Source organism: Streptomyces sp. NPDC051987, from assembly GCF_040680735.1.
GTDB lineage: Bacteria > Actinomycetota > Actinomycetes > Streptomycetales > Streptomycetaceae > Streptomyces.
Window position 1 is genome coordinate 1 of record NZ_JBFAXI010000070.1, and the last position, 42,507, is coordinate 42,507.

Sequence of the window (42,507 nt, forward strand, 5' to 3'; positions counted from 1 at the left end):
GGTGAGTGGTTTTAAGACGTGTGCTCTAGCGATGTGCTACGACCGCGGTCGTAGTCCCGCCCTCCCCTCCCGGTCCCGCCGAGGGCTCAGCTCGCGGGGCTGACGAGGCCCGCGTCGTAGGCGAAGATGACGGCCTGCACGCGGTCGCGCAGGTCCAGCTTGGTGAGGATCTTTCCGAAGTGGGTCTTCACGGTCGCCTCGGCGATGAACAGGCGAGCGGCGATCTCACTGTTGGAGAGGCCCTCGGCTATCAGCCCGAGCACGTCCCGTTCGCGCGTGGTCAACAGGTCCAGCCGTGCGTCGTGGCGGGGCGAAGGGCCCAGCTTGCCCGCGAACCGGTCCAGGAGCTGGCGCGTGATGCGCGGGGCCACGACGGACTCACCGCCCGCCACGACACGGATCGCCGTCACGACTTCCTGCGGTGGGGTGTTCTTGAGCAGGAAGCCGCTCGCGCCGGCCTGTAGGGCGGCGAAGGCGTCCTCATCGGTGTCGAAGGTGGTGAGCACCAGCACCCGTGGGGCTTCGGTGAGTTCGGCCAAGCGGCGCGTCGCCTCGACCCCGTCCATGACGGGCATGCGGATGTCCATGATGACGACATCGGCCTTGGTGGTTGCCAGCAGCCTCAGGGCGTCCGCGCCGTTCTCCGCCTCGCCCACGACCTCGATGTCACTCTGCGCGGCCAGCACCATGGCGAACCCGGCCCGGATCAGCGGCTGGTCGTCCACCACGACGACTCGGATCGGCCCGCTCATCTCGTTCATCCCCTCGTCCTCACCGGCAGCTCCGCAGCGACCTGCCAACCCGTGCCCAGGCGCGGTCCGGCGGTGAAACTGCCGCCGGACACCTCCACGCGCTCGCGCATGCCTACGAGACCGTTCCCACCGCTGGACCTCTCCGACGCGGGCACGGAGCCGGCCAGCTTGCCGGCTCCGTCGTCGACCACGCCGATCTGCACCACGTCCTTGTCGAACCGCAGCGTGATCGCGACGTCCGCGCCCGGACCGGCATGCCGCAGCACGTTGGTCAGGCTCTCCTGGACGATCCGCAACACGGTCAGTTCGTCCGCCGTCGGCAGCCCGTCCTGTTCGCCCTCGACCGCCAACGTCACGTTCAGCCCGGCGGTACGGGCCCGCTCGACCACGGTCTCCAGATCGTCCAGCGAGACCCGGCGACGGTCGGCCCCCGCATCCGGGGCCTCGCCCTGACCTGAGGCGCGCCCGCCCCGCAGCACCCGCACGATCCGATGCATGTCCGCCAGCGCGTCACGTCCGGTGTCGCCGATCGCCTGCAACGCAGAACCGGCCTTGTCCGGATCCGTCTTGAGGACGTATCCGGCGCCGTCGGCCTGAAGAATCATCACCGCCAGACTGTGGGCGACCACATCGTGCAACTCCCGTGCGATCTCGGCGCGTTCCTCGGCGGCCGCGAGCTGCACCAAGTGCTCACGCTCCCGTTCGGCCGTGGCCGCCCGGTCCTCGAGAGTGGCCACGTACAGCCGGCGGGTCCGCAGCACCATGGCGGTCAGCCACACCGCCGCACAGACCCCACCGAAGGCCACGATGTCGGCGAAGGTCTCGGTCGTCGGCCCGCCGAAGGGGAGCAACCCGCCGTAAGTCACCACCACGCCCAGCAGTACGCCCGCGCCCACCATGTAGGCGTGCCACATCGTCCGGGTATGGGTGACCACCGAAACCATCGCGACGAGCACCGCTACCACGGCGTACGGGGTCGTGCCGGACATCAGCACGTACTGGACCAGCGCAAGCCCCGAGACCAGGCCCATCACGGTCAGCGGCCGCCGCCGACGGAACACGAGCGCCAGGGCCAGTGCCAGGCCGACGAACCGGTCGTATCCCTCGTCGTAGTCCGCGGCCATGTAGGCCACCAGCACCGCGATCGCGACGTCGTACGCCGTGTGTACCCACGGCAGAACCAGCAAGCGGCGCAACATGACGAGCAGGCTACGACACCGTTCTGCGAACTCGTCCCTCACGCCCGCTGCTTCGGCGACTCGAACCGCCCAGCACGCGGTGACACGACGTCGAGGTGCCCCCGGCGGCAAGCCGGGGGTACCTCGCATCAGCCCTTCACGCAGATGAACTGCTTCAGCTTCGCCACGACCTCGACGAGGTCCCGCTGCTGGTCGATGACCTGGTCGATCGACTTGTAGGCGCCGGGGATCTCGTCCACGACACCGGAGTCCTTTCGGCACTCCACGCCCCGCGTCTGGTCCTCCAGGTCCCTCGTCGAGAAGCGCCGCCTGGCGGCGTTCCGGCTCATGCGCCGGCCTGCGCCGTGGGACGCCGAGTTGAAGGACATCTCGTTGCCGAGACCCTTCACGATGTACGAACCGGTGCCCATGGAGCCCGGGATGATCCCGTAGTCCCCGGAGGCGGCCCGGATCGCGCCCTTGCGGGTCACGAGCAGGTCCATGCCCTCGTACCGCTCCTCCGCCACGTAGTTGTGGTGGCAGGAGATCTCCGGCTCGAAGACCGGCTTCGCCTTCTTGAACTCCTTGCGGATCACGTTCTTCAGAAGCGCCATCATCAGCGTGCGGTTGTACTTCGCGTACTCCTGCGCCCAGAACAGGTCGTTGCGGTACGCCGCCATCTGCGGGGTGTCCGCGACGAAGACGGCGAGGTCGCGGTCGACCAGGCCCTGGTTGTGCGGGAGCTTCTGGGCCACGCCGATGTGGTGTTCGGCGAGTTCCTTGCCGATGTTCCGGGAACCGGAGTGCAGCATCAGCCACACCGCACCGGTCGTGTCGGTGCACACCTCGACGAAGTGGTTGCCGCCTCCGAGCGTCCCCATCTGCTGATGCGCCCGCTCCCGACGGAACCTCACCGCGTCCGCCACCCCGTCGAACCGCCCCCAGAACTCTCCCCACCCGGCGGCAGCGAGCCCTGGGAAGTCCCCCGGCTCCACCGGATCCGCGTGCATCCCCCGCCCGACCGGGATCGCCTGCTCGATCTTCGAGCGCAGCCGCGACAGGTCCCCCGGCAGGTCGTTCGCCGTGAGGGACGTCTTCACCGCGGACATCCCGCACCCGATGTCGACCCCCACCGCCGCCGGGCACACCGCGCCCCGCATGGCGATGACCGACCCGACGGTCGCGCCCTTGCCGTAGTGGACGTCCGGCATGACCGCCAGGCCCTTGATCCACGGCAGGGTCGCCACGTTGCGCAGCTGCTGGAGCGCCCCGTCCTCGACGGTCGCGGGGTCGGTCCACATCCGGATCGGCACCTTCGCGCCCGGCATCTCCACGTACGGCATGTCTTCCTCATTCCCCCGCGAACAGCACAACAAAAAGGACAAAAATCTTTAAATTCAACAAAACGCAAATGAGGCGCCAGAGTCACAGGAACCAGACAGGGGACCGGCGTTCACAGCAGTGCGTGCGGTAGACATTGTCTCCAGCGGGCGCCCCACTGCGGCAAGCGATTAACCAGCGGGGACACTGGAGCAGGACCGAGCGGACCAGTGAACGGAAGGAGCCTGACCGTGCAGCGGAAGGCGTACGTAACCGGCATCGCCGCCCTTCTCGCGGCGCTGCTGGCCGGCTGCACGAGCGGTTCCACCGGTGGCGACGACATCAGCGACAAGAACGCGGACACCGGCACCTCCACCGTGGCCGCGCAGCCCGGCAAGTACCGCACCCTCCCGGAGGCCTGCGGCGCGGTCAGCCACGACACCCTCGACTCCCTGCTCCCCGGCATCGCCCAGATCAACGACGAGGAGCAGCGCGAGAAGGCGTACGCGGGCGAGGCCACGCTCACCTACGACACCGATCGCAAGGTCGGCTGCCACTGGAAGATCGCGTCGAACGACGCCACGGACCGGCTGTCCGTCGACTTCGAGCGCGTGGTGTCGTACGACAACGCGGTCAGCGACGACAACGAGGCGCAGACCATCTACACGCAGCGGGAGACCGCGGCCGACATCCCCGAGTCCGCGCCCCCGAGCCCCGCCGAGACGCAGTCCCCCTCGGAGTCGGCCGCCAACTCCCCGTCGCCGAACGCGTCGACGTCCGCGTCCGAGTCCGCCTCCTCCTCGGCTTCCTCCACCGCGTCCGCGTCCGCCTCCTCCACCGCCACACCGCCCGGTCTCCAGCCCCGCACCCTCTCCGATCTCGGCGACGAGGCGTATCTCGACGACCAGCTCAGCGGCTCGGGTTCGACGGCCGAGCAGCGGACGGTGACTGTGGTGTTCCGCACGTCCAACGTCGTCGTGACCATCGTGTACGAGGAGCAGCCGATGGCCACCGGGACGGTCCCGGACAGCAAGGAAATGCAGGACAGGGCGCAGAACCTGGCCGGGCAACTGGCCGAGGCGCTCAACGGCTGAGGCCCTCTGCACCCCTTTTGCACCCCGCCCGCAAAGCACGCGAACCGAAACCGCACAGCTTCCTCACCGCGTACCGTGGCCCCTCGGACCCGATCCGACCGCAGGAACCCCGAACGTATGAGTGAAGGAACCATGCAGCGAGTAGCAGTCCAGCGAGACGACCAGCGCGCCCGGAACGAGCGGAACGCACAGCGGCGGGCAGGGCGCCTGCGCCGCGGCCTCGTCTGCGCGGCCGCCGTCCCCGCCGTGGCGTTGTTCGCGACGGCCTGCTCCTCGGACTCGGACAGCGCCGCCCAGGGGACGGCCGGCGGCGGCTCGACCTCCGCCGCCGGGTCCACCGACACCGGCGTCTCCGCGGCCGCCTCGCCGACCGTCCAGGCGGCCAAGTACGCCAAGCTGCCCGAGCCGTGCGCGGTGCTGTCCAAGAAGACGCTCACCTCGCTCGTGCCGGAGGGCGTGAAGTCGGGCAAGGAGGGCGCGTCGAACGACGTGGCCACGCGGGGCAGCTGCTCCTGGAGCAGCCTGGACAACAACGGCGTGAAGGGGTCCCAGTTCCGCTGGCTGAACATCTCCTTCCTCCGCTTCGACTCGGACGCCGGCCGCGGCTCCGGTGATCAGCAGGCGCAGGCGTACTACACGAGCCAGGTGCGGGACGCCCAGTCCGTGGCCGGCGCGAAGAACACCAAGTCGGTGCCGGTCTCCGGGGCGGGCGACCAGGCGACGGCCGTGCGCTACGACCTGAAGAAGAAGGAGGGCGCCTTCAAGCAGCAGACGGTCGTGGCACGCGTCGCGAACGTCGTCGTCACCGTCGACTACAACGGCGCGGGTCTCGCGGGTGAGAAAAGTCCGGACGCGGACACGCTGACGAAGGCGGCGGAGCAGGCGGCCGTGGAGGCGGTGGCGTCGGTCTCGACGGCCAACGGCTCGGGCACGGCGCCGAGTTCACCTTCCGCGACCCCCTCGCAGTCGCCCTCCAAGTCCGCCTCTCCCAGTGCGTCGCCGTCCAAGTCGTCAGCCAAGAAGAGCTGACCGGCCATACGTGCGCCGCACTGATGTGCCACCCTGTTGCGCGCAACAACACGCAAGGGGAGGGGAGTACCGGTGGCCGCGCCAATGCAGCTGACCCGGATGCACCGCGTTCTCATCGGCGTGGTCGTGACCGGCGCGATGATCATCGCCGGTATCGGCTTCGCCGGCTCGTACGCCGCCGTCCGTGAGCTGGCCATCAAGAAGGGCTTCGGGAACTTCTCGTACGTGTTCCCGGTCGGCATCGACGCGGGCATCTGCGTCCTGCTCGCCCTGGACCTGCTGCTGACCTGGATCCGCATCCCCTTCCCGCTGCTGCGGCAGACGGCCTGGCTGCTGACCGCCGCGACGATCGCCTTCAACGGCGCGGCGGCCTGGCCGGACCCGCTGGGCGTGGGCATGCACGCGGTGATCCCAGTGCTGTTCGTGGTGGCGGTCGAGGCAGCCCGGCACGCGATCGGCCGGATCGCGGACATCACGGCGGACAAGCACATGGAGGGGGTCCGCCTCACCCGCTGGCTGCTCTCCCCGGTCCCGACGTTCCTGCTCTGGCGCCGGATGAAGCTGTGGGAGCTGCGCTCCTACGACCAGGTGATCAAGCTGGAGCAGGAACGTCTCGTCTACCAGGCGAGGCTCCGTTCCCGCTTCGGCCGCGCCTGGCGCCGCAAGGCCCCGGTGGAGTCCCTGATGCCCCTGCGCCTCGCCAAGTACGGCGTCCCCCTGGCCGACACGGCCCCGGAGGGCCTGGCGGCGGCGGGCATAGAGATCCCGGCGCTGCCGCCGGCCGCCGAGCAGACCGCGGCCGGCCGGGCCGCCGTGGCGGCACCCGCCGCCCAGCAGGCGGCGCCGCCGGCCGAGCAGCGCCCGGTGCTGGTCCCCGGCCCCCGTGCCGAGCAGCCCGGCTACCCCTCGGAGCCGGTACCGCCGCAGCCCGACCCGGAGATCAACCCCTGGCTGCACGCCAGGAACCCGCAGCAGATCGAGTACCACGGCGACTACGACCCGACGTACGAGCCCCCGTACACCGAGGAGCAGTACGCGGCCTGGCAGTACGAGCAGGAGCAGGAGCAGTACCAGCGCCAGCTGCGGGAGTACGAGCAGGCGCAGCTCCAGCAGCGGTTCCCGCCGGATCAGCCGCCCCAGGAGCAGCCGGTCCCGGAGGAGTCCCCGTCGGAGACGACGGGCAGCTTCCCCATCCCCTCCGGTCCGGGCCGCACCCGTGAACTCGGCGAGGGCGGTGGCCCCCCGGAGCCGACCGAGGAAGACTTCTACCTGGTCTTCAAGAAGTCGATCGACGGCGGCTACCCCAGTTCGAGCCAGTTCCGCGGTGACGTGGAGGCGACCTACGGCATGACGCTCGCACAACGCGACGCGGACCGCATGGTCAACCGCTTCACCAACCGCCACACGGCGGAACTCCAGGAAGACCACATCGCGTAGACCCGCACCACGGCATGAGGAAGGGGCCCTCCCGCTGGGGAGGGCCCCTAGCTCAATCCGGCGTCACGCCCCGAGCAGGGCCCGTACCCGCTCCTGCCCGACCGCGAGCAGCAGAGTGGGCAGCCGCGGCCCGGTGTCACGGCCCACCAGCAGGTGGTACAGCAGCGCGAAGAACGTCCGCTGGGCGGTCTTGATCTCCGGCGGCAGCTCCTTCGGCGTGGCGTCGGCGGAGAAACCGGCCTGGACCTTGGGCACGCCGTAGACGAGGTGGGTCAGCCCGTCCAGCGACCAGTGGTCGGCGAGCCCGTCGAGCAGCAGTCGTACGGACTGCTGGGACGCCTCGTCGAGGGACTTCAGCAGCTCGGCGTCCGGCTCCTCGCGGACGATGGTCCGCTGGTCGGCCGGCACCTGCGTGTTGATCCAGGCCTCGGCCTTGTCGAGCCGGGGCCGCACCTCCTCCAGCGAGCCCAGCGGCTGCTCCGGGTCCAGCTCGCTGAGGATGCGCAGCGCCTGGTCCTCGTGGCCGGCGGTGATGTCGGCGACGGAGGCCAGCGTCCGGTAGGGCAGCGGGCGCGCCGTGCGGGGCAGCTCGCCGCCCGCGGTACGGACGGCACGCGAGTGCGCGGCGATGTCGCCGGGCAGCGCGGATCCGTCGGCCACCTTGGCGTCCAGCTTGTCCCACTCGTCGTAGAGCCGCTGGATCTCCTGATCGAAGGCGATCTTGAAGGACTGGTTGGGCCGGCGCCTGGCGTACAGCCAGCGCAGGATCTGCGGCTCCATGATCTTCAGCGCGTCGGCCGGGGTGGGCACCCCGCCCCGGGACGAGGACATCTTGGCCATGCCGCTGATGCCCACGAACGCGTACATGGGCCCGATGGGCTGCTTGCCGCCGAAGATCCCGACGATCTGGCCGCCGACCTGGAAGCTGGACCCCGGGGAGGAGTGGTCGACCCCGCTGGGCTCGAAGACGACGCCCTCGTAGGCCCACCGCATCGGCCAGTCGACCTTCCAGACCAGCTTGCCGCGGTTGAACTCGCTGAGCCGGACGGTCTCGGCGAAGCCGCACTCGGTGCAGGTGTAGGTCAGCTCGGTGGTGTCGTCGTCGTACGCGGTGACGGTCGTCAGATCCTTCCCGCACCCGCCGCAGTACGGCTTGTACGGGAAGTAGCCGGCGGAGCCGGACGAGCCGTCGTCCTCGCTCGCCGCGCCCGAGCCCTCCTCGGCCTCCAGCTCGGCCTCGTCGACGGCCTTCTGCTGGGGCTTCTTGCCGGTCTTCGGCTTGGTCCGGTACTGGGCGAGGATCGCGTCGATGTCGCCGCGGTGCTTCATGGCGTGCAGGATCTGCTCGCGGTAGACACCCGAGGTGTACTGCGCCGTCTGGCTGATCCCGTCGAACTCCACGCCCAGCTCGGCCAGCGACTCGACCATCGCGGCCTTGAAGTGCTCGGCCCAGTTCGGGTACGGGGACCCCTCAGGGGCGGGCACGGAGGTGAGCGGCTTGCCGATGTGCTCGGCCCAGCTCTCGTCGACCCCGGCGATGCCCGCGGGCACCTTGCGGTAGCGGTCGTAGTCGTCCCAGGAGATCAGGTGCCGGACCTGGTACCCGCGCCGCCTGATCTCGTCGGCGACCAGGTGCGGGGTCATGACCTCGCGCAGGTTGCCGAGGTGGATGGGGCCCGACGGTGAGAGCCCGGACGCGACGACGACCGGTTTGCCCGGGGCCCGACGCTCCGACTCCTCGATGACCTCATCCGCGAAACGGGAGACCCAGTCGGTGGTCTCGGTGCTCTGAGCCACGTCGGCACGTCCTTCTTTCTGACACGGGGCAGCCGATACGGTCGCACGGCTGACGCCCCCATTCTCCCAGCCACCCCCCCTTCCACGAAAACGCGTTAACACAAGAACCCCGTAAGCCCCGCCCCAGGCGGCGCAGCCGCCGCTCAGGGGCGCGGGGAACTGCGCGACAAGCCGGCGGCGCAGCCGCCACCAAGGGGCGCGGGGAACTGCGCGAGCAACCACAACGCACCCGCACCCGGCCACGCACCGAACCCCCACCCCCGTAGCCGCAAAAACCCCTTTACCCCCCGTGAAATACTGGACCCGTCTACCAAGCCCCCCGAGGAGAACGGCTCCCACCCCATGGCCCCGGTCACCCCCCTCACCGCCTCCGTCAACCAGCAGCTCACCGACGCCCTCTCGGCAACCCTGCCGGCGGCCCCCGTCGACCCGCTGCTGCGACGCAGCGACCGGGCCGACTACCAGGCGAACGGCATCCTCGCCGCCGCCAAGAAGGCCAAGGCCAACCCCCGGGAGCTGGCGACGCAGGTCGTCTCCCGCATCACCACCGGCCCGGCCCTGATCCAGGACGTCGAGGTCTCCGGCCCCGGCTTCCTCAACATCACCCTCTCCGACCGGGCGATCACCGAGAACCTCGCCGCCCGGTACGCGGACGGCGCCCGGCTCGGCGTCCCCCTGAAGGCGGACCCCGGCATCACGGTCATCGACTACGCCCAGCCGAACGTCGCCAAGGAGATGCACGTCGGCCACCTGCGCTCCGCGGTGATCGGCGACGCCCTGCGCGGCATGCTCGACTTCACCGGCGAGCGGACGATCGGCCGGCACCACATCGGCGACTGGGGCACCCAGTTCGGCATGCTCATCCAGTACCTGATCGAGAACCCGGACCAGCTGTCCGCGGAGACCGACACGGACGGCGAGCAGGCCATGTCCAACCTGAACCGGGTCTACAAGGCCTCCCGGGCGGTCTTCGACGCGGACGAGGAGTTCAAGGAGCGGGCCCGCAAGCGGGTGGTCGCCCTGCAGTCCGGCGACAAGGAGACCCTCGACCTGTGGCAGCGGTTCGTGGACGAGTCGAAGGTCTACTTCTACTCGGTCTTCGAGAAGCTCGACATGGAGATCAGGGACGACGAGATCGTCGGCGAGTCGGCGTACAACGACGGCATGCCGGAGACCGCCCGCCTCCTGGAGGAGAGCGGTGTCGCGGTCCGTTCCGAGGGCGCGCTCGTCGTGTTCTTCGACGACATCCGGGGCAAGGACGACCAGCCGGTCCCGCTGATCGTGCAGAAGGCGGACGGCGGCTTCGGCTACGCGGCCTCCGACCTGACCGCGATCCGCAACCGGGTCCAGGACCTGCACGCCACGTCCCTGCTCTACGTCGTGGACGTCCGCCAGTCCCTGCACTTCAAGATGGTCTTCGAGGCCGCCCGCCGGGCCGGCTGGCTCACCGAGGACGTCACCGCGCACAACATGGGCTACGGCACGGTGCTGGGCGCGGACGGCAAGCCGTTCAAGACGCGTGCGGGTGAGACCGTGCGGCTGGAGGACCTGCTGGACGAGGCGGTGCAGCGGGCCGCCGAGGTCGTCCGGGAGAAGGCGCAGGACCTGACCGAGGACGAGATCCAGGAGCGGGCCCAGCAGGTCGGCATCGGCGCCGTGAAGTACGCGGACCTGTCGACGTCGCCCAACCGGGACTACAAGTTCGACCTGGACCAAATGGTCTCGCTGAACGGCGACACCTCGGTCTACCTCCAGTACGCGTACGCCCGTATCCAGTCGATCCTCCGCAAGGCGGGCGAGGTACGGCCCGCCGCGCATCCGGAGCTGGCCCTGCACGCGGCGGAGCGGGCGCTGGGCCTGCACCTGGACGCGTTCGGCGACACGGTCTTCGAGGCGGCCGCGGAGTACGCCCCGCACAAGCTGGCCGCGTACCTGTACCAGCTGGCGTCGCTCTACACGTCGTTCTACGACAAGTGCCCGGTCCTCAAGGCCGACACCCCCGCCCAGGTGGAGAACCGCCTCCTCCTGTGCGACATGACGGCCCGCACCCTCCACCAGGGCATGGCCCTGCTGGGCATCAGGACCCCCGAGCGGCTCTGACCGGTCTCAGTCGTCCACCGGGGTCTCCGGGCCCCGGTGGACGCTTCACGCGATGGACGAAGTCAGAGGCTGAGCACCGCCCGCAATGCGATGTCCACGCGTTCCATCTGCTCACCGGGAACGTCGCCGTGGTATTTCCCCTGTTCGAACCGGCCCAGCCGGAAGTTGTACAGGTCCGGGGCCAGGACCACTCCCCTGAGCGGAGTCGTCACCCGCACCGTGACCAGTGATTCCCGCCGCTCCCCGGACGTGTCGAGCAGCGCGCAGAGGACCGCGCCGGGGTGCAGCTCGGCCACGTGGTCGTTCTGGACGACGACCACCGTGCGGTCCCGGCCCACTGTGGGGACGGTCCACACCTGGCCACGCTTCAGCTGTCGCACAGGTCGTCCTCCGCCGCGCTGTACAGGTCGTCCAGGTCGTCTCCGATACGGGCGCTGTCCTCGGCGTACAGCGCCATCGCGTCCCGCAACAGCTGGTCTCTTATGGCTCTGGCGACGAAGGCCGACAGATTGCCGTCCGCCGCCTCGCGTGCGGCCTTGAGGAGTTCGTCCGGCACGGTCACCGTGAGCTTACTCGTCGACATACCATTGGTTATACCAGCTGTACGTCCGCCACGGCGGACGTCTCGAACTCGGCCCACACCACCTTGCCGAGCTCCCGCTCCACCACCCCCCACTTGTCGGCGAGCGCCGTGACCAGCACCAGCCCGCGGCCGCCCTCTCCGTACGTTTCTTCGGCGATCTTCGGTACGCCAGACCCGCTGTCGTGCACCTCGACGCGGACGACGTCACCGTCGTACCGCAGTCGCAGGAGGAAGCCGCGGCCGGGCGGCACCCCGTGCAGAAGGGCGTTCGTGGCCAACTCGCTCACGCACAGCGACATGTCGTCGGCGCGGGGCCAGTCCGCCAGGCCCCAGCACCTGAGCGACTGCGCGGCGAACCGCCTGGCCGCGGGTACGGACCGGCGCTCCCGGACGTAGAACTGTTCGCGGGGACAGAGGAGTTCGGTTACGTCGTTCACGGGACGAATGTCGCGCAGAGTCACCAACCTGGAGCAGGCAGTGAACCCGTACGAAATTTTTGTACGGGTTCCGACCCGGTGACGTACGCGTGCCCCAGGGGATTGAGACCGACATGAGCGCGAAGAAGCCGCCGCGGCCGAAGAACCAGACGTCGATGAAGATGCTCGGCAAGCAGCTCGGCGCGGCCCGCCGGGTCGCCGGTCTGACCCAGTCCGAGCTGGGCCTGCGGGTGGGGCTCGACGAGCAGACGGTCGCGTCGATCGAGCAGGGCAGGCGGGCGCTGAAGCCGGACGTGGCGGCGCGGATGGACGAAGTCCTGGACACGAAGGGGATGTTGGCGGCGGGGGTGGCGAACCTGCCGGATGTGGACCAGTTCCCGATGTGGGCGGAGGTCTACATGGAGCACGAGCGCGAGGCGATCGCCCTGTCCTGGTACGACAACGCGGTGCTCCCCGGTCTCCTGCAGACCGAGGCGTATGTGCGGGCCGTCCTGCGCAACCGTGTGCCTGCCTATGACGAGGACGAGGTCGAGACGCGGACGGCGGCCCGACTGGAGCGCCAGGAGATCCTGCACCGCAGAAACGCGCCGACGCTGAGCTTCGTCGTCTGGGAACCGGCGTTGCTCATGGCACTGGGTGGGCCGGAGGTGCGGAGGGGGCAGCTCCGGCACCTCCGCGAGATCGCCGAACTTCCCTGCGTGTCACTGCAGTTCCTGCTCCTCACCAGCCCCTGCCACGCAGGTGTCGACGGGCCCTTCATCCTCCTCGAAACCCCGGACCACCAGCACCTCGCGTACACCGAATCACAGCGCGGCAGCCAGTGGGTCTCCGACGCGGACGAGGTCTCCAGGCTGGCGCGCAAGTATGCGATGCTGCGGACACAGGCCCTGACCACTCAGGACTCGATGGACCTGCTTGACCGCTTGCTAGGAGAGCAATGAGCACCGAGGCACTTCAGTGGTTCAAGTCGACCTACAGCGGCAGCGAAGGCGGCGCGTGCCTCGAAGTCGCCGTCACCTGGCGGAAGTCGAGCTACAGCGGCGGCGAATGCGTCGAAGTAGCCGCCTGCCCCCACGCCGTCCACATCCGCGACTCCAAGAACCCGGCGGCGACCGGCCCCACTCTCACCGCCTCCCCCGCCGCCTGGGCCGCCTTCGCCGCCTCCCTCGGATAACCGCGTCCGGCGTTGTCAGTGGTGCCCCTTACAGTCACTGCCATGGCGACTCTTCCCAACCCGCTGCCCAAGCTGGCGACCGACCCGAGCGGTCGGTCCCTGGGGCTTCAACTCCCGCCCGGGACACTGCTCGGCGACACGCTCGACGGCCCGTGGCACGAGCCGTTGCTGTGGTATGCCGGGCAGCCCGCCGGGCCCGGGACCTGGAGCGCGCTGGGCGCGCCGGCCGCCCGTGCGGGGCTGCTGCCGGTGCTCATCGACGTCTCCGAGATCGACGACTGGGACTTCGCGCCCGGCGAGACCTCGTACCCGGGGGATCACGACGCCGACGAGGTGCTGGAGGACTTCTGGGAGGAAGGCCCGCCGGAGGGCGAGGAGTGGCCGGGACTCGCCGCCGCCCCGGCCCTGGTCGCGGATCCGGACGTGCGGGCGGCCGATGTCGCCGACGCGCTCTCGCAGGGCCGCCCGTGGCTGAAGGAGCCGCACCTGGCGCTGGTGTCGGCGCGGCGCAGCGCGGACATACCGGCGGCCATCGGCTGGAGCGGCCCGGTCAACTACGAGGAGGACGTGGCCCGGCTGTGCGCGGTGCTGCGCTCCTGGGAGGACCGGTTCGGCGTCCGGGTGGTGGCCCTGGGCTTCGACCACCTCGCGCTCTCCGTCGCCGCCCCGCCCGCCGACCTGGACGCGGCGGAGGCGGTCGCCGCCGAGCACTTCGGGTTCTGCCCCTACACCGTGCTGCCCGGCGCCGACGACACCCTCTCGTCGTACGCCGAGCGACTGGTCGGCGAGCGGCTGTGGCACTTCTGGTGGGACTAGCGCCGTAGCGCCCCGTAGGGGCGCTGGGGGTACCCCCGGCCGGAGGCTGGGGGAGGAACTGCGCGACCAGCCACGACGGCGCCGCAGCCGAGCGACGGCAGTCGCAGCACGTCCGGCGAAGGCGCCTAGCCGCCCAGCCCCTTCGCCAGCCTCCGCAGTCCCTCCCCGATCTCCTCCGGTGTCTGCGTCACGAAGCACAGCCGCAGCGTCGAGCGGTCGGGGTCGGCGGCGTAGAAGGGTTCGCCGGGGACGTAGGCGACGTCGTGGTCCACCACCCGGCGGAGCAGCGCGGTCGTGTCGTACGACGAGGGAAGCCTGGCCCAGAGGAACATGCCGCCCTCGGGCCGGTTCCAGGTGGAGCCGGCCGGGAGGGCGTCGGCCAGGCCGGCCAGCATGGCGTCGCGGCGGGCGCCGTACACCGCGCGCACTGTGGCGACATGGGCGTCCAGGACGTCCAGGTAGCGGGCGGCGGCGAGTTGGTTGAGGGTCGGGGTGTGCAGGTCGGCGGCCTGTTTGGCGACCGCGCAGGCGCGGCGCAGGGTGTCCGGCGCGCGGAGCCAGCCGAGGCGCAGGCCGGGGGCCATGACCTTGGAGAGGGAGCCGAGCAGGACCGTCCGGTCCTCGGCGCCGGGGAAGGACGCGATCCAGGGGACGTGGTCGCCGTCGTAGCGCAGCTCACCGTAGGGGTCGTCCTCGACGATCCACAGGCCGTGCCGGGCGGCGGTGGCGGCGAGGGCGGCGCGGCGGGCGGCGGGCATGGTGCGGCCGGTGGGGTTCTGGAAGGTCGGGACGAGGTAGAGGAGCTTGGGCCGCTCGGCGCGGATCAGTTCCGTCAGGGCGGCCGGGTCCACGCCGTCCGCGTCACCGGGCACGGCCAGCACGCGCGCTCCGGCCAGTCCGAACACCTGGAGTGCCGCCAGGTAGCAGGGGCTTTCGACCAGGACGGCGTCCCCGGGTTCGACGAGCGCGGTCGTCAGCAGGGAGAGGGCCTGCTGGGAGCCGGTGGTGATCAGCAGGTCGTCGGCGTCGGTGGGCAGGCCCCGGGTGCCGAGGCGGGCGGCCAGCCCGGCGCGCAGCGTGGGCTCGCCCTCCGTGGTGGAGTACTGCAACGCCCGCTCCGGGGTCTCCTCCAGGACCGCTCGGAAGACGGCCGCTATGCCCTCCCGGTCGAACAGTTCCGGTGCGGGCAGGCCGCCCGCGAAGTTGATGACCTCGGGGCGTGCGGTCACCGCCAGGATGTCCCGCACGGGGGAACCGCCGACGCTCCGGCTGCGGGCGGCGAGCGGGGGCAGCGCGGCGGGCGCGGGTGCGGGCGTGACGGTCATGGGCGGCTCCTTGGCTGGTCCTCGTCTTGGTCCTCGTCCTGGCGGGAGCGTAGAGAGGTAGGTGCCGTCTACACCGGTGATTCCGCGATGCGGACGGGCGGTGCCGGAACGTGGCAGGTCAGCGCGGTGGGCCGGGCACGTGCGTCCCGAATCGCCCGCGAAGTCGGTTGCTGCGGGCGGGCCGTGGCACAGGCCGAGGATGCTTCGGGACCGTCGACCGCACCCAGACCGTCAAAGGAGCCCTCGCATGGCCGCCAGGCACTCTGCCCCGACCCGCGGCCGCCGCCGTCTCCTCACGGCGGCCGCCCTAGCCCTGGTCGCCGCCACCACCCTCACCGGCTGCCGCGACGGCCAGGGTGTACGCGACGAAGGGCCGTCCTCCTCGGCCGCCCTCGTCCGGCCCGCCGCCGACCCGGCTCGGGCCTAGGGCCTCTCGTTCGGATCAGGCCGGGCTCGCGGAGAACCGCCGGGCTCAGCCCAGCATCCGGGCGGCCTCCACCGCCCAGTACGTGAGGATGTTCTGCGCGCCGGCCCGCTTGATGCCGGTCAGGGTCTCCAGGATCGCCCGGTCGCGGTCGATCCAGCCCTTCTCGGCGGCGGCCTCGATCATCGAGTACTCGCCGGAGATCTGGTAGGCGGCGACGGGCACGTCCACGGAGTCGGCGACCCGCGCGAGGATGTCGAGGTAGGGACCGGCCGGCTTGACCATCACCATGTCGGCGCCCTCCTCCAGGTCGAGGGCCAGCTCGCGCAGCGACTCCCGCACGTTGGCGGGGTCCTGCTGGTAGGTCTTGCGGTCGCCCTTCAGGGAGGACCCGACGGCCTCACGGAAGGGGCCGTAGAAGGCGGAGGCGTACTTCGCGGTGTAGGCGAGGATCGCGACGTCCTCGCGCCCGATCTGGTCGAGCGCGTCCCGGACGACGCCGATCTGCCCGTCCATCATCCCGCTGGGCCCGACGACATGGGCGCCCGCGTCGGCCTGCACCTGGGCCATCTCGGCGTACCGCTCCAGGGTGGCGTCGTTGTCGACGCGCCCCTCTGCGTCGAGCACGCCGCAGTGGCCGTGGTCGGTCGTCTCGTCGAGGCACAGGTCGGACATCACGAGCAGCTCGTCGCCGACCTCCGCCCGCACATCGCGCAGCGCGACCTGGAGGATCCCGTCGGGGTCGGTGCCGGGCGTGCCCAGGGCGTCCTTCTTGCTCTCCTCCGGCACCCCGAAGAGCATGATCCCGGAGATGCCCGCCGCGACGGCCTCCGCGGCCGCCTTCTTCAGGCTGTCCCGGGTGTGCTGCACGACGCCGGGCATGGCCGCGATCGGCACCGGCTCGCCCACGCCCTCGCGGACGAACGCCGGGAGGATGAAGTCCGCGGGGTGCAGCCGGGTCTCGGCGACCATGCGCCGCATGACGGGGGTGGTCCGCAGCCGACGCGGCCGCGAGCCGGGGAAGGAGCCGTACTTCGTCATGCCCTCTACGCTACGCCCGTCACCCGGGCGCGCTTACCGACTGGACGTCGGCGCCCCGGCCCCGGCCGACGCCCCGGGCCACGCGGGGCCGGGGCGGGACGGCGCGGCATGGCACCGGGGCGGTCAGATCTCCAGCTCGCTCTCCAGCTTCTTCAGGCTGTGCCGGGCCAACGCCAGGTTGCTGCGGCTCCGGTCCAGGGCGAGGTAGAGGAAGAGCGAGCCGCCCGCCCTGGTCAGGGGGCGGATCAGGTGGTACTGGCCGCCGAGCGTGATCAGGATGTCCTCGATCTCGTCGTCGAGCCCGATGGACTTCAGCGTGCGCTGCTTGGCGCGGACCACCTCGGTGTTGCCGGCCGCGGCCAGCTCCAGGTCCAGGTGCGGTCCGCCGCCCAGCGTGCCGAGCGACATGCCGCTTTCGTAGTCGACCAGGGCGACCCCGACGGCCCCGTCGATGCTCATGGCTTCCTTGAGCGTTGTCTCGATGTTCACGCTGGTGCCCTCGATTTCCTTACGTGGGTCGACTCGGACGCAAGCTGCACGCCGGAGGTTGCTTCGTGACGTATCCGAGTCTGAATAAGCGTCATCTTTGGCCAGTGTTGCAAGACTTGGCAATAAAGTACTGTGCGATCCAGGGGTCCGGAGGGGGAACTCATGGCTTTGCTCGACACCGTCCTGGGCGACGTCGGAAAGACGCCCGGCGTCACCGCCGCCACCCTCCTGGACGGCGTGACCGGCCTCGCCTACGCCGAGTACGGCGACCCGGAACCGGCCCAGGACGCCCAGGAGACCGCCCACCTGGCGACCATGCACCTCAACCAGGCCGGTTTCGCAGGCGAGTTGGAGAGCATCGTCGTCACCACCGCGGCCCACCACCATGTGACGACCACCGTCGCCCGGCAGGGCGACCCGCTCCTGCTGTTCGCCCTGGTGGACCGGGACCGCACGAACATCACCTGGGCGCTGCGCGACCTGGCCGAGCGCACGGGCCGACTGCTCGCATGACCCGGCCGACGCCGACCGCCCGCAACGTCCCCGCCCTGCTGGCCGGTCTGCACACCGAGAAGCGCTCGTGCGCCGTGCTGGTCTCCGGCACCCCGGGCGGGGTGATCCATGTCCGCGACGGCATGGTCGTCGGCGTGGAGACCCCTGGCGCCCCCGGCGTCGAGGTGCTCCTCCTGAAGTCGGGCCGGGTCACCGAGGACGACTGGTCGGCCGCCCGCGCCACCGGCACCGACCCCGCCCGGCTGGCCCTGGAACTGGTCGCCCAGGGTCTGCTGGGCGCCACGGAACTGGAGATCGTCGGCCGGTCGGCACTGTTCGACGCGACCTTCGCCCTCGCCCTGACCAGCCCGGACGGCTGGGAGGTGGCCGAGCCGCGGCCCCTGCTCGTCACGGGCGCCGCGGTGCCGCCCGACCGCCTGGTCACCGAGAACACCCGCCGTATCCGCCTGCTCTCGAACGAACGCGGCGCCACCGCCCGCTTCGCCCGCGAGCGTCTGGAACCCGCCCCGGCCGCCCGCGACCCGCTGCGGACCGCCCGGCTCTCCGCCCGTCACCGCACGCTCCTGACGGTCGCCGACGGCCGCCGGACGCCGCGGGACATCGCCTTCACCCTCGGCCGCGGCCTGTTCGCCGTCATGCTGGACCTCCGCGACCTCCTGGGCCTGGGGCTCCTCCACACCCCGTCCACCGCCCCCGGCGGCCGGCCCAGCACGGCCCCGCGCACCCTGCCCCAGCCGCCGACGACCCCGCAGCCCTCGGCGACCCCGCTCCCCCGCCGTAAGCGCTAGAGCGCGCCGGGCGCATCCGCACGACACCCTCTGGGTCACGGCCGGCCGTGACCCACGCACCACCGAGCACCGCAGCACTGGAGGAAGCGACCATGAACGATCCCGTGCAGGACATCCTCGTCTCCTTGCGCGACCGGGTGATGGGCGTCCGTGAGACCACCCTGGCCACCGTCGACGGGCTGGTGGTAGCGAGCGACACCGACAAGACCCACCCGGAGTCCATGGCCGCCGTGGCCTCCGCCGCCCTCTCCCTCGGCCACCGCCTGGCCGACCAGGGCGACACCGGCACCCTGCGCCAGCTGACGGCCCGCTGCAGCGCGGGCCACGTCATCGTGACCGCGGTGGGCACCCGGGCGCTCCTGGCGGTGGTCACCGACGAGGGCGTGGACGGCCTGGCCTTCGACCGCGAGATCCCGACGGTGGTCGAGGACCTGAAGAAGATCCTGGCCCACGACACAGCCTGAGCGGAAACGCTCCCGCAGGGGGTGCCCGACGGCATGGCTCAGGGCCCGGTGGGTGCGCCGGGCCCTGAGCGGTCGGTGGTCGGCCGTGCGGCCGCGACTACGACTGGTGGAACGTCCAGATGCTGCCGTCGCCCGACTTCGGCACGTACACCTGGTGCCAGGACCAGCCGGCCGGCGGGCGGACGTAGTGGAACTCGACGGAGCTGTTGGTCCGCCACCAGTAGTTGTCGGCCGTGCCGCAGCTGCGGGCCGGGACGTCCCAGAACCGGGAGCCCACCCAGTCGCCGTGGTCGTTGTAGCCGACGAGGTAGAAGCGCAGCGCCGCGTTGTTGTCGTTGCAGACCTGGATCTGCACGTTGGCGGTGGCGGCGCTCGCGGTCGCCGGCGTCGCGAGGACGCCGACGGCCGAGGCCACGGCGAGCGCGGCGACGGTGAGGTTTCGGCGGAGGGTACCCATGTCGTTCGTGCCTTTCTGCGCGGACGGAACTCAGGGGCCGCCCGCTGTCCTGGGGTGGTTCAGCAGTGGGCGGCGCGCTCGGCGGCGGTCATCTTGGCGTCCTTGAAGTTGACGTAACCGGCCTTGGGGGCGTCGTTGTTGAACCCGGTCGACTCGTAGTTGTTGACGTACCAGATGTAGTGGCCGTAGTAGCGCGTGCCGAAGTGGATCTCGTACCAGCCGGTGGCCTTCTGCTTGGCGGTGCCGCGCTCGATCCAGCCCTTGTAGCCGGCCGGGATGTTGACGGTGTCGCTCTCGGTGTCGGTGTGGGACGTCGTCCAGTCGTGCCGGTAGCTGGTCTCGACGGAGACCTCGTAGACCTCCCAGAACTTGGCGGACGCGGTGATCGACACACCCACCGAGTTGGTGGAGGCGGTCGTGTCCGACCAGTCGATGCGGTGCTGGTTGGTCTGGCTGGCGCAGTTGTACGCGGTGGCCCCGACCTGGTGGTTGGGGCCGGTGTACGTCGAGTAGCTCTGCGGGTGGAACTCGCACGAGTCGGCCCAGCTGCAGGCGTCGAGGAGCTCCCTGGTGGTCGGGGTGCTGTCGGCGTAGGACTGCGGAGCCGCCATCAGGGAGGCGCCGAGCGCGACGGCGGCGACGGCACCGGCACTGCGGGCGACACGGCGGGCGGGGGCGGTGGTACGAAGCGCGAATCGCATCGAATACTCCAGTGGGAATCGGCGTCCCTTTGCGGGAGAGCCGCGGCTTTCGACAATCCGGGAATTACTCCTGCGCTGTTTCTTTTTGCCGGCCCTCGGGGGTGTGAGGGCCGGCACGGCGACCGCGCCGCCGCCGCGCCGGGGGGAGGTCTGCGGCGGCGGAGCGGACCGTTCGGCATCCACTCTGGGAGCCCCGGGATTGTTGATCAATCCAGCTCAGAGGCGTAAACAACGGGATCGGAGACCCTACCGCCGGGTACGGCGCGACAGAACGACTCCACCCTCACGGAAGGGGCGAACCGGACGTGAGGCCGGGTCTCGCTTACCGATCGGTGTTACCGCGCGGTGCTACCGGACGGTTCGGCCACGGGTGCCGTTCCCCTTTTCCGGGCGGGCGCGCGGGCGGGTTTTCGGTGCCCGCCGTCGCATTCCTCACGGCCCGCTTTCCCGCCCGCGGATGTCCGGCCGCCGGATTCTTGCCCGTTCGGTTCCAGCCCTCCTGATCGTCGCCCCGTGGCATTCCGCGTTCCGGGTCCTTGCCGGGTGGTGCGGTCGCCGTGCGGCGGGGGGACGTGTGACGCGGGTGGGCCCGAGGCTGGTCCGTCCGGTCGGGGTCCGTCCGGGGCCAGTCGGTCCGAGGCCAGTCGGTCCGATGCCGGTGGGTCGGATATGGGCCGGTCCGGGGCTGGTCGGTCCGCTGGTCGGATCCGGGCCGAAGCGGGTGCCGGGGCCCAGGGTCGGGAATCGGCGCGGGCCTCCGGTCGGCGGCGGGCGACGTGCGGGCGGGCTCGGCGAGGCCGGTGCCGGGCTCGGCAAGACCGCCGGTCCCGGGTAGGGCGAGGCCGGTGCCGGGTACGGCGAGGCCGGTGCCGGGTGCGGGGCCGGGGGTGGCGTGCGGGCCCGGCGCGGCGCAGACGCGCCGGTAAGGCACCCCGGGCAGGTACCGCCGCCACTCGGTGCCGCTCAGGGAGCGGCCGGCGCGGGCGCAGAGCTGGGCGGCGACCTGGTCGGGGCCGACGGCGTAGGCGTGCACGGGGACGTGCGGACCGGCGGCGTAGAGGTAGCCGCCGGGGCCGAAGGCCAGGGAATCGATGACGTCGCCGGAGGTGGCGCGGCTGCCGCCCAGGGGCCGGTCCAGGGTGAGGTCCCACAGCCGCAGGGTGCCCGAACCGTAGGCCACCGCGAGGGTGGTGGCGTCGGGGCTGAAGGCCAGCGCGGTGATCCGGGTGCAGGAGACGCAGCCGGAGGTGGCCGGGGAGCCGGGGATGACGGCCAGCGGGCCGTCGGCCGTCCGGGGGTCCCAGACGGCGACCGTGCCGTAGGCACCCCCTGTCGCGAGGCGTCTGCCGTCGGCGCTGAGCGCGAGGTCGTACGTCTCGCGCCCCTCGGTGAGCGGCGGGTACGGACCGGGCACGGTGGGCGGCACGGCGGTCCGGCCGGAGAACCCCGCGGACATGACCGCCCGCAGCGCCGCACCGGTGGCGTCCCGGCCGGTCACCCGGGTCCGGCGGGCGGTGTCCCACAGCTGCCCGACGAGCGGCCCGGCGGGCTCGGCCCAGCCGAGGGCCAGCTGCCGGCCGCGCGCGGTCAGGGCGACGGCCCGGATCCTGGCGGAGGCTGGCCCGGTCACGTCGAAGGAGGTCGCGGCACGGCTGCCGGGCCGGGTGCCCCGCACCGTGAACCGGGCGGTCGGCGCGGCCCCGGTCGTCGCGGCGGCGCCGTAGGCGACCGCCCGGCTGTCCGGGCTGAAGGCCAGCAGCACCCGGGACCGGCCGGCGGGGGCCGCGGGGAAGGGCAGGTCGGCCACCGTGCGGCCGGTGCGGGTCCGCTCCAGGCGCAGGCGGTAGCCGGTCGCGGTCCGCTCCGCGGCGGCCAGTAACCGGCCGTCGGGGCTGAGCAGGACGGCGTCCAGGGGCCGTGCCCGCCACGGGGCGGCGAGCACGGCCGACAGGTCGAGGGTGTGCACGGTGCTGCCCGCCAGGTAGCGCAGGCCCGAGCCGTCGGCGGCCCAGGCGAGGCCGGTGACGGTGCCGCCGGGCACCGGCTGGCGGAGCACCGGCAGTCCCGGTGCCCCGAGCCGCCAGACGGTCACCCCGTCCGGTCCGGCCGCCGCCAGGGAGGTCCCGTCCGCGGTGACGGCCAGGTGCCGGACGCCCGCCCCGGCGAGGTCGGCGAGCCGGTGCCCGCTGTCGGTGTCCCAGACGCGGACCCCGCCGTCCGAAGCCACGGCGAGCCGGGTGCCGTCCGCCGCGAAGGCGACGGTCCCGGACGAGCAGCGCGGTGTCCGGAACTCCTGCCAGGCGCCGCGCCGAAAGAGCTTCCGGGCGGTGTCCCACAGCTGGATCGGCCGGCCCGGCCGGCAGACGGCCACCAGCCGGTCGTCCGGCGAGGGGACCGGGTACGCGTCGCCCGCCGCGGTCGCGAAGAGTGTGCTGCCGTCGTCCGCGGCCCGCAGCCGCACGCCGGGGTCCGGACCGGGGTCCCGCACGGCGTAGCTGTGCCCGTCGGCTCCGAAGCCGAGGACGCTGCCCCGCGGCGCCCGCTGGTCGGCTCCCTCGCGCAGCCGCCACACGCGCCGTCCGCCGGGTCCGGCCAGCAGCACGGTCCGCCCCGCGGCGTCGACCCCGGCCACCTCGGTGTCCGGCAGCGTTCCCGACCCGGTGCGGCGGTGTCCGGTCACGTCCCACGAGGACCAGGCGCCGGCGCCCAGCACGAGCAGGGTGCGGCCGGAGTCGGTGAGGAAGGCGCCTCCGCCGTCGCCGGGCGGCGGTCCGGTGAAGAGGTCGACCTCGGGTTCGGCGAGCGCGCCGAGCAGGGCGGCGCGGCCGGCCGCGGAGGGGGCGAGCCGCCAGGCGGCGACGCTGAGCAGGGCGGCGCCGCGGGGGTCGGTGGACTGGGTGCGGCCGGCCAGGGCGGCGGCCTGGAGGGCACCGGCGCGCAGGCGTTCCTGGTCGGCCGCGAGGTCGCGCTGCCAGGCGAGGTGCCCGGCGGCGAGGGCACCGGCCACCATGACGGTGAGCGCGGCGGCCAGCCCGCGCATCCGGCTGCGCATCCGGCCCACCGTCCAGCGCTCCATGGAGTCGGCGACCCGGGAGGCGCTGAGGAAGGCCCGTTCCCGTCCGGTGAGGTCGCCGTCGTTGACGCCACGCCTGAACAACACGTCGGCCAGGGCGAGTTGGGTGCCACGGTAGAGGTTGTCGGGGTCGTGGCCGCGTTCCTGCCAGGTCCGGGCGGCCTCGCCGAGCCGGCGGTGCTCGGCGAGCCGTTCGCGGTTGGCCTCGATCCACGCCCGCAGCTGCGGCCAGCAGGTGATCAGGGCCTCGTGGGCGAGTTCGACGCTCTCCTGGCCGACGGTGACGAGCCGGGCGTGGGCCAGACGCCGGAGGACCTCGGGCACCTCGGGGTCGGGCCACTCGCGCAGGTCGGCCCGGCTGACCGGACGGCGGGTGTCGGCGGTGCCGGCGGTGTCGGCGCCCGGCTCGATCAGCGCCAGCAGCAGTCGGCGGGCGGTGGCGGCCTGGGCGGGGGTGAGCCGGCCGTAGACCTCCTCGGCGGCCGAGGCGATCGCTCCGTGGATGCCGCCCGCCGCCTCGTAGGCGGCCAGCGTCAGCACGCCGCTGCGCCGTCTCCGCCAGGTCTCCCGCAGGGCCTGCGAGAGCATCGGCAGGGCGCCGGGCCGGTCCGCGGCCTCCTCGACGATCCGGGCGGTGAGTTCGCGCTCCACCCGCAGCCCCGCAGCCGTGGCCGGTCTGACGACCGCCTCCTGCAGCTCCGCCCGGTTCATGGGGCGGACGGTGAGGGTGTGGTGGCGTAACGCCTCGGCGAGTCCTTCGTGCTCCGTGCACCGGCTGTGGAAACTGCCGTCCAGCGCTATGACCACCCGCAGCCGGCCGGCCGGTTCCCGCGCGGCGAGCAGCTGGTCCACGAACCGCCAGCGGTCGGCCCGGGACCGGCACAGGGTGAAGATCTCCTCGAACTGGTCCACCACCACGAACCGTTCCGGCCCGTCCGGCGGCGGCGCCAGGAGACTGCCGTGCGTGGCGGCGGGCCGGGCGCCGGGCGTGATCAGCCGGAGTTCCATGCCGCAGTCCTTCTCCCGGACCAGGGCGTCCAGCCGGGGCAGCAGACCGGCCCGCAGCAGCGAGGACTTGCCGCTGCCGGAGGTGCCGAGCAGCACCGCGAACCGGTGTTCCAGCACCAGGCCCAGCGCGTCCTCGACCAGCCGGTCCCGGCCGAAGAAGCGGTCGCTGTCCGCGTACTCGAACCGCGCCAGCCCCTGATAGGGCGAGTCGCCGTCCACGGCCGACGGCGAGCGTGTCTCCTCGGCGACGGCTGCCCAGCGGCGCTCCCACTCGTCCGGGTCGGCCCCGCAGGCCCGTGCGTAGGCCCGCACCACGGCCGCCGAGGCCAGCCGTTCGCCGGACGCGGCGCGCGAGAGGGCGGTCACCGAGAACCCGGAGTGCTGGGCCATCTGCCGGTACGACGGCGAGCCGGCCGCCGCACGCAGCGCTCTCAGCTCGTGTGCGAAACGGGGCACGGGCCCGTCCTCGGGGTCCACCGGTCGCTCGGGACGGCCCACGGTTCACCTCACGTCTGCCGGTGAAAGGTTCGCGACGCTCCAGAAACCGCTTTCAGGTGAGGGCTAGGGCCCAACTCGATTACTACTTACGGGTGTTACCGCAAAGTAATCGTTTCTGCGCAGGGAGGCGCAAGCTTGTAAGGACAAGCGATTTCCTTGCGAGTTAAAGTAGTGGCCGGGCGACGCAGCGGCAATGCTCCGCAGCGAAATCCGGCCGCCGACCGCCGCGGGACAGACGAACAGAGAAGGGGCGGAGCATCCGCACACCGGACACCCCGCCCCGCCTCTCCTCACGTCGTGGTGCGCCTCCTGCGCGCCCCCGGCCGCCGCTCGCTCGGGCGGGTCACCGGATCCCCGGCCTCCAGCGCGCTCGCACGCCTGCGCAGGCCGAACTCCGCCAGCGCCTCCGCCAGCTTCGCGGCCGACGGCTCCGGAGCCATCACGTCCACCCGCAGCCCGTGCTCCTCGGCCGTCTTGGCCGTGGCGGGCCCGATACAGGCGATCACCGTCACGTTGTGCGGCTTTCCGGCGATACCCACCAGGTTCCGCACGGTGGACGACGACGTGAAGAGCACCGCGTCGAAGCCGCCGCCCTTGATCGCCTCCCGGGTGTCGGCCGGCGGCGGCGACGCCCGCACCGTCCGGTAGGCGGTCACGTCGTCCACCTCCCAGCCGAGCTCGATCAGTCCGGCGACCAGCGTCTCCGTGGCGATGTCGGCGCGCGGCAGGAAGACGCGGTCGATCGGGTCGAAGACCGGGTCGTAGGGCGGCCAGTCCTCCAGGAGGCCGGCGGCGGACTGCTCCCCGCTCGGCACCAGGTCCGGCTTCACACCGAAGGCGACCAGCGCCTTGGCGGTCTGCTCGCCCACCGCCGCGACCTTGATCCCCGCGAAGGCCCGCGCGTCGAGCCCGTACTCCTCGAACTTCTCCCGGACCGCCTTGACCGCGTTGACCGACGTGAACGCGATCCACTCGTACCGCCCGGTGACGAGCCCCTTCACGGCCCGCTCCATCTGCTGGGGCGTACGCGGCGGTTCGACGGCGATCGTCGGCACCTCGTGCGGCACGGCCCCGTACGACCGCAACTGGTCGGAGAGGGACGCCGCCTGCTCCTTCGTGCGCGGCACGAGCACCTTCCAGCCGAACAGCGGCTTGGACTCGAACCACGACAACTGGTCGCGCTGGGCGGCGGCGGACCGCTCTCCGACCACGGCTATCACCTGGCGGCCGCCCTCCGGCGAGGGCAGCACCTTCGCCTGCTTCAGCGTCTGCGCGATGGTGCCGAGGGTGGCGGTCCAGGTCCGCTGCCGGGTCGTCGTACCGGCGACGGTGACCGTCAGCGGGGTGTCCGGCTTGCGGCCGGCGGCGACCAGCTCCCCGGCGGCCGCGGCCACCGAGTCGAGGGTGGCGGAGACCACGACCGTGCCGTCCGAGGCGCCGACCTCGGTCCAGCACCGGTCGGAGGCGGTACGGGCGTCCACGAAGCGGACGTCCGCGCCCTGCGCGTCCCGCAGCGGCACACCGGCGTAGGCCGGCACCCCCACCGCGGCCGCGACACCCGGCACGACCTCGAAGGGCACACCCGCGGCCACGCAGGCGAGCATTTCCTCGGTCGCGTACGTATCAAGTCCCGGGTCCCCGGACACCGCACGGACGACCCGCCTGCCACCCCGCGCGGCCTCCATGACAAGATGAGCCGCATCCCGCACGGGCGGGAGGGAAGCGGTTGTCGACGCGCCGTCGACAACCGTGAGTTGAGGTGTGCCCGTGCCCGGATAAGGGTCCGACGACGGATCCGGATCCGTGGTCACGACGGAGACGCCCTGCCTGGCGTGGGTTCTGATCACGTCGAGCACGTCGTGCTCGGCGACCAGGACGTCCGCGCTGGACAGTGCCTCCACGGCACGCAAGGTCAGCAGTCCCGGATCCCCGGGTCCGGCACCCAGGAAGGTGACGTGCCCGTGTTCCAGGCCGGCGGGAAGGTTGGTGGGGCTCACTGTGCTCGCTCCCCCATCAGACCGGCCGCGCCCTGGGCAAGCATCTCGGTGGCGAGTTCGCGACCGAGCGCCGTCGCCTGGTCGTATGTCTCGGGCACGGGACCGGTGGTGGACAACTGCACCGTCCGGGTGCCGTCGGTCGTGCCGACGACTGCCCGCAGGCGCATTTCCTTGACAATCTGCCCGTCGGCCAGCAGGTCGGCAAGCGCGCCCACAGGGGCGGAGCAGCCGGCCTCCAGGGCGGCGAGCAGTGAGCGCTCGGCGGTCACGGCGGCCCGCGTGAACGGGTCGTCGAGTTCCCCGAGCAGGGCGACGAGCTCCGCGTGGTGCGCGGCGCACTCGATCGCCAGCGCCCCCTGGCCGGGGGCGGGCAGAACCGTGTCGACCGACAGGAAGTCGGTCACCTCGTCGACGCGGCCGATGCGGCTGAGGCCGGCCGCCGCGAGTATGACGGCGTCCAGCTGGCCGTCCCGGACGTACCCGATGCGGGTGTCGACGTTTCCGCGTATCGGCACCGTCTCGATGGCCAGCCCGTGGCTGCGCGCGTACGCGTTCAGCTGCGCCGTGCGGCGCGGCGAACCGGTGCCGACGCGGGCCCCGCGCGGCAGGTCGGTGAACTTCAGCGCGTCCCGGGCGACGATCACGTCCCGCGGGTCCTCGCGCACTGGTACGGCGGCCAGCACCAGCTCGTCGGGCTGGGTGGTCGGGAGGTCCTTGAGCGAGTGAACCGCGAAGTCGACCTCGCCGCGCAGCAGCGCGTCCCGCAGGGCGGTCACGAAGACACCCGTGCCGCCGATCTGTGCGAGGTGCTCGCGGGAGGTGTCGCCGTAGGTGGTGATCTCCACCAGCTCGACAGGCCGCCCGGTCACCCGGCTCACGGCTTCCGCCACCTGCCCGGACTGGGCCATGGCGAGTCTGGATCGCCTGGTCCCCAGTCTCAGTGGATTGTCACTCATGCCGGTCGGTCCTTCGTTTCTGTGCTGTCCACGGCCCGGGAGACGGCGGCCACCGTCTCGGGGTCGAGGTCGAACAGGGTCCGCAGCGCGTCCGCGTACCCGGCGCCGCCGGGCTCGGCCGCGAGCTGCTTGACCCGTACGGTCGGCGCGTGCAGCAGCTTGTCGACGACCCGGTGCACGGCCTGCCGGATCTCGCCGCGCTGGCGTTCGTCCAGGCCGGGCAGGCGCCCGTCGAGCCGCGCGATCTCGGTCGCGACGACGTCGGCGGCCATCGTCCGCAGGGCCACCACGGTGGGCGTGATGTGCGCCGCCCGCTGGGCCGCGCCGAAGGCGGCGACCTCGTCCGAAACGATCCGCCGCACCTGGTCCACGTCGGCCGCCATCGGCGCGTCCGCGGACGCCTCCGCCAGCGACTCGATGTCCACCAGCCGCACCCCGGCCAGCCGGTGCACGGCCGCGTCTATGTCGCGGGGCATCGCGAGGTCGAGCAGGAACAGCGCGGGAGCGGGCCGGGCGAACCCGGCGACCGGCTCAGGTCTGCGCCGCTCCGGGATCCGGCCGATCCGGGCGGCGGCCGCGGCGAGCGCCTCGATCAGCTCGGCCTCGGCCTCCGGCGTACGGCGGGCGGCGTCCCGTCGGTCGACGGTCCCGTTGTCCACCCAGGCCGCGTGCTGCTCCAGCTCGGCGGCGGCCATCCCGGCGACGGCGGCCTCTCCCATCACGGAGAAACCACTCTGCTCGGCGGTGAGGTCCAGCGGACAGGTGTCGTCGTTGCCGACGGTGCCGGTGACGGCCGGCGGCTGCTTCGGGGCGGGGGACGCGTCGAGTTCGGCGACCGGCTCACCGGTGCGCCCCTCGACCGCCGCCGCGACCGCCTCCGCCGTCAGCACGAGTCCGGTGGCTCCCGTGCACGACACCACGACGTCGGCACGTGTCAGCTCGCCCGGCACCGCGTCCATCGGTACCGCGCGGGCCACCACGTCCGTCTCGCCGCTCTCGGTGAGGATCTCGGCGAGCCGCTCGGCACGGTCGTACGTCCGGTTGGCCACGACGATCTCCGTGACCCCCGTCCGCGCGAGCGTGGCCGCGGCCAGCGAGGACATCGAACCGGCGCCGATGACCAGCGCCTTCTTGCCCCGGGCCCAGGTCTGCACCTCGGCACCGGCGGCCAGCTGTTCGAGCCCGAAGGTGACCAGGGACTGTCCGGCCCGGTCGATCCCCGTCTCGGAGTGCGCGCGCTTGCCGACCCTGAGCCCCTGCTGGAACAGGTCGTTCAGCAGCCGACCGGCGCTGTGCAGCTCCTGGGCGCGGGCCAGCGAGTCCTTGATCTGCGCGAGGATCTGCCCCTCGCCGACCACCATCGAGTCGAGCCCGCAGGCCACCGAGAACAGGTGGTGGACGGCCCGGTCCTCGTAGTGCACGTAGAGGTAGGGGGTGAGCTCCTCGAGCCCGACCCCGCTGTGCTGGGCGAGCAGCGTGGACAGCTCGGCGACGCCGGCGTGGAACTTGTCGACGTCGGCGTAGAGCTCGATGCGGTTGCAGGTGGCGAGCACCGCCGCCTCGGTGGCCGGCTCGGCGGCGACCGTGTCCTGGACCAGCTTGACCTGGGCGTCCGCGGTCAGCGCGGCCCGCTCCAGGACGCTGACCGGGGCGCTGCGGTGGCTCAGCCCGACGACGAGGAGACTCATGCCGGCATCACGGCGGGTACGTCCCCGTCGGGCCCCTGCTCAGTGGCGTCCTGGTGCGCGGCGACGGGCGCGGCCGCACCCTCGTGCTCCTCGCCGGCCTTGCGCTGTTCGTGGAAGGCGAGGATCTGCAGCTCGATGGAGAGGTCGACCTTGCGCACGTCGACGCCGTCCGGGACGGCGAGCACGGTCGGCGCGAAGTTCAGGATGGAGGTGACCCCGGCGGCCACGAGGCGGTCGCAGACCTGCTGGGCGACGCCCGGCGGGGTGGTGATCACGCCGATGGAGACGCCGTTGTCGGAGATGATCTTCTCCAGGTCGTCGCTGTGCTGCACGGCGATCCCGGCGACCTGCCGGCCGGTCATCGCCGGATCGGCGTCGATGAGGGCGGCGACCCGGAAGCCGCGGGAGGCGAACCCGCCGTAGTTGGCGAGGGCGGCGCCCAGGTTTCCGATGCCGACGATCACAACCGGCCAGTCCTGGGTCAGACCCAGCTCGCGGGAGATCTGGTAGACGAGATACTCGACGTCGTAGCCGACACCGCGCGTTCCGTACGAACCCAGGTAGGAGAAGTCCTTGCGCAGCTTCGCGGAGTTGACCCCCGCGGCCGCGGCCAGCTCCTCCGAGGAGACCGTGGGGACCGAGCGCTCGGACAGTGCGGTCAGAGCGCGGAGGTACAGCGGAAGCCGGGCGACGGTGGCCTCGGGGATCCCTCGGCTGCGGGTCGCCGGTCGGTGAGTTCGGCCAGTTGCCACGGTGCTCCAACGGGTTGAGCGGGGCTGCGGACGGTCACACGTACCCGGACCGCCCCGTCGACAGCAGGCTATGTCTTTGTGAACGCGTGCACAAAGATGGTGTCCGATTTGCCCGCCCAACGTGACCGGGGTCACGCGCCCTCGGCGCAGCTGTCCGGAACCGGCGCACAAGCGCCCGCGCTCCCTCTCCGATGGGGGCAAAACCGTACACACTCCTCACGCATCCCGCCCCCGAGACCAAGCCGCCGTCGATCCTAAGCGACTTTGCAGCCGGTTTGGACTAGTCGGTCAGTGCCTTGCGGAGCCGTTCCTCGTTCACGCGCCAGAAGGTGTGCTGCTCACCGTCGACGAGGACCACCGGGATCTGCTCCCAGTACTGGTCGTACAGGTGTGCGTCCTGGGTGATGTCCTTCTGCTCCCAGGGCACGCCGAGGTCGCCGCACACCTTCTCGACCACGACCTGTGCGTCATCACACAGATGGCAGCCGGGTTTACGGATGAGGGTGACCAACCGAGCACTCGGCGCGGGCGCCTTCCGGCCAAAGAGGGGACTCATGACGTCCATTGTCCCGCCCCTGGCAGGGCATGTCCGCCGCCTTCTGCACGGGTTCTCCGCCCTGTTTAACGACCCGGTCGCGGAGAGTTCACACCCATCCAACTCCCGTGACTCCGGAACCTCCGAACAAACTGGCTATGCTCACGACATGGCCGCTCTCGGATGGCTCACTCCCCGTAGGCGCTCCGCCACGGCGCGGAGCGTGTTGGCAGGCGAGGCCTCGGCAGAGGCCGCGCGCAAGAACCAGGAAGCGACGGCGCCGGCCGGCGAGGCCGCGGAGCCGGAATTCCCGGTGCTCGGCGACGACAAGGCCGCCGCGTTCTTCGACCTGGACAACACCGTCATGCAGGGCGCCGCCATCTTCCACTTCGGCCGTGGCCTGTACAAACGGAAGTTCTTCGAGACCCGCGACCTCGCCAGGTTCGCCTGGCAGCAGGCATGGTTCCGGCTGGCCGGCGTCGAGGACCCCGAGCACATGCAGGACGCCCGCGACTCGGCCCTCTCCATCGTCAAGGGCCACCGCGTCGCCGAGCTCCAGACCATCGGCGAGGAGATCTACGACGAGTACATGGCCGAGCGCATCTGGCCCGGCACCCGCGCCCTCGCCCAGGCCCACCTGGACGCGGGCCAGAAGGTGTGGCTCGTCACCGCCGCCCCGGTGGAGATCGCCGGCGTGATCGCCCGCCGGCTGGGGCTGACGGGCGCGCTGGGCACGGTCGCCGAGTCGGTGGACGGCGTCTACACGGGCAAGCTGGTCGGCGAGCCCCTGCACGGCCCCGCCAAGGCGGAGGCGGTACGCGCCCTGGCCGCCGCGGAGGGCCTCGACCTCTCCCGGTGCGCCGCCTACAGCGACAGCCACAACGACATCCCGATGCTGTCCCTGGTCGGGCACCCGTACGCCATCAACCCGGACACGAAGCTGCGCAAGCACGCGCGCGAGCTGGACTGGCGTCTGCGCGACTATCGCACGGGGCGGAAGGCGGCGAAGGTGGGGATCCCGGCGGCGGCCGGGGTCGGCGCGGTCGCCGGCGGCACGGCAGCGGCCATCGCCTTCAGCCGCCGCCGCCGCTGACCCAACGCCCACCGTCCGCTGCGCGGGACATCGCCGTAGTGCCGCGCGGGACATCGCCGTAGGACCGCGGACCGGTTGCCGAGTGCGGGTGCGTCGTGGCCGGTCGCGCAGTTCCCCGCGCCCCCTTGGGGCGCGCTGCCCACCACCGCCCTGCACGCCGCGCGGCCGAATTATCGCTCCGTCACCCGAACACGCCCCGCACATCGCCGAAACCCGCACGTTTCCGGTCAACGACCGATCACTCTACGGCCCTTGAGGCGCCGCCAAACGGTTACAGAAGCGACGCAATCGATGATTTGAGCAACTCGGTGTAGCAGTGCCTGTACGAAGCGTTATTCTCCTACGACGCAAACCGGTTCCCTTCCGTCGCTACGACGGGTGAAAGGTTCCGCACTGCACGTGATGGAAGCTCTGCCTCTGGGAGTCCCGTGTACCCACACGTCGGGGTTGACGCCTCGGGCCTGGCTACGCTGCGCGCAACAGTCGCGACGGTCAAAGAGACGCTGCGCGGCCGTGTCCGGACCGCGTACGGCGTCCCCGCCTTCGCCACCACCGCCCCCGTCGGCCCGTGCTACGCGCTGGCCGACGGCATGGAACAGGTGCCGGCGCGCGGCGCCGTCGTCGAGGGCCGCCGATCCGGCGACGGGCGGGGCGTCGGCAGACGCGGCCGCGGCTCCGGCCCCGGCACCACCACCCGCCGCCCGGCCGCGGACAGCGACAGCGCCCGGATGATGGACCTCGTGGAGCGCGCCCAGGCCGGCGAGGCCGACGCCTTCGGCCGTCTCTACGACCAGTACAGCGACACCGTGTACCGCTACATCTACTACCGCGTCGGCGGCAAGGCGACCGCCGAGGACCTGACCAGCGAGACGTTCCTGCGCGCCCTCAGAAGGATCGGCACCTTCACCTGGCAGGGCCGCGACTTCGGCGCCTGGCTGGTCACCATCGCCCGCAACCTGGTCGCCGACCACTTCAAGTCGAGCCGCTTCCGCCTGGAGGTCACCACCGGCGAGATGCTCGACGCCAACGAGGTCGAACGTTCGCCCGAGGACTCCGTCCTGGAGTCCCTCTCCAACGCGGCCCTGCTCGATGCCGTACGACGCCTCAACCCCCAGCAGCAGGAGTGCGTGACACTCCGCTTCCTCCAGGGCCTCTCGGTCGCCGAGACCGCCCGCGTGATGGGGAAGAACGAGGGCGCCATCAAGACCCTCCAGTACCGGGCCGTGCGCACCCTCGCCCGGCTCCTGCCGGACGACGCGCGCTGAACCGGACACCCTCGGCTACCCCCAACTCACGCTCCGTCAAAGCGTGTTGCCTTTCTCAGCCGATCGGCGGGGGTCCGTAACCCAAGTGCCGAGCCGCTCGTTGTGCGGGATACAGGCTCCCTGTGGTCACGTCCGGCCAGCCCCGATCCCCCGATCGTGTGGCCTGGCCGACGGCGTGCAACCCTCAGGACCCCCTGGGGAGTCGACCGTCATGACGAGAGGAGGTGCCGCCAGTGATCGCGAACGTATCGGCCCACCGGCGGGCGAACGCCTTCGCCCAGGCTCTGGAGGAGCAGCCCGACCGGGACCCGGCGGCCGAGCCGTCCGGAGGGCCCACGGGCGATCCACCGGCCGCTCCGGACCGGGCCGAACGGACCGAGCGGGGCGAGCTGTTGGCCCTGGCGACGGGACTCGCCGCACTGCCCAGGCCGGAGCTCGACCCGGAGGTCAAGGTCGTCCAGCGGGCCCAGTTGGTGGCCGCGATGGAGGCCATGCTGGCGGAGGGCACCCTGGGCGGGGCGGCGGACGCTTCGGTACCCGAGCAGCGGGCGGCCCGTGCCAAGGGCGCGCACCGGGCCAGTCCGCTGGGCAAGCTGCGACCGCGTTCCCGGCTCACCAAGGGGCTCGCCGCGGGCGGCCTGAGCGTCGGCGTGGCCGCCGGAGCCTTCGGCGGGGTCGCCGCCGCCAGCTCCGACGCCCTGCCCGGCGACTCGCTGTACGGCCTGAAACGCGGCATCGAGGACTTCAAGCTCAACTACCTGACCGACGGCGACGACCAGCGCGGCCAGACCTACCTCGACCAGGCCTCGACCCGCCTGATGGAGGCCCGTCGGCTGATGGAACGGGGCCGCGGCGGCCACCTCGACCACGAGTCGATCGGTGAGATCCGGCGCACCCTGTCCGGCATGCAGCAGGACGTCACCGAGGGCCACCGCCTGCTCCACGAGGCCTACGAGCGCGACCCGGACTCCCTGGGCCCCATCCAGGCACTGTCCGCCTTCGCCCAGTCCCACCGCGAGGCCTGGGGCGCCCTGCGCGAGAAGCTCCCGGTCCAGCTCGGGGACGTCAGCCAGCAGGTGTCGTCCGTCTTCGAGGCCATAGACCAAGAGGTCGCCCCGCTGCAGTCCCTGCTCCCCCAGCCGTCCCAGAACACCGGCGGCGGCACCGGCAGGCAGGGCTCCGGCACGGCGTCCACCGGCTCCGCCGGCAGCCACCGGGCCACGCCCCCGTCCTCCTCCGGCGGCTCCTCCACGGGCCACGCATCCGGATCCGGCAGCCCCAGCGGCTCCGCCTCCGGCAGCGCGGACAACGGCCTGATCGGCGGCACCACGGGCGGCCTCCTGGATCCGCCGAAGACCGGTTCGAGCACCCCGCCCCCGTCCAGGTCCGCATCCAGCGCACCGGACGTCACCCTGCCCCCGCTCCTGCCGGGGCTGCTACCAGGCCTGGGCATCGACAGCGAGGACAGCAGCAGCTGAGCAACGAGGTGCACCCCGCGCCCCCCAAGGCGGCGAAGCCGACCTTGGGGGGCGCGGGGCTGTATCTGATCTGCGGCTCCGCCGCGTGGGCGCGAGCAACCACGACGGCGCCGCGCCGGCGATCGCACCTCAACCCGCAGCGGCGCTCAGAAGAAAACCGACCGTCGCTGCACAAGCAACTTGTACAGCGTGTGCTGGATCTGCTCCCGCACCTGGTCCGTCAGGTTGAACATCAGCATCGGATCCTCGGCCGCCTCCGGCGGATACCCGTCCGTACGGATCGGCTCCCCGAACTGAATCGTCCACTTCGTCGGCAGCGGCACCGCCCCCAGCGGCCCCAGCCACGGAAACGTCGGCGTCAGCGGAAAATACGGAATCCCCAGCACCCGGGCCAGCGTCTTCGCGTTGCCGATCATCGGGTAGATCTCCTCGGCCCCCACGATCGAGCAGGGAATGATCGGCACCCCCTGCCGCAGTGCCGTGGAGACGAACCCGCCCCGCCCGAACCGCTGGAGCTTGTACCGCTCGCTGAAGGGCTTCCCGATGCCCTTGAACCCCTCCGGCATCACCCCGACCAGTTCGCCCTGGGCCAGCAGCCGCTCGGCGTCCTCCGCGCACGCGAGCGTGTGCCCCAGCTTGCGCGCCAGTTCGTTCACCACCGGCAGCACGAAGACCAGATCCGCCGCGAGCAGCCTGAGGTGACGATTCGCCGGGTGCCGGTCGTGCACGGCCACCTGCATCATCAGCCCGTCCAGCGGCAGCGTCCCGGAGTGGTTGGCGACGATCAGCGCACCGCCCTCGGCCGGGATGTTCTCCATACCCTTCACCTCGACCCGGAAGTACTTCTCGTACACCGGCCGCAGCAGGGACATCAGGACCTGGTCGGTCAGCTCCTCGTCGTACCCGAAGTCGTCGACCTCGTAGTCTCCGGTCAGCCGCCGCCGCAGGAACGCGAGTCCGCGCGCGACGCGCTGCTCCAGGCCGGCCTCGTCGTGCGGTGGCTGCTCCACGCCCTTCTCAGGGTTCTCCCGGGTCACATGCACATCCTCCTGCGCGGGGATCCGCACGGCGAGAGGCTGGACCTCCCGCACCCCTGCGGACTCGCGCACCACCGCCGCGGGCTCGCGCACCGCCGCCTGCTCGGCACCGCCCTTGCGCCGGCTCCCCGCGGCCCGGCGCCGGGCCGGCCGCTGCACGGCAGCCCCGCGGGACCGGTCGTCGTCGAACGGAATGACCTTGGCGTCCGCCATCGTTGCTGCGCTCCTCAGTTGGCGCTCTGGGTCGGGTTCTGCGTCCGGGTACCCGCCGGCGTCCGCCCGCCGCCCAGGGCGGGCAGCACGGCGAGCCGGTCGACGGCCGCGGCCACGGCCTGGGGCGGCAGCAGCCCCGGGACCTGGGCGAGCGCGAAGTCCGCGAAGGTCTCGGCCGTCGTGTACCTCGGCCTGAATCCCAGCGTCTCGCGCATCTGGACGGTGTCCACCACCCGGCCGTGCGTCAGCAGCCGGATCTGCTCGGGCGAGAAGTCGCTCATGCCGAGCGTCCGCACCAGGGACCCGGCCCAGGTGACCGCCGGCAGCAGCAACGGCACGGTGGGCCGCCCCAGCCGCCGCGAACACTGCGAGAGCAGCAGCACCCCGTCACCCGCGATGTTGAACGTGCCGCTGTTCAGCGTCCCCCGGGCCGGCTCGCGCGAGCCGATCCGCAGCACCTCGATCACGTCGTCCTCGTGCACGAACTGCAGCCGCGGGTCGTACCCGAGCACGGTGGGCAGCACCGGCAGCGAGAAGTAGGAGGCGAGCGGGGTGTCAGCGGTGGGCCCGAGGATGTTGGCGAACCGCAGCACGCAGACCGCCACGTCGGGCCGCCTCCGGGCGAAGCCGCGCACATACCCCTCCACCTCCACCGTGTCCTTCGCGAACCCGCCGCTGGGCAGCGATTTCGGCGGGGTGGTCTCGGTGAAGACGGCCGGGTCCTTCGGCGCGGAGCCGTACACGTTCGTACTGGACTTGATCACCAGCCGCTTGACGTTCGGCGACTTCTGGCAGGCGCCGAGCAGCTGCATCGTCCCGATGACGTTGGTCTCCTTGACGGTGGCCCGGCTCCCGCTGCCCAGCGGAGTACCGGTCACGTCCATGTGGACGACCGTGTCGGCACCGCTCTCGGCCAGCACCCGGGCGATGCTCGGCTGGCGGATGTCGGTCTGGATGAAGTCCGCCCCGCCCAGGTGGTGCTCGGGCGCCACCGCGTCCACGGCGACCACCCGGTCCACCTCGGGGTCACGCTGGATCCGCCGTACGAAACGGCCCCCGAGTTGACGGGCCACTCCGGTCACGAGCACGACCTTCCCCAAGATCAGCGCCTTTCTTCCGTGTTCCCGTATGCGGGCCAACTTAGCGGGTCGGTGTTGCGGCGGCATGACCCCCGACAGGCCACGATGCGTCGCAACGGCCGGAAAACGCAGTGGCCCCCCACCGTACTGGTGGGGGGCCACACACAAGCTCTCGCGGCTCGGCGCCGTACTTACTTCTTGTTACGACGCTGAACACGCGTGCGCTTGAGCAGCTTGCGGTGCTTCTTCTTGGCCATCCGCTTGCGCCGCTTCTTGATAACAGAGCCCACGACTACCCTCGCTCACTTCTCATCACTCGGTGCTGGGCATCATGGGCCCACACGACCTACGAGGGGCTAGCCTACCCGCCCGAGCGCTGAGCTCGTAATCGAGGTGCTCCGGGTATCCCGAAACCGTCGTCAGGCGGTCTCCACCCCCACGTAGCTCTCGCGGAGGTACTCGTGTACCGCTTGCTCGGGGACGCGGAAGGACCGCCCCACCCGAATCGCGGGCAGATGACCGCTGTGCACCAGCCGGTACACGGTCATCTTCGACACTCGCATCACCGCGGCGACCTCCGCCACGGTCAGGAACACGACCTCGTTCAGAGGCCTCTCGCCAGCTGCCATGACACACCTGAACCTTCCGCACTCGACGGGCCACCGGCTTCCCCTTCCGGTGACTCTTCGTCGTTGCGTGCTCACTCCCCAATGTAGGGGCGGGTGATGCGAGTGGGGAAGAGGTGCACCCATCGGCGGCCTACTGTGACAGACACGCTCGATTGAGTACGTAGCGGGTAAGCGGCGTGTAGCAACAGGACCGCACGCCGTCATCAACCGGAACGGCGACGGCCACCACCCCCTCGGCCTCCCCCACGAAGGGCGCGGGGTCATCCGTATCCGCCAGCCCAATGGCCTCGAACCCGAGCTGACCTGCACCGCAGACCCAGCCATGGTCCCCGACCACCAGCTCGGGCAGAGGGCCGCCGCTCCCCGCCGCCGCATCCAGCGCCACCCGAACCGGCAGCGGCGAATGCGTATGTGCCCCCGGCGCACAACCGGGGCGCTCACGGCCCACTTCTCTCACGAACCCGACTCCTCGTACGTAATCGAGAGTGCACGTACGTAGGCCGAACCGGGTCGTTATGTCGACACAGCGACCCTGCGCCGGGGTGAGAATCTCACATCCCGCCGCCGACAGGGCGTGCGCGAGACCGGCGTAGAACCCGGTCAGCCGGTGCGGATGCCCGGTGCCGAACAACACGGGAGCCCGCCGCCGGGCCACCACCGCCACCCGCTCGGCGAACGCGTCCAGCCCGGCGATCGTCAGGTCGGGATCGATCACATCATGCCCTGAAACGCACCGCGGATCGTCCGAAACCCCACACTTGGCCGCCATCAACCGAACCAACTCCTGCTCGCCCCACCTCCCTTGCGGATCGATCCCGATCAACACCCGAGGATCCCGAGCAGCGAACAGCCGATACCGCCCCAGACTCCGCTCCCGCGGGTTCCCCACCACCCCCGCCAGCCCGGCCCCCACCAAATAGCCCCGAAGCCCACCACCACCACCCACCCCACCCATCCTGAAGGCCCCTCACCCCCACCGCCCCCACAACCCCCGAACACCGCACAGTCGGCCTAACCCCCACACCCCGCACCCGGCACTGAGGACACCTTCCAGCCCATCCGCCAGACGCTTCCAGCCCGTCCGGCAGACGCTTTCAGCCCGTCCGGCGTTTGAGGACGAGGCCGCAGGCCGATGCGGGGGTCCGGGGGCGGCAGCCCCCGAACCGGGCGGTCGAAGGGGGCCCACCCCCTGGAAGGACGGGACGGGTAGGGGCGGCGGGGGCGAGAAACTACGGCAGCAACCCCCGCAGCGGGAACACGGCCCGCCGAGTCGCCAGCACCGCCTGATCCAGCCGGTCCGCGGGATCGTACCCCCCGTCCCACGACGCCCACCCCACCGGCCAACGCCCATCCGTCATCCGCCCCGGCCCCAACTGCCGCGTCCGAGCGAACACTTCCTGCCGCCACCCCTCCGGAACCACCGTCTCCGGCAACACCTCCCGCCCCGCCGCGATCGCCACCAGATGCGTCCACGACCGAGGCACGACATCCACCACCTCGTACCCCCCGCCCCCCAACGCGACCCACTTCCCCCCGGCGTACTCGTGCGCCAGCTCATGACACGCCACCTGCACCGCCCGCTGCGCGTCCAGCGAGACCGCCAGATGAGCCAGCGGATCCTCGAAGTGCGTGTCGGCGCCGTGCTGCGTCACCAGCACCTGCGGCCGGAAGTCGGCGACCAGCTCCGGCACGACGGCGTGAAACGCCCGCACCCACCCCGCGTCCCCGGTCCCCGCCGGCAACGCCACGTTCACCGCGGCACCCTCCCCCGCCCCGGCACCGACCTCCTCCGGCCAGCCGGTCTGCGGGAACAACGTACGGGGATGCTCGTGCAGCGAGATCGTCAGCACCCGCGGATCATCCCAGAACGCGGCCTGCACCCCGTCCCCGTGGTGCACGTCCACATCCACGTACGCGACCCGCTCGGCCCCCAGCTCCAACAGCCGCGCGATGGCGAGCGACGCGTCGTTGTAGATGCAGAACCCCGACGCGGCCCCCGGCATCGCGTGGTGCAACCCACCTGCGAAGTTCACGGCGTGGTCGACGTCCCCCCGCCACACCGCCTCGGCCGCCCCCACCGACTGCCCCGCGATCAGGGCGGACACCTCGTGCATCCCGGCGAAGGCGGGGTCGTCCACCGTACCCAGGCCGTACGACTGGTCGGCCGCCGCGGGCTCCGCCGAGGCCGCCTTCACGGCCTCGATGTAGTCCTCCCGGTGCACCAGCCGCAGCGTCGACTCCCCGGCCGGCTTGGCGGCGACGACGTCCACCACCCGGTCCAGCCCGAAGGCACCGACCAGACTCCGGGTCAACGCCAGCCGGACCGGATCCATCGGATGGCCCCGACCGAAGTCATAGCCCGTTACTGCCTCGTCCCACATCAGCTGTGCGCGGCCGCTCATGCCCGCCACCGTATCGGTCCGACCTGGTCGCGAACGAACGGGCATACACCAACGTCACCAGCACCAACACCATCGGAACCAACATCGCCCCGCGATAGCTCCACGCATCCCCGAGCGCCCCGACCAACGGGGAACCGATCAGGAAACCGACATAGTTGAAGATGTTCAGCCGTGCGATGGCCGCGTCCGAAGACCCCGGGAACAGCCTCCCCGCCGCCGCGAAGGTCTGCGGCACCAGCACGCACAAGCCCAGCCCCAGCAGAGTGAACCCGGCCATGCCGACCCAGGCCCCCGGCGCCGCCGCCACCACCGCGAACCCGACGGCCGCCACCAGCGACCCCAGTCGCACGACGGTCACCGCACCGAACCGCCGCACCCCGAAGTCCCCGAGGGCCCGCCCGACCAGCGTGGTCACCATGTACACGTTGTACGGCACCGTGGCGAGCTGTTCACTGCTGCCCAGTACGTCCTTCAGGTACTTCGCACTCCAGTTGGAGACGGTCGAGTCTCCGATGTAGGCGAAGGTCATCACCAGACACAGCGGCAGCAGCACCTTGAAGACGACACCACTGGCACCCCCGCCCTCACCGGCCGTCCCGTCCGCCACCGGCGCGGGATCGCCGTCCACGTACCACCGGCTGCCCACCAGCGCGGCCGGCAGCAGCACCGCGACCACCGGCAGGTACGACACCCACAGCGCGAGGTGCCAGTGCGCCCCCACCCAGGCCAGTGACGCCCCGAGAATTCCGCCCAGGCTGTACGCGGCATGGAAGCTGAGCATGATGCTGCGTCCGTACGTCCGCTGCAGACTCACCCCGAGCATGTTCATCGAGGCGTCCAGCGCGCCCACGGCAAGTCCGAACGCGGCCAGCGCCACCGCCAGCTCGGCCATCACCCCGCCGGACCCCACCCCGAGCAGCGCCAGCATCACCACCGGCTGGGACCAGCGCAGCAGCCGACTCGGCCGTATGCGCTTCACCAACTGCTCGGTGGTGACGCTGCCGACGCCGGCCAGGACGGGCACGGCAGCCAGGAAGACCGGCAACAGCGCGTCGGAGACGCCGTACCGGTCCTGGATGGCGGGGATGCGCGTCACCAGCAGCGCGAAGGTGGCACCCTGAGTGAAGAAACTGAACGCCAGCGAGGCCCTACCGCGCCGCAGCACATCTGTCATGGCGGCGAGCGTAGGGCCCCGGCGTACTCGTGGGTAGATCCAGCCAAAGATGAATTTCCTTCAGCTTTACCGCCCTGCTCCTCAGGCGGCGACCGCGAGCCCCTGCTCCCGCTCCTGTGCCGCTTCCTGGCGCTTCACCTCGTCGGTGATCAGGCGCGCCATCGGCTCCGCCGCCGCCCCGCCGCAGAGCACCATCCCGAGGCTGATCGCGACGACCAGGAGGAGAGAGCTCAGCCAGACCATGGTGGCCACGGGGATCGTGTAGGCGCCGACGACCCGGGCGACGCACTCCGCCAGCAGCACCAGGCCCCAGAGCACGGAGAAGACCCGCTCCTTGCGCAGGAACTCCGCCGATCGGACCGCGCTCCCGGACGCCAGCCGCTCCCAGGCGGCCTCCCGGGCCGCGTCGCCCTTCACCAGGAACGGCTTCAGCCCTGCCGTCATCATCGGCCTGCCCAGCGCCACCGACACCAGGATCCCGATGCCCACGGTGCTGCTGACCGCGCCGTCCTTGGCGAGCATCAGCCGCGGGTCACCGGAGACGAAGCTCAGAGCCAGCCCGACCACGTTCACGACCAGGATCAGTGCCGCCAGCCCATTGATCCGGCGCTCCCGCACCACACTCCAGACCGTCCGGACGGCCGGCACCACGCTGCTCCAGGCGAGCGCCGCGAAGGTGCTCATCCCGAAGGCCTCCTTGAAGAAGTAGTACGACCCGAGGGGCACCGCCACGTCCACGATCAGCGGCCGGAGGTTCTCCAGCACGCTGGGCTGCTGCTTGCGCTCGTTCTGGGACCCGGTGTTCGTCGTCTTCGTCATGCCCTCAGCTTCGCGCCCGGACGGGGTCCCCCAGTAGAAACGATCGTCCGCAGCTCGGCATGACAATTGTCAGCCTCGCCGCCATGCCCCCGGTCATTCCAGCAGGTCAACCAACTGCCCGAGGTCGGCGAAGAGTTGGGTGGCACCCGCCAGCCGCTCGGCCGGTGTCATGGCGGTGAACCCGTAGACGTCCATGCCGGCCGCCACGGCCGCCCGCACCCCCAGCGGACTGTCCTCGACCACGGCACACCGCTCCGGCGCGACCCCCATCCGCTCCGCCGCGTACAGGAACAGGTCAGGCGCCGGCTTCCCGCGCCCCACGTCCTGCGCGCTGAAGATCCGAGACGCGTCGAACCACTGGTCGAGCCCGGTCGTCCGGTGCCCCACCCGAATCCGCTCATGACTCCCCGAGGAGGCCACGCAGTACGGCACCCCGTCCACCGCCAGCCGCGCCAGCACCTCCGCCGCTCCCGCCACGGGCTTCAACTCCGCGGCGAAGGCGGCGAACACGCGCGTGTGGAAGACATCGTCGAAGTCGTCCGGCAGCCGCTGCCCCGTGCGCTCCAGGACGAGTTCGTGGACCCGGTGCATCGCGGACCCCATGTAGTCCCGTATGGAGTCCTCGTAGGAGGTCGGGTGCCCCAACTCGGTGAGATAGGCGGCCAGCAGCCGGTTGGAGATGGGCTCGCTGTCGACGAGGACGCCGTCGTTGTCGAAGATAACCAGGTCGTAGCGCATGCCACCGAGCTTAAACGGCGCCGTAAACGCAGAAAGGCCCACGCCGCTATGGCGTAGGCCTTTCTCAATATTTGTTCGGCGGCGTCCTACTCTCCCACAGGGTCCCCCCTGCAGTACCATCGGCGCTGTAAGGCTTAGCTTCCGGGTTCGGAAT

At 71.4% G+C, this 42,507-nt stretch carries 41 protein-coding genes and 1 rRNA gene; 14 read left to right on the forward strand and 28 right to left on the reverse strand.

The window, feature by feature from the left end; all coding sequences use genetic code 11:
* Positions 1–86 precede the first annotated feature (86 nt).
* The 3 genes from AB0M11_RS29430 to AB0M11_RS29440 form a co-directional block, all read right to left on the reverse strand.
* Positions 87–761, reverse strand: coding sequence for a response regulator transcription factor (locus AB0M11_RS29430; RefSeq protein ID WP_365710733.1), 675 nt, complete (start codon positions 759–761; stop codon positions 87–89).
* A complete protein-coding gene (locus AB0M11_RS29435; protein ID WP_365710735.1) occupies positions 758–1,951 on the reverse strand; it encodes a histidine kinase in 1,194 nt (397 codons plus the stop codon). Before AB0M11_RS29435 ends, AB0M11_RS29430 begins: the two co-directional genes overlap by 4 nt.
* A gap of 128 nt (positions 1,952–2,079) precedes the next feature.
* The gene (locus AB0M11_RS29440; protein ID WP_365710737.1) at positions 2,080–3,273 is read right to left on the reverse strand and encodes an RtcB family protein; all 1,194 of its coding nucleotides are present in this window, start codon (positions 3,271–3,273) and stop codon (positions 2,080–2,082) included.
* Between the two features lie 228 nt (positions 3,274–3,501).
* On the opposite strand from AB0M11_RS29440, the gene AB0M11_RS29445 reads away from it, so the two are divergent.
* The 3 genes from AB0M11_RS29445 to AB0M11_RS29455 all read left to right on the forward strand — a co-directional run bounded on the left by AB0M11_RS29445 (position 3,502) and on the right by AB0M11_RS29455 (position 6,810).
* On the forward strand, positions 3,502–4,344 hold the full coding sequence (locus tag AB0M11_RS29445; protein ID WP_365710739.1) for a DUF3558 domain-containing protein: 843 nt from the start codon (positions 3,502–3,504) through the stop codon (positions 4,342–4,344).
* A 132-nt stretch (positions 4,345–4,476) separates the two neighbouring features.
* Entirely contained in the window at positions 4,477–5,373 is an 897-nt protein-coding gene (locus AB0M11_RS29450) for a DUF3558 domain-containing protein (RefSeq protein WP_365710741.1), read from the forward strand.
* Between the two features lie 99 nt (positions 5,374–5,472).
* The gene (locus AB0M11_RS29455) at positions 5,473–6,810 is read left to right on the forward strand and encodes a DUF2637 domain-containing protein (protein ID WP_365710809.1); all 1,338 of its coding nucleotides are present in this window, start codon (positions 5,473–5,475) and stop codon (positions 6,808–6,810) included.
* A gap of 63 nt (positions 6,811–6,873) precedes the next feature.
* Here AB0M11_RS29455 and lysS read toward each other — a convergent pair whose 3' ends face one another.
* Positions 6,874–8,607, reverse strand: coding sequence for a lysine--tRNA ligase (gene lysS / locus AB0M11_RS29460; RefSeq protein WP_365710743.1), 1,734 nt, complete (start codon positions 8,605–8,607; stop codon positions 6,874–6,876).
* A gap of 342 nt (positions 8,608–8,949) precedes the next feature.
* Here lysS and argS point away from each other — a divergent pair, with 342 nt between their 5' ends.
* On the forward strand, positions 8,950–10,707 hold the full coding sequence (gene argS, locus AB0M11_RS29465) for an arginine--tRNA ligase (protein ID WP_365710745.1): 1,758 nt from the start codon (positions 8,950–8,952) through the stop codon (positions 10,705–10,707).
* A gap of 62 nt (positions 10,708–10,769) precedes the next feature.
* Here argS and AB0M11_RS29470 read toward each other — a convergent pair whose 3' ends face one another.
* From AB0M11_RS29470 to AB0M11_RS29480, 3 genes are read right to left on the reverse strand one after another with little or no spacing between them, the layout of a single operon-like run.
* Positions 10,770–11,087, reverse strand: coding sequence for a type II toxin-antitoxin system PemK/MazF family toxin (locus tag AB0M11_RS29470; RefSeq protein WP_365710747.1), 318 nt, complete (start codon positions 11,085–11,087; stop codon positions 10,770–10,772).
* On the reverse strand, positions 11,075–11,290 hold the full coding sequence (locus tag AB0M11_RS29475; protein WP_365710749.1) for a hypothetical protein: 216 nt from the start codon (positions 11,288–11,290) through the stop codon (positions 11,075–11,077). The genes AB0M11_RS29470 and AB0M11_RS29475 overlap by 13 nt, the downstream gene beginning before the upstream one ends.
* A gap of 8 nt (positions 11,291–11,298) precedes the next feature.
* On the reverse strand, positions 11,299–11,727 hold the full coding sequence (locus AB0M11_RS29480; RefSeq protein ID WP_365710751.1) for an ATP-binding protein: 429 nt from the start codon (positions 11,725–11,727) through the stop codon (positions 11,299–11,301).
* 113 nt (positions 11,728–11,840) lie between these two features.
* On the opposite strand from AB0M11_RS29480, the gene AB0M11_RS29485 reads away from it, so the two are divergent.
* Genes AB0M11_RS29485 through AB0M11_RS29495 form a run of 3 tightly spaced genes read left to right on the forward strand, consistent with a single transcriptional unit; the run spans position 11,841 to position 13,717 of the window.
* Positions 11,841–12,668 (forward strand): helix-turn-helix transcriptional regulator, encoded by an 828-nt coding sequence (locus AB0M11_RS29485; protein WP_365710753.1) that lies wholly within the window; start codon positions 11,841–11,843, stop codon positions 12,666–12,668.
* Positions 12,665–12,901, forward strand: coding sequence for a DUF397 domain-containing protein (locus AB0M11_RS29490; RefSeq protein ID WP_365710755.1), 237 nt, complete (start codon positions 12,665–12,667; stop codon positions 12,899–12,901). The genes AB0M11_RS29485 and AB0M11_RS29490 overlap by 4 nt, the downstream gene beginning before the upstream one ends.
* Before the next feature lie 42 nt (positions 12,902–12,943).
* On the forward strand, positions 12,944–13,717 hold the full coding sequence (locus tag AB0M11_RS29495) for a DUF4253 domain-containing protein (protein WP_365710757.1): 774 nt from the start codon (positions 12,944–12,946) through the stop codon (positions 13,715–13,717).
* A gap of 125 nt (positions 13,718–13,842) precedes the next feature.
* Here AB0M11_RS29495 and AB0M11_RS29500 read toward each other — a convergent pair whose 3' ends face one another.
* The gene (locus AB0M11_RS29500; protein ID WP_365710759.1) at positions 13,843–15,042 is read right to left on the reverse strand and encodes a PLP-dependent aminotransferase family protein; all 1,200 of its coding nucleotides are present in this window, start codon (positions 15,040–15,042) and stop codon (positions 13,843–13,845) included.
* Positions 15,043–15,289: 247 nt separating this feature from the next.
* On the opposite strand from AB0M11_RS29500, the gene AB0M11_RS29505 reads away from it, so the two are divergent.
* Entirely contained in the window at positions 15,290–15,469 is a 180-nt protein-coding gene (locus AB0M11_RS29505; RefSeq protein ID WP_365710761.1) for a hypothetical protein, read from the forward strand.
* 45 nt (positions 15,470–15,514) lie between these two features.
* Here AB0M11_RS29505 and hemB read toward each other — a convergent pair whose 3' ends face one another.
* Positions 15,515–16,507: a porphobilinogen synthase gene (gene hemB / locus AB0M11_RS29510; RefSeq protein ID WP_365710763.1), complete on the reverse strand. Its 993-nt coding sequence runs from the start codon at positions 16,505–16,507 to the stop codon at positions 15,515–15,517.
* A gap of 123 nt (positions 16,508–16,630) precedes the next feature.
* Entirely contained in the window at positions 16,631–16,996 is a 366-nt protein-coding gene (locus AB0M11_RS29515) for a hypothetical protein (protein WP_365710765.1), read from the reverse strand.
* A gap of 162 nt (positions 16,997–17,158) precedes the next feature.
* On the opposite strand from AB0M11_RS29515, the gene AB0M11_RS29520 reads away from it, so the two are divergent.
* The 3 genes from AB0M11_RS29520 to AB0M11_RS29530 all read left to right on the forward strand — a co-directional run bounded on the left by AB0M11_RS29520 (position 17,159) and on the right by AB0M11_RS29530 (position 18,761).
* Positions 17,159–17,509, forward strand: a complete 351-nt coding sequence (locus AB0M11_RS29520; RefSeq protein WP_365710767.1) for a hypothetical protein — start codon at positions 17,159–17,161, stop codon at positions 17,507–17,509.
* Entirely contained in the window at positions 17,506–18,297 is a 792-nt protein-coding gene (locus AB0M11_RS29525; protein WP_365710769.1) for a hypothetical protein, read from the forward strand. Before AB0M11_RS29520 ends, AB0M11_RS29525 begins: the two co-directional genes overlap by 4 nt.
* Positions 18,298–18,389: 92 nt before the next feature.
* Complete coding sequence (locus AB0M11_RS29530; protein ID WP_365710771.1) at positions 18,390–18,761, forward strand: roadblock/LC7 domain-containing protein; 372 nt, start codon at positions 18,390–18,392, stop codon at positions 18,759–18,761.
* A gap of 97 nt (positions 18,762–18,858) precedes the next feature.
* On the opposite strand, the gene AB0M11_RS29535 is transcribed toward AB0M11_RS29530, so the two are convergent.
* From AB0M11_RS29535 to AB0M11_RS29570, 8 genes are all read right to left on the reverse strand, one after another.
* Positions 18,859–19,218: a hypothetical protein gene (locus AB0M11_RS29535; RefSeq protein WP_365710773.1), complete on the reverse strand. Its 360-nt coding sequence runs from the start codon at positions 19,216–19,218 to the stop codon at positions 18,859–18,861.
* Positions 19,219–19,277: 59 nt separating this feature from the next.
* Positions 19,278–19,919 (reverse strand): hypothetical protein, encoded by a 642-nt coding sequence (locus AB0M11_RS29540; RefSeq protein WP_365710775.1) that lies wholly within the window; start codon positions 19,917–19,919, stop codon positions 19,278–19,280.
* 322 nt (positions 19,920–20,241) lie between these two features.
* The gene (locus AB0M11_RS29545; RefSeq protein ID WP_365710777.1) at positions 20,242–24,456 is read right to left on the reverse strand and encodes a hypothetical protein; all 4,215 of its coding nucleotides are present in this window, start codon (positions 24,454–24,456) and stop codon (positions 20,242–20,244) included.
* Between the two features lie 332 nt (positions 24,457–24,788).
* Positions 24,789–26,495: a uroporphyrinogen-III synthase gene (locus tag AB0M11_RS29550; protein ID WP_365710779.1), complete on the reverse strand. Its 1,707-nt coding sequence runs from the start codon at positions 26,493–26,495 to the stop codon at positions 24,789–24,791.
* Positions 26,492–27,451, reverse strand: coding sequence for a hydroxymethylbilane synthase (gene hemC, locus AB0M11_RS29555; protein ID WP_365710781.1), 960 nt, complete (start codon positions 27,449–27,451; stop codon positions 26,492–26,494). Before hemC ends, AB0M11_RS29550 begins: the two co-directional genes overlap by 4 nt.
* Complete coding sequence (locus AB0M11_RS29560) at positions 27,448–29,139, reverse strand: glutamyl-tRNA reductase (protein WP_365710783.1); 1,692 nt, start codon at positions 29,137–29,139, stop codon at positions 27,448–27,450. Before AB0M11_RS29560 ends, hemC begins: the two co-directional genes overlap by 4 nt.
* On the reverse strand, positions 29,136–29,891 hold the full coding sequence (locus AB0M11_RS29565; protein ID WP_365710785.1) for a redox-sensing transcriptional repressor Rex: 756 nt from the start codon (positions 29,889–29,891) through the stop codon (positions 29,136–29,138). The genes AB0M11_RS29560 and AB0M11_RS29565 overlap by 4 nt, the downstream gene beginning before the upstream one ends.
* 280 nt (positions 29,892–30,171) lie before the next feature.
* On the reverse strand, positions 30,172–30,456 hold the full coding sequence (locus tag AB0M11_RS29570; RefSeq protein WP_365710787.1) for a glutaredoxin family protein: 285 nt from the start codon (positions 30,454–30,456) through the stop codon (positions 30,172–30,174).
* A 139-nt stretch (positions 30,457–30,595) separates the two neighbouring features.
* Between AB0M11_RS29570 and AB0M11_RS29575 the strand changes: the two genes are divergently transcribed.
* The 3 genes from AB0M11_RS29575 to AB0M11_RS29585 all read left to right on the forward strand — a co-directional run bounded on the left by AB0M11_RS29575 (position 30,596) and on the right by AB0M11_RS29585 (position 34,262).
* Positions 30,596–31,519: an HAD-IB family hydrolase gene (locus AB0M11_RS29575; RefSeq protein WP_365710789.1), complete on the forward strand. Its 924-nt coding sequence runs from the start codon at positions 30,596–30,598 to the stop codon at positions 31,517–31,519.
* Between the two features lie 428 nt (positions 31,520–31,947).
* The gene (locus AB0M11_RS29580; RefSeq protein ID WP_365710791.1) at positions 31,948–32,784 is read left to right on the forward strand and encodes an ECF subfamily RNA polymerase sigma factor, BldN family; all 837 of its coding nucleotides are present in this window, start codon (positions 31,948–31,950) and stop codon (positions 32,782–32,784) included.
* Positions 32,785–33,017: 233 nt separating this feature from the next.
* Positions 33,018–34,262: a DUF5667 domain-containing protein gene (locus AB0M11_RS29585; protein WP_365710793.1), complete on the forward strand. Its 1,245-nt coding sequence runs from the start codon at positions 33,018–33,020 to the stop codon at positions 34,260–34,262.
* Between the two features lie 146 nt (positions 34,263–34,408).
* Here the strand turns inward: AB0M11_RS29585 and AB0M11_RS29590 are convergent, their stop codons facing one another.
* From AB0M11_RS29590 to rrf, 10 genes are all read right to left on the reverse strand, one after another.
* Positions 34,409–35,512 carry a lysophospholipid acyltransferase family protein gene (locus AB0M11_RS29590; RefSeq protein WP_365710795.1) on the reverse strand — a complete coding sequence of 368 codons (1,104 nt, stop codon included), beginning with the start codon at positions 35,510–35,512 and terminating at the stop codon, positions 34,409–34,411.
* Positions 35,513–35,526: 14 nt separating this feature from the next.
* Positions 35,527–36,612: an NAD-dependent epimerase/dehydratase family protein gene (locus AB0M11_RS29595; RefSeq protein WP_365710797.1), complete on the reverse strand. Its 1,086-nt coding sequence runs from the start codon at positions 36,610–36,612 to the stop codon at positions 35,527–35,529.
* Positions 36,613–36,782: 170 nt separating this feature from the next.
* On the reverse strand, positions 36,783–36,881 hold the full coding sequence (locus AB0M11_RS29600) for an AURKAIP1/COX24 domain-containing protein (protein WP_003948845.1): 99 nt from the start codon (positions 36,879–36,881) through the stop codon (positions 36,783–36,785).
* 129 nt (positions 36,882–37,010) lie between these two features.
* Positions 37,011–37,220, reverse strand: a complete 210-nt coding sequence (locus AB0M11_RS29605; RefSeq protein WP_067299677.1) for a helix-turn-helix domain-containing protein — start codon at positions 37,218–37,220, stop codon at positions 37,011–37,013.
* Positions 37,221–37,350: 130 nt separating this feature from the next.
* Positions 37,351–38,175 carry a phosphatase gene (locus AB0M11_RS29610; protein ID WP_365710799.1) on the reverse strand — a complete coding sequence of 275 codons (825 nt, stop codon included), beginning with the start codon at positions 38,173–38,175 and terminating at the stop codon, positions 37,351–37,353.
* Positions 38,176–38,449: 274 nt separating this feature from the next.
* Positions 38,450–39,622 (reverse strand): acetoin utilization protein AcuC, encoded by a 1,173-nt coding sequence (locus AB0M11_RS29615; RefSeq protein ID WP_365710801.1) that lies wholly within the window; start codon positions 39,620–39,622, stop codon positions 38,450–38,452.
* On the reverse strand, positions 39,573–40,796 hold the full coding sequence (locus AB0M11_RS29620; RefSeq protein WP_365710803.1) for an MFS transporter: 1,224 nt from the start codon (positions 40,794–40,796) through the stop codon (positions 39,573–39,575). Before AB0M11_RS29620 ends, AB0M11_RS29615 begins: the two co-directional genes overlap by 50 nt.
* Before the next feature lie 81 nt (positions 40,797–40,877).
* On the reverse strand, positions 40,878–41,615 hold the full coding sequence (locus tag AB0M11_RS29625) for a VC0807 family protein (RefSeq protein WP_365710805.1): 738 nt from the start codon (positions 41,613–41,615) through the stop codon (positions 40,878–40,880).
* Between the two features lie 93 nt (positions 41,616–41,708).
* Entirely contained in the window at positions 41,709–42,353 is a 645-nt protein-coding gene (locus tag AB0M11_RS29630) for an HAD family hydrolase (protein ID WP_365710807.1), read from the reverse strand.
* Positions 42,354–42,426: 73 nt separating this feature from the next.
* A 5S ribosomal RNA gene (gene rrf / locus AB0M11_RS29635) occupies positions 42,427–42,507 on the reverse strand; the annotation flags it as partial.

Coding starts and splice junctions, on each gene's coding strand:
- AB0M11_RS29430 (WP_365710733.1), bottom strand. CDS start 761: ATGAACGAGATGAGCGGGCCGATCCGAGTCGTCGTGGTGGACGACCAG.
- AB0M11_RS29435 (WP_365710735.1), bottom strand. CDS start 1,951: ATGTTGCGCCGCTTGCTGGTTCTGCCGTGGGTACACACGGCGTACGAC.
- AB0M11_RS29440 (WP_365710737.1), bottom strand. CDS start 3,273: ATGCCGTACGTGGAGATGCCGGGCGCGAAGGTGCCGATCCGGATGTGG.
- AB0M11_RS29450 (WP_365710741.1), top strand. CDS start 4,477: ATGCAGCGAGTAGCAGTCCAGCGAGACGACCAGCGCGCCCGGAACGAG.
- AB0M11_RS29455 (WP_365710809.1), top strand. CDS start 5,473: ATGCACCGCGTTCTCATCGGCGTGGTCGTGACCGGCGCGATGATCATC.
- argS (WP_365710745.1), top strand. CDS start 8,950: ATGGCCCCGGTCACCCCCCTCACCGCCTCCGTCAACCAGCAGCTCACC.
- AB0M11_RS29475 (WP_365710749.1), bottom strand. CDS start 11,290: ATGTCGACGAGTAAGCTCACGGTGACCGTGCCGGACGAACTCCTCAAG.
- AB0M11_RS29485 (WP_365710753.1), top strand. CDS start 11,841: ATGAGCGCGAAGAAGCCGCCGCGGCCGAAGAACCAGACGTCGATGAAG.
- AB0M11_RS29490 (WP_365710755.1), top strand. CDS start 12,665: ATGAGCACCGAGGCACTTCAGTGGTTCAAGTCGACCTACAGCGGCAGC.
- AB0M11_RS29495 (WP_365710757.1), top strand. CDS start 12,944: ATGGCGACTCTTCCCAACCCGCTGCCCAAGCTGGCGACCGACCCGAGC.
- AB0M11_RS29500 (WP_365710759.1), bottom strand. CDS start 15,042: ATGACCGTCACGCCCGCACCCGCGCCCGCCGCGCTGCCCCCGCTCGCC.
- AB0M11_RS29505 (WP_365710761.1), top strand. CDS start 15,290: ATGGCCGCCAGGCACTCTGCCCCGACCCGCGGCCGCCGCCGTCTCCTC.
- hemB (WP_365710763.1), bottom strand. CDS start 16,507: ATGACGAAGTACGGCTCCTTCCCCGGCTCGCGGCCGCGTCGGCTGCGG.
- AB0M11_RS29520 (WP_365710767.1), top strand. CDS start 17,159: ATGGCTTTGCTCGACACCGTCCTGGGCGACGTCGGAAAGACGCCCGGC.
- AB0M11_RS29525 (WP_365710769.1), top strand. CDS start 17,506: ATGACCCGGCCGACGCCGACCGCCCGCAACGTCCCCGCCCTGCTGGCC.
- AB0M11_RS29530 (WP_365710771.1), top strand. CDS start 18,390: ATGAACGATCCCGTGCAGGACATCCTCGTCTCCTTGCGCGACCGGGTG.
- AB0M11_RS29535 (WP_365710773.1), bottom strand. CDS start 19,218: ATGGGTACCCTCCGCCGAAACCTCACCGTCGCCGCGCTCGCCGTGGCC.
- AB0M11_RS29540 (WP_365710775.1), bottom strand. CDS start 19,919: ATGCGATTCGCGCTTCGTACCACCGCCCCCGCCCGCCGTGTCGCCCGC.
- hemC (WP_365710781.1), bottom strand. CDS start 27,451: ATGAGTGACAATCCACTGAGACTGGGGACCAGGCGATCCAGACTCGCC.
- AB0M11_RS29560 (WP_365710783.1), bottom strand. CDS start 29,139: ATGAGTCTCCTCGTCGTCGGGCTGAGCCACCGCAGCGCCCCGGTCAGC.
- AB0M11_RS29570 (WP_365710787.1), bottom strand. CDS start 30,456: ATGGACGTCATGAGTCCCCTCTTTGGCCGGAAGGCGCCCGCGCCGAGT.
- AB0M11_RS29575 (WP_365710789.1), top strand. CDS start 30,596: ATGGCCGCTCTCGGATGGCTCACTCCCCGTAGGCGCTCCGCCACGGCG.
- AB0M11_RS29590 (WP_365710795.1), bottom strand. CDS start 35,512: ATGGCGGACGCCAAGGTCATTCCGTTCGACGACGACCGGTCCCGCGGG.
- AB0M11_RS29605 (WP_067299677.1), bottom strand. CDS start 37,220: ATGGCAGCTGGCGAGAGGCCTCTGAACGAGGTCGTGTTCCTGACCGTG.
- AB0M11_RS29610 (WP_365710799.1), bottom strand. CDS start 38,175: ATGGGTGGGGTGGGTGGTGGTGGTGGGCTTCGGGGCTATTTGGTGGGG.
- AB0M11_RS29615 (WP_365710801.1), bottom strand. CDS start 39,622: ATGAGCGGCCGCGCACAGCTGATGTGGGACGAGGCAGTAACGGGCTAT.
- AB0M11_RS29620 (WP_365710803.1), bottom strand. CDS start 40,796: ATGACAGATGTGCTGCGGCGCGGTAGGGCCTCGCTGGCGTTCAGTTTC.
- AB0M11_RS29625 (WP_365710805.1), bottom strand. CDS start 41,615: ATGACGAAGACGACGAACACCGGGTCCCAGAACGAGCGCAAGCAGCAG.
- AB0M11_RS29630 (WP_365710807.1), bottom strand. CDS start 42,353: ATGCGCTACGACCTGGTTATCTTCGACAACGACGGCGTCCTCGTCGAC.